The following is a 55,732-nucleotide window of genomic DNA, read 5'->3' on the forward strand; positions in this document are numbered from 1 at the left end:
GCCCGTCACCTTGAAGATGGCGCCGAGCAGGACAGGGTGCCAGATGACGGAGCGGCCATGCTTCGCCGCCAGTTCGTCGATGCGCAGGCTGGCGAAATAGCCGTAGGGCGAGGCGAAGTCGAAATAGAAGTCGATGGGGTCGGACACGCGCGTTTCCTCTCCACTGGTTTTTCGGAAAGGTTAACGCGTGCGGAAGGAGGCGTCCAGGGGGCGCCCGGGGCCGCGGCCAGGGGCAGGCACCCTGCCCCGAACGGCCGGGCGTTCAGGCCGTCCGCAGCTAGACCGTCCGGACCTTGGCGTCGAAGACGTAGCCGGCGCCGCGTTCGGTCTTGATGATGCGGGGTTCCTTCGGGTTCGCCTCGATCTTGCGGCGCAGGCGCAGGATCAGGACGTCGATGGACCGGTCGAACACCTCCGCCCCGTCGACCCGGGTGAGATCGAGCAGCTGGTCGCGGGTCAGCACCCGCTGCGGCCGCTTGACGAAGGCGGCGAGCAGACCGAATTCCGCCTTCGTGAGCTCCACCTCGCGCCCCTCCTGCCCGCGCAGGCGTTGGGCGGTGAGGTCGAGTTCCCAATTGGCGAACTGCACGACGGCCCGCAGCTCGTCCGCATTGCGCGGCGGACGCCCGTCATTGGAGACGCGGCGCAGCACCGCCTTGATGCGGGCCAGCAATTCGCGCGGGTTGAACGGCTTGGTCAGGTAATCGTCCGCCCCCAGCTCCAGCCCGACGATGCGGTCGACGTCCTGGTCCTTGGAGGACAGGATGATGACAGGGATCTGCGATTCGGTGCGGATCTGGCGGACCAGCCCCAAACCGTCGCCGTCGGGCAGGCGGAGGTCGCAGACCACGAGGTCGACCGGCTCGCCATCCAGGGCCTGCTTGGCCGATGCGGTATCGTGCGCCGTGGTGACCCGGTAGCCTTCGCCCGCCAGATAGGACGCCAGAAGCTCCCGAATCGGCTCGTCGTCGTCGACCGCGAGAATGTGCATGCCTGATACCTCCCCCGATCTTCTTATCCCACGCGCGAACGGCGCGCAATGCGTTACAACCCGGTAACCGTCGCCGGTCCTCCCGCTTCCGCATGAGCCGGTTGAAATGGCAGCCGGCACCGGTGACATGAAATTACCCCTTCACGGACATTAACCAGAAACACGCTGCGGTTTAAATGCCGACCATCGAACAGGGGCGAACAGGGGACGGCGACCCGCCCGGGTGCCGGACCGCCGCCAAGCGATACCGCTCGTGATGGGGAATGCACCGCCATGTCGAACATCGATCATTGCCTGGAGCGCCTGGCCCTGCTCGACCGCGCAGACCGGCTGCTGAACGAGGTGCGGGTCTATGGCCAGCAGGGCTCGAACCGCGACATGCTGGCGCAGCACCGGCTGCTGCTGGGCGAGGCGCGACGCCACCTCGATTCGGCGCGCTCGGTCGGCCGGTCGGGCTGAGCCGCGACGCGCGATGCCGATCATGTCCGGTTGCAACGCCCTGGCGCCGCCGGCGCCGCTCCACCGCGGCAAGCCGTCGCGGCGCCTGCCCGCCGACGGCCATCGCCGTCCGGTGCAGGAGCGCTGCGGCCACCATGCCGGCTGCGCCCCCGCCGCCGCACACAGTCCTTTGCCCTGCCCGACAAAGCTTCCCCTGCCGATGCCTGCCCCGCTGTGGCGCACGATGATGGAGCGCTGGCTGGAGGCGACGACCTGACCGGCCAATAAACACACCGGCCTTCGCCACATCGTCTCCCTATTCCCGCCCGATTTCGCGCCTATGCCGGCGGTTCGGGAACAACAGGAACGGAGAGACCCATCATGACCCGCGCCATCCTTCTCGCCACCACCGCACTGCTGATGGCGGCACCGGCCGCCTGGGCGGCGAACGGCTCCGCCGATGGGGGGGCCGATGGGGGGGCCGATGGGGGGAGCGGCGGGCGGCTGGCGCTGACGCGGGTCCTGCTGTCGACCGGCGGCGTCGGCTATTTCGAATATGAGGCGACGGTGACCGGCGATGCCGACCTGTCGCTGGAGGTGCGGCGCGATCAGGTCGACGACGTGCTGAAGAGCATCGTCGTCTATGACGACAAGGGCGGCGTCGGCACCATCGGCCTTCCGGGAGCGGAACCGCTGGACACCGCCTTCCGCGAGTTGCCCTTCTCGGCCGGCGACCTCTATTCCCCTGCGGCGCTGCTGAGCGCGATGCGGGGGGCCGAGGTGTCGGTCGGCGGTTCAAGCCAGTTGACCGGCCGGCTGATGTCGGTGACGGAGGAGACGGCGCGCCTGCCGGGCGGCGACAACGCCACCGTGACGCGCCACCGCGTGACGCTGATGACCGCCGACGGCCTGCGGCAACTGGTGCTGGAGGAGGCCGATGCGCTGCGCTTCACCGATCCGGCGGTGCAGGCGCAGATCGACAAGGCGCTGTCGGCGGTGGCGGACAATGCCCGGCGCGAGCGCAGGCGGCTGACCGTGCAGAGCCACGCCCCGAAGAACGGGCAGGCGGGCGGCGAGCGCCGGGTGCGCGTCGGCTATGTCGCGGAGATGCCGCTGTGGAAGGCGACCTACCGGCTCAGCCTGGGGTCGGACGGCGCTCCGGCGGGAACCGGCCAGCCGCCGGACGGGCGCGGCGCGCTGCAGGGCTGGGCGGTGCTGGAGAATCTCAGCGGCGAGGACTGGCGCGGCGTCGACCTGACCGTGGTGTCGGGCAACCCGGTCACCCTGCGCCAGGCGCTCTACACTCCCTATTTCGTCGAACGGCCCGAGGTGCCGGTCGAGGTGCTGGGGCGGGTGCTGCCGAGCGCGGACGAGGGCACGGTCACGCTGGATGCCGCCCGCCCGGCGATGCGTGCCGAATCGTCGCACCCCGCCCCCGCTCCTGGCATGGCCGCACCGGCCCCGATGGCCGAACGGATGGCCGAGCCGATGGCGAAGGCTGCGCCCGCCCCCTATGGATCGGCCCTGGGCACGCCGGCGGTCGCCGCGGTGAACAGCGCAGAAGCCGGCGCGGCCGAGGGCGCGCAGGTGCTGTTCCATTACCCGCAGCCGGTCACCGTGCCGAACGGCGGCACGCTGATGATGCCGATCGCCGCGCGGGCCCTGCCGGTGGAGCGGGTGGCGCTCTACCAGCCGGCGACCGCGGCGCGCCACCCGCTGGCGGCGCTGCGGCTGCGCAACGACGGCGACACCGCGTTGCCGCCGGGATTGCTGACCTTCTACGACCGCGCCTCCGGAACCGCTGCGACCGCCAGCACGGCCTATGTCGGCGATGCCCGCATGGCGACCCTGCCGGCGGGCGACAGCCGGCTGCTGTCCTTCGCCGTCGATCAGGCGGTGACCGTCGACCGCGAGGAGAAGCCGGATCGGCGGCTGTCGCGCGCCACCATCGCCGACGGGGTGCTGACGCTGTCGGTGATCGACCGCCAGAGCACCATCTACACCGTCGCCGGTGCGCCGGATGGCGGCCGCAACCTCGTGATCGAGCATCCGCGCCGCGCCGGCTGGAGCCTCGCCGAACCGGCGGGCGGTGGGACGGACGGCAAGCCGGACGCAACCGCGACCGCCTACCGCCTGCCGCTTGCCGTGCCGGCCGGCAAGACGGTGACGCTGACCGCCACGCTGGAACGGCCGCGGCAGGAGCGCATCGTCCTGACCGACCTGGGCGCCGACCAGATCGCCGCCCGCGCCGCCGCCGCCGAACTGCCGGCGGAGGTGCGGCAGGCGCTGACCGCGCTGGCCGGACTGCGCGCCGCCGTCGCCGATAAGGAACGCCGGATCGCCGAACTGGAGCGCGACCGGACGGAGCGCATCGCCGACCAGGACCGTCTGCGCGAGAACCTGAAGGCCCTGCCCGCCGGCAGCGACCTGCACAAGCGCACACTGGCCAAGATGGCGGAGGCCGAGAACCGCCTGGACGCCCTCGCCCGCGACCTCACGACAGCCCGCGGCGAGGCGGAGGCGGCACGGCAGACCCTGCGGGACCGGGTGAAGGCACTGGCGATCTGAGGAGCAATGGCAAGGGACGGTGGTGGCGGGCGATGCCCGCCGCGCCGGCTCCCTACAGCGTCGTCGCGCTGCAATAGGCCCAGTCTTCGCCCTGGAGACCGAAGAAGGCCGCCACCGGCTTGCCGCGGGAGCGGTCGACGACGACTCGGAAGCGGCTGCCGGTGCAGGTGCCGGCGGCCTGCCTGGCGAAGGGCAGCTTGACGTGCTTGGACTTCAGGCAGGCGTCGGACATCTTGGGCGGGGTGGCCGGGCCGTCCACCTTCCTGCCGTTCAGCACCATGTAATAGGTGGTGGCCTGGCCGCCCTTGACGTCCGCCTTCACCTCGATCTTGCCGAAGCGCGACTTGTAGAGGCCGGCGTCCTGCTCGCCATCCGGCCCGCCGGCGGGCAGCGTGCGGAAGGAGATGGCGGCGCAGGACGGCGGGTCCTTGGCCAGCGCCGGGGTGGCGAGCATGGCGAAGCCGACGGCCAGCAGACAGGCGGCGATGCGGGACGGCTGCATGGGCTGCATGGGAACCCCCTTTCGAACCGGTTGGAACGTCACTTCGGCATCACGCAGAAGGTGGTCTGCTGCATCAGGGCGCAGTCCTTCTCCACCCCGCCATCCAGCATCGCGATCTCGACCTGGGTGATGACCAGGGTGCGGCCCGGCTTCACCACGCGGGCGCGGGCGATCATCACCTCGCCCTTGGCCGGCGACATCAGGTTGATCTTGAACTCGACCGCCAGCACCTCCGCCCCGGCCGGCATCAGGCTCAGCGCGGCATAGCCGCCGGCATTGTCGGCCAGCGTGCTGACCATGCCGGCATGGAAGAAGCCGTGCTGCTGGGTCAGGTCGGCGCGGAAGGGCAGCCGCATCTCGCAGAATCCGGGCTCGATGGCCGTCAACTCGATGCCGAGCGTCCTGCAGATCGGCTGCTGTTCGAACGAGGCGAGGCAGCGCGCCTTCCAGTCGGCGGCACGGGGTTCGAAGGTGGCGGGCAAGGCTGGGGTCTCCGGCAAGGGGATGCTGCGCCACAGCCTGCGTCAGCCGCTCCGCAGGATCAAGCGGCCGAATGGGCAGCGCACCTCTCTCCCCGTGGCGTCACCCCCCGATCAGGCCCATCTGCGGGCTGGACGGTTCGGCATGGGATCGCATCGGCATGCGGCCGGCAAGATGGGCGCCGCGGCCGGCGCTCACCGCGTCGCGCATCGCCGCCGCCATCCGCACCGGATCGCGCGCCTTCGACACCGCGGTGTTCAGCAGCACGGCGGCACAGCCCAGCTCCATCGCGCGGGCGGCGTCCGACGCGGTGCCGATGCCGGCGTCCAGCACCACCGGAACCGGGCTGCGGGCGCAGATCGTCTCGATGGCGTGCGGGTTGCGGATGCCCAGCCCCGACCCGATGAAGGCGCCCAGCGGCATCACCGCGGCGGCACCCAGGTCGGCCAGCTTGCGGCAGGTCACCGGGTCGTCGTTGCAGTAGGGCAGCACGACGAAGCCGTCATTCACCAGCTCCTCCGTCGCGCGCAGCAATTCCTCCACGTCGGGATAGAGCAATTCGCGGTCGCCGATCACCTCCAGCTTGATCCAGGGTGTGTCCAGCGCCTCGCGCGACAGCTGCGCGGTCAGCACCGCTTCCTTGGCGGTCATGCAGCCGGCGGTGTTGGGCAGCAGCCCGACCGGCCGACCGGCGGTGGCGCGGGCCAGCACGTCGACCAGGCTTTCCGAATAGCCGTCCAGGCTGATGCGCCGAATCGCCAGCGTGACCAGCTCGCTGCCGCTGGCCGCCAGCGCGTCGAGCATGACCTGCTGGTTCGGATAGCCGGCGGTGCCCAGGAACAGGCGCGACCCGAAGCTGCGCCCAGCAATGGCAAGGGGATCGGCGGACGTGGTTTGGGACATGGAAGTAAGGACCTTCGCAAAGGTGCTCCCCCCTTTTTCGGGGGAAGGGGGATGTCGGGGGGCGGTCGCCCTGGCTCAGCCGCCCTGGATCGGGCGGACGATCTCCAGGCTGTCGCCGTGCCGGAGCGCCGTGCCGGCCCACTGCCGGCGGGGAACCACCGTGCCGTTGAGGGCGACGGCGACGCCGCGGGTTCCCTCGGCGATGCCGCGGGCGGCCAGCAGGTCGGCGACCGAGGCGGCGGCGAGCGGCTCGTCGCGGCCGTTGACGCGGAGGACGGCGCTCATGCGGCGGCTCCCGCCAGGACGAAGCGGTCGGCGGCGAACGGGCGCAGCAGCGGGTCGGTCTCCCCGGTCAGCACCAGCCGGGCGATGCCGTCGGCGGTCACCGGGGTCAGCAGGATGCCGTTGCGGTGGTGGCCGGTGGCGTGGATCAGGCCGGGAATGCCGCTTTCCCCCAGGACCGGCGCATCGTCGCGGCTGCCGGGCCGGAAGCCGGCCCAGGCCTCCTCGATCGGCAGCTCGGCGATGCCCGGAAGCGCCCGCCATGCCCCCTCCAGCAGGGCGAACTGGCCGCCCGCGGTGAGGCGGTCGTCGAATCCGCGCTCCTCCGTCGTGGCGCCGATCAGCAGCCGGCCGTCGAGCCGCGGGATCAGGTAGGTGCCGGGCGTCCACACCACATGGCGCAGCAGCGGCAGCCGCGGGTCCATGCGCAGGCAGACCATCTGCCCCTTCACCGGCCGGACCGGCGGCCTTGCAACGGGGGGCAGGCCGGGCACCCCGGCCGACCAGGCGCCGGCCGCGAGCACCACGCGGTCGGCCCGGTGCAGGGTTCCGGCGACGCGCACCCCGGCGGCGGCACCGCCCTCCATCGCCAGCGCGACCTCGCCGCATCGTTCGTGCAGGCGGGCACCGGCGGCCTCCGCAGCGCGGCGCAAGGCGGCGGCGACCTTGCGGTTGTCGACCTGATGGTCGCCGGCGCAGAACAGCGCTCCGGCGACGCCGGGTTGCAGGTACGGCTCGCGCCGCCGCACCTCGGCCCCGCCCAGCCATTCCACCGGCAATCCCAGATCGCGCTGGAAGCCATGCAGGAAGCGGACCTTCGCCGCATCGTCGGCATTGAGCGCGATGACCATGGTGCCTTCGCTGCGCAGATCGACCGGCTGGCCGCTCGCCGCCTCCAGGTCGCGGGCGAAGTCGGGCCACAGCGCCTGCGAGGCGCGGGTCAGCGGCAGCAGCCCCTCCTCGCCCGGTTCGGTCTCGACGCAGGCGGCCAGCATGCCGCCGGCGGCATGGGTGGCGCCGCGACCGGCCTCCCCCCGTTCGAACAACTCGACGCGGCAGCCGGCCGACGCCAGCCTCCAGGCAACGGCGAGGCCGATGCAGCCGGCGCCGATGATGGCGACGGACGGGCGGGCTCCCGATTCGGGAACGGAAAACGGATGTGGTTCGGGCGCATCGATCATGCGGCGGCTCCCTTCGCTGGAATTACCCAGACAGGTTCGATGGGTGTGTTCTCAGCCGTGCGACCACCGCACGGCACCCCAGGCCTATGTTTTTGCCTTATGCCAACATTCAGCTGGCCCTACAAGCGGAATCGCGGCCCCGCTGCGGCAGGACCGGCGACACCGGGACGGACCCAGGGGCGCCTTTTCCCGTTTGTCCAGCCCGGATCGAACCGGATAGCCCCTTCCGCAGCATGGGCTTGCACCGCCGCAACCCTTCATGCTCCCATGCCGGCACGCCGCATCATCGAAAAAAGGGACCGGAAGCGACGATGGAGTACGCCTTCGCCACCGTCGGCGACCACGACGGCATCCTGCTGTCCGGCCGCTGCACCTACGAGGACGGCAACCGCTTCCACGACATGCTGCGCGACTGGGACTTCCTGGCGAGGCCGGTGGTGCCGCTGGACCTGCGGTTCGTCTCCTTCATCGACTCCGCGGCCATCGGCATGCTGTTCATCCTGGCCAACCGCTGCCGCGAGGCCGGCGGCCACATCGTCGCCAGCGGTGCAGCCCCCCACATCGTCCGCGCGCTCCGCCGCGCCACGCTGGAGCGCTATATCGAGCTCAGGTAAGGGGGGCTCAGGCAAGGGAAGCTCCGGAACGCGGATACGAAAAAGCCCGCTCGGTCTTGCGACCTGCGGGCCTTTCGTCGTTCCCGTATCCCCGGGATGGTCCCATCTGCATGGGAGTGGTGCGGTCGAGAAGACTCGAACTTCCACGGGTTGCCCCACAGCGACCTCAACGCTGCGCGTCTACCAATTCCGCCACGACCGCACGAGGCTGGTAGCCCCGACCTGCGCTTGCGCGCCTCATCGGGTGGAGCGGGTAGATATCAGCTTCCCGAGGGGCGATCAAGCGCTACAATCATCATCCGCGAAAAAAAACGAACTGCCCCTCACCCCTTCCGCCCAACCCTTCTATCCGCCCCTTCTGCCGAGACCCTATCGAATGACCTCCGTGACCAGCCTGACCGCCAGTCCGATCCAGTCCGACACCTCCGCCGCCCGCCCAGCCGCACTCCGTCCGGTCGAGTGGCGCATATCCGACCGGCCTGTCCCCTACCCCGAGGCGATCGCCGAGATGGAGGCCCGCGTCGAGGCGATCCGCGCCGGCACCGCGCCGGAAATGGTGTGGCTGCTGGAGCATCCGCCGCTCTACACCGCCGGCACCAGCGCCCGGGACGAGGATCTGCTGGAGGCCGACCGCTTCCCGGTCTACCGCACCGGGCGCGGCGGCCAGTACACCTACCATGGGCCGGGCCAGCGGGTGGCCTATGTGATGCTGGACCTGAAGGCGCGCGGCGCCGACATCCGCCGCTATGTCCACGACCTGGAGGAGTGGATCATCCGCACGCTCGCCTCCTTCACCATCAGGGGGGAGCGGCGCGATGGCCGCGTCGGCATCTGGGTCGACAAGCAGCCATATGGCGGCGTGAAGGGCCAGGAGGACAAGATCGCCGCCATCGGCGTGCGGGTGCGGCGCTGGGTCAGCTTCCACGGCATCGCCCTGAACGTCGAGCCGGACCTCGGCCATTTCGGCGGCATCGTTCCCTGCGGCATCGCCGGGCATGGCGTCACCTCCATCGTCGCGCTGGGCCAGCTGGTGACGATGGAGGACGTCGATTCCGCCCTGATCGCGGCATGGCCGGAGGTGTTCGGCGGCCCGATGCGGGGCGAGGAGGGCGAGGACACGGGCGCCTGAACGGCTCCGGTCAGTATTTCTTGAACCCGCCGCCGGCCGGCGTCGCGGCCTGTCCGGCGGCGGGATTGACGCGCGGATCCTTGTTGTCCATAGACTGCACCGTGCAGCCGGCGGAATCGCCGTTGCGGAACAGGTAGATCTTCTTGGGATCGGCCTTCTTGCCGGGATCGTGCAGGTTCAGGCCGTGGCCGAAGGCGACGCCCATCACCTGCCCGTTGAAATAGGCGCGGAACCGCATCGGCGTGATCTCGCCGAAGCGCAGGGCGGCGCAGTCCTTGCTCAATTCCTTCTCGAACGTGCCGGCCTTGCGCCAGTCCTCCTTGGAGCGGATCGTCATCCATTGCGGCGGCAGCGCGAATTGCACGATGGGCGACGCGAAGGGAAGGTCGGCACCCGGCTGGGGCGGCGCCATATGGCCGGGCTCGGTCCGCTCCAGCGGACCGGCCAACGCCGGGGCGGCCGCCATCGGAACCGGCAGGAGCAGAGCCGGCAGGAGCAGAGCCGGCATCAGGGCGGCCAGCCTCCCAGCCGCCAGCCGATGCCACAGATCAAATCCGGACATCGACCCCCCGCTCCCCGAAAGGCTCGACCGGCTTTCCCTTGGCCGGGGCGGCGGGCGGAGCGGACGGAACCGCTGTCCCGGCGCCCAGCCGCCCGGACAGGGTGAGCGACAGGTCCAGCGGCCCCCCTGCGGCCGGGACGTTGCGCGGCGACAGGACCACCGTACCCTCCAGCCCGCCCGGCGGCCCGGTCATCGCCCCGGCCAGCGCCTCCATGACAGGGCCGAGGCCGTCGGCGGGAATGCCGTCGGCCTCGACCGTCAGCCCCCGGCCCGGCCGGATGGCCGAGCGCAGCGCGCCGATCGCGGCGGCAAAGCCGCCGCTCCCCCCCTCGGCCGGCACATGCGCCAGGACCAGGGCCGCCGCCTCGAAACAGGGCGATGCAGGGCCAGCCGCCACGCGGAGACCGATGCCGTGCACCTCGACCGCCACATCCCCGGCACCTGCGTCCGCCGTCACCGGACCAAAGTCACCGGCAGGACCATCCAGCGCCGTCACCGCGGCCCGGCGCTCCGCATCGCCGAAACGCCCGGCAAGCGCGGCTTCCGCCGCGGCCACGCCGTCCGCATCCATCCCGAAGGCCGCCAGCAGACGCCCCAGGTCACGCGCCAGCGCCTGGATCGCCGGCCCCAATTGCTCGGCAAGGCCGGCAGGGGAGCCGCCGGACGGTCCGGCCAGCGCGTCGCCCACCATCCCCGCCGCCAGGCTGAGACGGACGGCAGGGTCGCCGCCCGGCACCGGGGGTATGTTGCGGGCGGTGGACGGCGCCGGCTTGCGGGCGGCCTTGCCCTTCGCCTCCGCCGCCTTGGCGAAGACGCCGGCAAGCATGGCCTTCATGCCCGCTACGTCGCTCACATCCCGGCTCCAGTTCTCGACCCCGCTGCGCGCATCCAGCATGCCGCCATCATGGTTAGCGGAACGCTAATGCCGCGCCTACAGTGTCGGCCGCTGCTCGAACCCGGCCATTCCGGGATCCTGGTCGGGCTCGGCCACAACGTCGCGGACGATGGCGGCGGGCGGACCGCGGCGGCAGGCGTCCAGCATGCGGTCGACGGCGTCGGCAGGGCCGGCGAACAGCGCCTCGACCGTGCCGTCGGCGCGGTTGCGCACCCAGCCGGTCAGCCCCAGCCCGCCCGCGGTGTCGACGGTCCAGCCGCGGTACCATACGCCCTGCACCCTGCCGAGGATGCGGACCCGCACCGCCTTGCGCCCGTCTCCGCTCATGCCGCACCGCCATCTGCCGGATTGCCGCCTGCCGGATTGCCGCCGACGCCCGCGGCGGCGCGCTTGCCCGCCTCCTCGTCCAGCAGGGCCTTGCGCGACAGTTTGCCGATCATCGTCTTGGGCAGCTCCCGGCGGAATTCGACGACCTTGGGCATCTCGATGGGCGACAGCTTGTCCTTCAGGAAGCTGGTCAGTTCGCCCGCGGTCAGGCTCTGGCCCTCGTCAAGCCGGACATAGGCCTTCACCGTCTGGCCGCGATACTCGTCGGGCATGCCGGCCACCACGCATTCGGCGACCGCCGGATGCAGGTAGATCGCCTCCTCGACGTTGCGGGGATAGACGTTGAAGCCGCTGCACAGGATCATGTCCTTGATGCGGTCGACGATGGTGGTGTAGCCGTCCTCGTCCATCACCCCGACGTCGCCGGTGTGCAGCCGGCCGTCCACCAGCGTCTGCGCCGTCTCGTCCGGTCGGCGCCAGTATCCCTTCATCACCTGCGGGCCGCGGATGCAGACCTCGCCCTTCTCGCCGGGGGGCAGGACGCGCCGCGGCTCCTCCAGGCTGACGATCTCGACGACGGTGCCGGGCAGCGGCAGGCCGATGGAGCCCTTCTTCTCGCTGTGCTGCACCACCGGATTGACGGTGGCGACCGGCGAGCATTCCGACAAACCGTAGCCCTCGACCAGCGTGCAGCCGGTGACGCGCTCGAACGCCTCCTTCACCTCCAGCGGCAGCGGTGCCCCGCCCGACATGCAGAAGCGGATGGAGGACAGGTCGAACTCCTTCAGGCGCTTGTGATGGTTGATCGCGGTGTAAATGGTCGGCACGGCGGGGAACAGGGTGATCCGCTCCGTCTCCAATGTGCGCATCACCTGCTCCAGCTCGAAGCGCGGCAGCAGCACGATCTCCGCCCCCAGATGCAGGCCGAAATTCATCACCGCGGTCATGGCGAAGACGTGGAACAGCGGCAGCACGCCCAGCATGCGCTCCTGTCCGTCATCGGTGCCTTCGCCGGGCTTGCGTTCCTTGGCCGCGTACCAGGTCGCGCACTGGACGGTGTTGGCGTAGAGGTTGGCATGGGTCAGCATGGCACCCTTGGGCACGCCGGTGGTGCCGCCGGTGTACTGCAGCACCGCCACGTCGTCCCGCGGGTCGATGGCGACCGGGGCCGGCCGGCCGTCATTGTCGATCAGCCGGGCGAAGGGAATATGGCGGTCGTCGCGCGGGATCGCCGCGATCTCCGCCCGCTTGGCGATGGGGAAAAGCCAGTTCTTGGGGAAGGGCAGGATGTCGGCCATGCGGCAGACGACCAGCCGCTTCAGCCCGGTCTCATCCAGCATCCGCGCCATCTTGCCGTAGAGCAGCTTCAGGTCCAGCGTGACCATCAGCTCGATGTCGCTGTCCCCGATCTGGTGGACCAGCTCACGTTCGGCGTAGAGCGGGTTGAAGTTCACCACCACGCCGCCGGCCTTCAGAATGCCGAAGAAGGCGATGACGTAATAGGGGGTGTTGGGCAGGAACAGCCCGACCCGCGTCCCCTTCCCCACCCCGATCGCCTGGAAGCCGCGCGCGGCGCGGTCCACCAGCCGGCCCAGCTCGCGATAGCTGGTGCGCTTGCCCAGGAAGTTCAGGCAGGGCCTGTCGCCGTGGCGGGCCGCCGCCCCGTCCAGCAGCTCGGTCAGCGGCCTGACCGGAATCGGCATCGCCCAGTCGACCGTCGGCGGGTACGACGCCAGCCATGGATGATCGGGCAGTGTGCGGACGGCTTCTGCCATGTGCGTGTCCTCCCCAGCGTCCTGTTCTTCCCGATGCCGGTTTCTCCCGGCATCTGCGACGATCCTACGCCCGATCCCCAACCCTGGGGAGCGGCGGATCGTCCCCTGTGACTGGAGATGGGAATGCGCGGGGGATGGACAAGAAGCGGGCGGAGGCTCCGGGTCAGCGCGGCCGGCGCAGGCGGTGCAGCACCTCCACCGCCATCCATTCGGCGAGCGCCCCGTCCTCGCCATCCAGGAACACGGCGACGGAGACCGGGACCGGCCCCGGCGTGTGGTAGGCGGCCGGCGTCACCCCCGGCCCGCCGCCGGTGTGGCCCCAGTAGGGGCCGGCCGCCGGGTCGAGCTCCACCATCGTCCCCAGCCCGTAGGACGGCTCGACCCAGGGCCGCCCACCCATCGGCCCGCCGACCGGCAGCCCGTCGCGCATCCGCCGCAGCAGCAGGCCCGGCAGATACTCCTCCGTCAGGCCATGCATGAAGCGGCAGGCGTCCGCCGCGGTCATCGCCGCCACCCCGTGCGCCACCCAGCCGGGATGATAGGCCGTGGCCACCGGCACATCGCCGAAGGCCGGGCTCGGGCCGAAGAACAGCCCGTCGAGGTCGGCGCGGGTGCGCAGCAGCGCCGCGCTGGCGAGGCCGAGCGGAGAGAAGACCTCGCGCGCCAGCACCTCCGCCAACGGGGCGCCGCCGGCCCGCTCCAGCAGCCGGCCGACCAGCAGATAGCCGATGTTCGAATAGGCGAAGACGCCGACCGGCGGTCCCTTCCCATCACGATCGGTCACCCCGCAGCGCTCCAGGAATTCGTCGCCGCTCCAGGGCTCCCTTCCGGCGGCGACGGCGGCATGGTAGTCGGCCCGGCCGCCATAGTCGGGCAGGCCGGCGCGGTGGGCCAGCAGCTGCGCCACGGTGACGCCGCCCGGCCGCCCGGCCAGCTCCGGCAGCCAGCGCTCGGCCGGCCCGTCGAGATCGACCACGCCGCGCGCAGCCAGCCGCAGCACCGCGGCGGCGAGGATGGTCTTGGTCACGCTGTAGACCAGGGCCCGCCGCCCCGACAGGTCGTCCGCCCCCGACCCGCCGCGCAACTCGCCCCGCTGCGCGCGCGGGCGCAGGACCAGCGTGCGCACCGCCGCGCCATCGCCGGCTCCGCGGCCGCCGGCGATGGCGACCAGTGCGGTCCGGGTGGCCGGGCTGACGCTCTCCTCCTCCAGCAGGCCGGTCAGGGCGACGGCCAGCAGTTCCTGGTCGGTACCGGCACCAGCCGCCGCGTTCTTGTTCTTGCCCATCGCCTGCCCGCTCCCCACTGCCATCCCATCAATCGTCCCAGATAAAAGGGCCGTCCTGTGGCAAAGGGAAATCCGGTTCGTTCCCACTGGGAGAGCCCTCAGGTCTGCGATTAACCATACTTGCCCGCTGTCGTCCGACGGACGCCTGGAGTATCCTGTCTCATCGCCCCTGCGGGGAGGGCCGCGCCATGCCCGTGATGGATGCAGACCAGCGCCGGAAACTGGAAGACCAGTTGATCCGCAAGGCGGAAGAAGCGTTGCGGACCTTGCGGCGGGAGGCGGAAACCGGCGATCCCGCCCGTGTCGACTCATTGGCCGAGGGGCTGGCCGGGCTGCTGAAGACCCGCGAGTTCCCCAGCCTGCGCGCCGCCGAGTTCCGCGAGCTGTCCCGCGCCTATCAGCGCGGCGCCTACCAGCGCAGCGTCGATTCGCTGCTGGTCCAGGCCGAACGCTGCGGCCATCGCGGCGACGACAAGGGGCGCAACGCCCTGCTGACCCTGGCCAAGGACCATTTCGCCAAGGCCCTGCGCCTCGGCGCCGACGACGAGTTCCGCCATGGCGTCGAGCGGCGGGTGCAGGCGACGCTGATGACCAGCAAGGACGGGGTGGACGACCGCACCAAGCAGGCGGCGAAACGCAAGCTGGAGCAGCACGATGTCGGCGCCAAGCCACCGAACGGCATCGAGCACCGCCGCGCCATCCGCTACGTCGACCCGGCGCTGGTGGTGGAGGCGGAGGGGCGCCGCTGCACGACGATCAACTGGTCGACCCGGGGCCTGCTGGTGGATTTGCCGCCTGCCGAGTTCGGCCATGCTGTCGGCGGCAAGCTGCGGCTCGAGCTGTACTGCCCGGAGGTGCCGGAGAGGGGCGGGCAGCGCGTCGGCGGCCGTCAGGTCGCGCATGTCGTCCGCCTCGACCCCGACCGCCACGCGGTGGCCCTGTCCTTCCCCGACATCAGCACCGTGGTGCTGGACCTGATGCATGCCATGAAGGATGCCGGCATCAAGCCCGAACCGGAGCGCTGATCGCGGACGCCGTCAACCGCCGATGAAGCGCCCATTGTGGCCGCGACGCAGCGGATGTTCGTCCGGACCGGCGACGGGCAGCAGGCCGCTGATGCGCGCGCCCGCCTCGGCCGGCAGGCAGAACAGGTTGATCCCCATGCCGAGCCCGTGGATCTCCGTCCCGTCGTCGATCAGCCCATGGCCGAAGATCGGCTCGGACCGGCCGGCGAAGTTGGCGGGATTGTGGAAGGCGGGCAGATACCAGTAGCAGGCATAGCCCAGTTCCCCCAGCAGGCGGATCAGGGCCGCCGACCTGTCCGGCCGGTCATTCTCGACATAGAGGACCGGACGGTCGCGGGCGATCATGGCGCGCGCGCCCTCCAGGACCTCGGCCTCCATTCCCTCGACATCGATCTTGATCAGGCGGATACGGCCTGCCCCTTCACGGCCCAGCCCATCCAGACCATCCAGGCCCAGACCATCCAGGCGATGAACCGGCACCGGTCGATCACCGGGCAGTGCGTCGAGCGACAGCGCGCCGTAATTGCCATCCTCCTCCATCGCCACGCCGGCAAGATGCAGGACCCCATCGGCGGCCCCGGCGGCGCCCAGCATGCCGTCCGCCCAGTCCAGACCGTTCAGCGCCAGGTTGCCGCACAGCAGCCGATGGTTGGCGTCGATGGGCTCCAGCGCCAGAACCCGGCCGGTCGGACCGACCAGCCGGGCCAGCGCCACCGTGTGGGCGCCGATGTTGGCGCCGACATCGATCACCCGGTCGCCGGGCCGGACGCACTGGCGGAACAGCGCGACTTCCTGTTCGAAATATTCACCATAATAGTCCAGCGACCGGCCGACGACAGTGTCGGTGCGCCGGTACATCATCAGGCCATGCCGCGCCCTGACCAACCCGACCGGCCCCGCTCCACCCAACAGATCCTCCGCCATAGCTCCCCCCTGCATTGCCCATGGGCTGCATTGCCGGCGGAAGTGTAGCGGAGCCGGTCATATACGTCACACCACCCCGATCCCGCTGGGCGCGGTGACGGCGTGTTCCTTCAGGATCGCCTCGGAGATCGCCGACACCTCGATCAGCTGCACCTCGTAGCCCCACAGGTTGGCGATGTGGCGCAGCACCGCCTTGGCGTCGCTTTCGTCCAGCAGCACGCCGTTGGTGACGCGGTGCTGCAGGATCAGCTTGCGGTCGCCGGCAAGGTCGACGTCGACGATCTGGATGTCCGGCTCCAGATAGCCAAGGTCGTACTGCCGGGCCAGCTTCTTGCGGATGTCGCGGTAGCCGCGCTCGTTGTGGATGTGATCGACCAGCAGATAGGGATCCTCGGCATCGTCGCGCACGCTGAACAGCCTGAGCTTCCGCATCAGGTGCGGGCTGAGATACTGCAGGATGAAGCTCTCGTCGCGGAAGTTGGCCCAGGCCTCGCGCACCGCCGCCATGCCGTCGCCGCGGCCGGCGAGGTCGGGGAACCACTGGCGGTCCTCGTCGGTCGGTTTCTCGGCGATGCGGGCGATATCCTGCATCATGGCGAAGCCCACCGCATAGGGGTTCAGGCCGGAGAAGCGCTTGTCATCGAATTCCGGCTGGAACACCACCGAGGTGTGCGAGTGCAGGAACTCCAGGAAGGCGCCCTCGCTGATCTGGCCGGTCTCGTGCAGGCGGGTCATGATCTGGTAATGGACGTAGGTGGCGCAGCCCTCGTTCATCACCTTGGTCTGTTTCTGCGGGTAGAAATACTGGGAGATGTGGCGGACGATCCGCAGGATCTCGCGCTGCCAATGCTCTAGGCGCGGCGCCTTCTTCTCCAGGAAATAGAGAATGTTCTCTTCCGGCAATCCCAGAAGCTTCTTGCGCTCCGACACCGACTTGGCGGGCCGCTGGCCGGCGGCCGGTTTCGGCACGGTGCGCCACAGGTCGTTGAAGGTCTGGTCCTGGTATTCCTGCCGCTCGCGCTCGCGCCGCTGCTCGGTCCGCAGGTCGGACCGCTTCTTCGGGTATTTGTGGACGCCCTGGCTCATCAGCGCGTGGGCGGCGTCCAGCACCCGCTCGACCGCGGCATGGCCGTAGCGCTCCTCGCAATGCAGAATGTAGGTCTTGGCGAATTCCAGATAGTCCAGGATGCCCTGGGCATCGGTCCATTGCTGGAACAGCTGGTTGTTCTTGAAGAAGTGGTTGTGGCCGAAGGCGGCGTGGGCGATCACCAGCGTCTGCATCGTCATGGTGTTCTCTTCCATGATGTAGCTGATGCAGGGGCTGGAGTTGATGACGATCTCGTAGGCGAGGCCGCGGTAGCCCTTGCGGTACATCATCTCGTCGCGGGCGAAATGCTTGCCGAAGGACCAGTGCCGGTACATCAGCGGCATGCCGATGGACGAATAGGCGTCGAGCATCTGCTCGGCGGTGATGACCTCGATCTGGTTGGGATAGACGTCGAGGCCCATTTCCTTCAGCGCGATATGCTCGACGGCGTCGTAGACGCGCTTGATCTTGTCGTAATCCCACTCGACGCCGTCATACAGCAGCGCGTCGGGCCTGGTGATCACAGCGGTCATTCTCGATCTCCCCCTGCCGCCCCCGCAGGGGCGGTGATTTCTCCATGACCCCTCAGGCCCCTGCCTTCTCGCGGGCGAACAGCTCGCGGAAGACCGGGAAGATCTCCCGGCGGGAGCGGACGCGGCGCATCGCCAGCGGGCGTTCCGGGCTCTGCACCTGCTTGTAGGTGCGCCACAGCTCGGTTTCGCGGCCCAGCGCCGACAAGCCCATATTGTGTTCCGCCGCCACCTCGATGTAGGCGAAATACTGGCACATCGGCAGGATGACATCGCGCAGCAGGGTCGCCGACTTGACGTTGTCCGACGACATGTTGTCGCCGTCCGACGCCTGGGCGGCGTAGATGTTCCATTCATTGTGCGGGTAGCGCTCCTGCACCACCTTCTGCATCTCCTCCAGCGCGGTCGAGACCACGGTGCCGCCGGTCTCGGTGGAGTAGAAGAAGGTTTCCTCGTCGACCTCCTTGGCCTCGTGGGTGTGGCGGATGAAGACGATGTCGACCGAGCGGTAGCGCCGCCGCAGGAACAGGTAGAGCAGCATGAAGAAGCGCTTGGCCAGATCCTTCATGTGCTCGGTCATCGAGCCGGACACGTCCATCAGGCAGAACATCACCGCCTGGGCGATCGGCTTCGGCACCGTCTCGAAGCGGTTGTAGCGGACGTCGATCGGGTCGATGAAGGGGATGCGGCGGGAGCGCAGGACGATGCGTTCGAGCTGTTCGCGCAGCGCCTGGATCTGCTCGGCATCCTCGCCGGCCTCCTCGGCCTCGCGCAGCATCTCCTGCAACTCGAGGATCTCGTCGCGCTTGGGGCGCTTCAGCGCGATGCGGCGCGACAGGCTGTTCCGCATGGTGCGGACGAGGTTCAGGTTCGCCGGCGACCCCGACACCGAATAGCCGGCCCGCGTCAGCGTGTGCGATTCCGACTGCTTCACCTTCTGCTTCACCAGGTCGGGAAGCTCCAGATCCTCCAGGAAGATATCGAGGAACTCGTCGCGCGACAGGACGAAGCGGAACTCGTCCTCGCCCTCGCCGTCGGCGCTGCCCTCGCTGCCGCGGCCGCTGCCGCCACCGTCCGGGCGCTGGATGGTGTCGCCTTCCACATACTCCTTGTTGCCGGGCACGACATAGTCGCGCACCCCGCCCTGGGACGCGCGGTGGAAGGAGGGTTCGCGCACCCCGCCGGCGGCGATCGTCACCTTCTCGCCGTTCTCGATATCCTGGATGCCCCGTTTGCCGGAGGCGTCGCGGACCGCCTTGACCACCTGCTCCTTGGCACGGCGCAGGAAACGCTGGCGGTTGGCCAGGCTCTTGCCCTGCGGGTTCAGGCGACGGTCGATGATGTTCATCAAGGGGCTGGCCCTCCCACCCGTTTCGTCACGCGGCCTTCGAACTCTGACAGCATTCTATGACAGTGGGGTTGCCGCGGGGCGTTGCAACACCCCGCCCCGCGGCAATTACGCACCCACCCGGTCCACCGGCCTCGGCACACCGGCCTCATGCCGCCCGCCGCGGTCAGCCCGCCTGCTTGACCCGCATGTACCACTCGACCAGCCGGCGGACCTGCCGCTCGGTGTAGCCGCGGGTCATCATGCGCGAGACGAACTCGGTGTGCTTCTTCTCGGTGTCGCCGTCCTTCTTCGAGCCGAAGCTGATGACCGGCAGCAGATCCTCGACCTGGCTGAACATCCGCTTCTCGATCACCTCGCGGATCTTCTCGTAGGAGGTCCAGGACGGGTTGCGGCCGGCATTGGCCGCCCGCGCCCGGAGCGCGAACTTGACCACCTCGTTGCGGAAGTCCTTCGGGTTGGCGATGCCCGCCGGCTTCTCGATCTTGGTCAGCTCCTGGTTCAGCAGCTCGCGGTTCATCAGCTGGCCGGTGTCGGGATCCTTGAAGTCCTGGTCCTCGATCCAGGCATCGGCATAGTCGACATAGCGGTCGAACAGGTTCTGGCCATAGTCGGAGTAGGATTCCAGATAGGCCTTCTGGATTTCGTTGCCGATGAACTCGGCATAGCGCGGGGCGAGGTCGGCCTTGATGAACTCGACGTATTTCTTCTCGGTCTCTTCCGGGAACTGCTCGCGCTTGATCGCCTGCTCCAGCACATACATCAGATGCACCGGGTCGGCCGAGATCTCGGTCGAGTCGTAGTTGAAGGTCGAGGCGAGCACCTTGAAGGCGAAGCGGGTGGAGATGCCGCCCATGCCCTCGTCGACGCCGGCCTGGTCCTTGTACTCCTGCATCGACTTGGCCTTGGGATCGGTCTCCTTGACGCTCTCGCCGTCATAGACCCGCATCTTGCTGTAGAAGCTGCTGTTGGGATGCTCGCGCAAGCGCGACAGCACCGAGAATCGGGCCAGCATCTCCAGCGTCGCCGGCGCGCAGGGCGCCGTCGCCAGATCGGAGCCGTTGACCAGCTTCTCGTAGATCTTCTGCTCCTCCGCCACCCGCAGGCAGTAGGGGACCTTGATCACGCAGATGCGGTCGATGAAGGCTTCGTTGTTCTTGTTGTTCTTGAAGGTCTGCCACTCCGCCTCGTTGGAGTGGGCCAGGATCACGCCCTGGAAGGGGATGGCGCCGATGTTCTCCGAGCCGACATAGTTGCTTTCCTGCGTCGCGGTCAGCAGCGGGTGCAGCATCTTGATCGGCGCCTTGAACATCTCGACGAATTCGAGCATGCCCTGGGTCGCGCGGTTCAGGCCGCCGGAGAAGCTGTAGGCGTCGGGATCGTTCTGGCTGTAGATCTCCAGCTTGCGGATGTCGACCTTGCCGACCAGCGACGAGATGTCCTGGTTGTTCTCGTCGCCCGGCTCGGTCTTGGTGACGCCGATCTGGCGCAGCTTGCTCGGGTGCAGCTTCACCACCTTGAAGCGGTTGATGTCGCCGCCGAACTCGTCGAGCCTTTTCACCGCCCACGGGCTCATCAGGCCGGTCAGCCGGCGCTTGGGGATGCCGAAGCGGTCCTCCAGCTCATCGCCGATCTCGTCCGGGTTGAACAGGCCGAGCGGGCTTTCGAAGATCGGGCTGATGTCCTTGCCGGCCTTCAGGACATAGATCGGGCATTTCTCGACCAGCGACTTCAGCCGCTCGGCAAGCGAGGATTTGCCGCCGCCGACCGGGCCCAGCAGGTAGAGGATCTGCTTGCGCTCCTCCAGCCCCTGCGCCGCGTGCCGGAAGAAGCCGACGATCCGCTCGATCGTCTCCTCCATGCCGTAGAACTCGGAGAAGGCGGGATAGACCTTGATGGTCCGGTTCATGAAGATGCGGCCCAGGCGCGGGTCGCGGGCGGTGTCCACCACCTCCGGTTCGCCGATGGCGGCCAGGATGCGTTCGGAGGCCGAGGCGTAGGACATGGGATCGTCGCGGCACAGTTGGAGATAGTCCATCAGGGACATCTCGGTCTCGCGGCGGGTCTCGTAATTCTGCGTGTAGCGCGTGAACAGTTCGTCGGCCGGGAACATTCGTCGCTCCGTCTTATCTGGTCCGATGCGCCGGGGCTCCGCCGGTGGCTGCGGCGGTTGGGCGCGGCGCATGCCGCGATCCAAGGGGCACTCCAGGGGAAGAGCGGACCGCGTCGGGTCCGCAGCCTCCCCGCTCAGCGGTAGAAGCCAGCGGTCTGGTGTAATGAGCGGTCCTGAGAAGGCCGGGAGCCGTCCGTCCTGCGACGCGGCGTCCCCCGAACGAGTCATTTTTGAATGTAATGCTCCACCTGGAGCTTTCCAGGCACTCAGGCTCCATAGCCTGAAAGCCCGCGGTGAAACCGGCTTCGGCCATAGGACCTAGGGCCCACGGCCAGAGTTGGTGCGGCGAGCGCACCGGCTCAACCCGCGCGTGCGGCGGAAGGTTCGGCAAAGGAAAAGAAGCGGCAAGGCGGGTGAACGGCGTGAAACCGGCGGCAATCGGCGTTGCCCATCCAGTCAGGGAATGTTGCCCGGTGCGGTTCGACTGGGCGCCCTTGATCACGCCATCGCCCTCCTCAGACAAGCGCGCCGCCTCGACCAAGCACGGCGCCAGGATTTACCGTCGATGCTGAACCCCAAACCTTAACAAAATCCCGCAAAGGAGATTGCGGCTGGCCATATGTCGGCCGGGAACCGCAACACCTCTTGGCGATCATGTTGAGGCCCAATCCTCCCCCTCAACAAGGCGGAAATTGGGTGAGAGCTTGGCAACGGTGCGGCACGGCGGAGGGTTACCGTTCGATTGCCGAATTGTTTCAAGCACTTGGCAGGCATGCCACAGAGTGGGAAATTTTTAGGCAGAGCCAGCCGCGGCGGCCGGTTGCCGCCGATACGGGCAACGCCGGCCGGACAGGGGGAATATTCGGAACGGTGCGGCTGCCGCACGCCACCGCTCAGGCGAAGGGAATCGCCGGCCGGCGGATGCCCAGCACGTCGCGCAGGGTCGCCGGGGTCGCCGGCTTGGCCAGCACGGCGTCGGCGCCGCTGGCCCGCGCCGCCGCCTCGCGGTCGCCGTCGACGCGGCTGGACATGAAGACGACCGGCAGGGTGCTCCGCCGGGAATCGGGGCTGGCGCGCAGCGCGCGGACAAAGCCGAAACCGTCCATCGGCTGCATCTCCACATCGCACAGGATCAGGTCGGGCTCGTGGGCGTCGACCGCGGCCAGCGCTGCCGCGCCGTCGGCAGCCTGATGGACCGCCTTGACGCCCAGCCCGGCCAGCATCTTCGCCAGAACCATGCGGGTGAAGGACTCGTCCTCGACCACCAGGACGGACAGGCTGCCGAAGGGCATGCCCGTCTCCTGCGCCGCCCCGTTCCGCCCGGCCTCGTTCCGCCCGGCCTCGTTCCGCGTTGAGCTGTCAGTCACCCGCTCCGCCCTTTCCTCGTCCCGGCTGCCGGTCATTTCGTGACCTGTCGGGTGTACGATGGCAACCGGTACTGCGCAAGATGTCCGAAGCGGAAGAGACGGCGAGGCACCTTCGGGGAGGGGTGCGAAGAGCGGTTGCGCCGGCCGGGCAGCCCCGCTTAGATGGTGGTCATGAGCTTCCTCGATCACATCCGCGCGTGCAACGCGCACGACCTGTCCGGCTTCCGCCGATTCGAGCTGGACGGCCATTGCGTCGGCTGGGTGCGCCATGCCCTGGCGGAGGCACTGCCCGGCGTCGACCCCGGCTTCGTCGTCACCGCCGACCGGCTGACCGTCGCCCCCGAGATCCGCGATTTCGAGGCGCGCTCCGCCCTGCTCGACCATGCCGCCGCCTATCTGGTGGAGTGCGGAACGGTCGCCGCCTTGCGCGGGGAATATTATGCGATCGCGCCGCGCTGGGGTGCCGAGCCGCTGGCCCGGCTTGACCGCGCCGCGGTGGCCGCCTTCGGCATCGAAGCCTACGGCATCCACGTCAACGGCTTCGTCCGCGACGGGGCAGGCGGCCTGCAACTGTGGGTCGGCCGCCGCGCCCGTGACCGCGAGGTGGCGCCCGGTCAGCTCGACAACATGATTGCCGGCGGCCAGCCCATCGGCCTCACCCTGGCCGAAAACCTGGAGAAGGAAGCGGCGGAGGAGGCGGGGCTCGACGCCGCCACCGCCGGGCGTGCCGTGCCGGTCGGCGCCATCGGCTATACGATGGAGACCCCGGCCGGGCTGAAGCGCGACCGCCTGTTCGTCTATGACCTGGAACTGCCGCCCGACGTCGTTCCCGTCAACACCGACGGCGAGGTCGAGTCGTTCGAACTCTGGCCGCTCGACCGGGTGGCTGAGTCGGTGCGCAGCGGCGGCGACTGGAAATTCAACGTCACCCTGGTGGTGACCGACTTCCTGATCCGCCACGGCCGGCTGACGCCGGAAAACGACTCCGACTATCTGGAGATCGCCTGCGGCCTGCGGCGCTAGGAGCCCGAAAAAAGGCCCCGCCCTCTTGCGAGGGCGGGGCCTTTTCGATGGGCGCGTGTTGGCGCTTTACTGCGGCAGCGGCTGCGGGCTGTCGGCCAGCGAGCGCAGGTAGGCGATGACGGCCGCGCGGTCCTCGTCCTTCTTCAGCCCGGCGAAGGTCATCTTGGTGCCGGGGGCATAGCCCTTCGGATCGTGAAGGAACTTGTTCAGCTCGTCATAGCTCCAGCTGCCGCCGGTCTTGACCAGCGCGTCGGAGTAGCTGAAGCCCTGTATATGGCCCTTCGGCCCGCCGACGATGCCGTACAGGTTCGGCCCGACCTTGTTGGCGCCGCCCTTGTCGAAGCTGTGGCAGGCGGCACAGGCCTTGGCGACCTTCTGGCCGGCCTCCGGGCTGGCGGCGGCGAGCAGGGGGGCGATCGGTGCCGGGCCCGCGGGGGCGGCACCCTTGTCGGCGGGGGCGCTGGTCCCCTCGGGCATCGCGACGGCGTAGACGCTCTTTTCCAGCGGCTTCGAATGAACCAGCACCTTGGACGCGAATCCGGTCAACATGGCGATCAGCCCGGCCAGCAGCACGGCGCCGAATAGCTTGTTCCACTCCATGCTCATTGATGAGCCCCTTTATTCCCTATTTCACCACACTCGGCGTTTCTCCCGCCCGCGGCCCCAAAAGCGCCGCGGTCACCATAGCCTGCGGTCCGAAGCTTGTCATAGCCCGGCAGACCGCGAAAAAAGGTCGCATACAAATTTGTCGCAGTCACCAACCTCTTAATTTGCTTGCGCATCGCGCTGCACTGCAAAAGAGGGTAAAGCGGACATTGCCGGCACTTGACGCCGGCCCGGCGTCCGTGTTTCACCCGCGCGGGTTCGCCGCCCCCGCATCAGCCGCCATCCGGACCCGTCGTCCGGCACCGGCCCACCGGAGCCTCCGCGCCATGTCCACCGCCGCCCGCCCCTCCGGCCGACCCGCCAGCCCGATCGTGATGATCCCGGCGCGCATGGCCTCGACCCGCCTGCCCGGCAAGCCGCTCGCCGACATCCTCGGCGCGCCGATGATCGTCCATGTGATGCACCGCGCCATGGAGGCGGAGATCGGCCCGGTGGTGGTCGCCTGCGCCGAGCCGGAGATCGCCCGCGCGGTGGAGGCGGCCGGCGGCACCGCGGTGCTGACCCGGCCCGACCATCCGTCGGGCTCCGACCGCATCTTCGAGGCGCTGCGGCTGATCGACCCGGAGGGCCGGCACGACGCCGTGGTCAACGTGCAGGGCGACCTGCCGACCATCGAGCCGGAGAGCGTGCGCGCCGTCTTCGCCCCGCTGGCCGATCCGGGCGTCGACATCGCCACGCTGGTCGTCGAGATCACGCGGCAGGAGGAGAGGAGCGACCCCAACGTCGTCAAGGCGGTGCTGGAGCTGCCGCAGGGCGCCCGGCAGGGCCGCGCCCTCTATTTCACCCGCGCCACCGCGCCGTCGGGCGACGGGCCGCTCTACCATCACATCGGGCTCTACGCCTACCGCCGTGCCGCGCTGGAACGCTTCGTGGCGCTGCCGCCGTCGGCGCTGGAGCAGCGCGAGCGGCTCGAACAGCTCCGCGCCCTGTCCAACGGCATGCGCATCGACGCGGCGGTCGTTGACGCGGTTCCGTTGGGTGTCGATACTCCCGCCGACCTGGAGCGCGCCCGCGCCCTGCTGTCCGGCCGCAAGGCCGGCTGACGCCGACACCTCTTACAGCTCCGCCTTCAAAGCTCCGCCGGGGGAATTCCGTTCATGGCCACGTCCAACATCATCGCCTTCCAGGGCTTCCCCGGCGCCTATTCGGACCTGGCCTGCCGCAACGCGCGGCCGACCATGACCACGATGCCCTGCGCGACCTTCGAGGACGCCTTCGCCGCGGTGCGCGAGGGGCGGGCGTCGCTGGCGATGATCCCGGTGGAGAACTCCATCGCCGGCCGCGTCGCCGACAACCACTACCTGCTGCCGGAAGGCGGCCTGCACATCATCGGCGAGCATTTCCAGCGGGTGAACCATCAGCTTCTGGCACCCAAGGGCGCCACGCTGGAGGGGCTGGAGACGGTGCGCAGCCACATCCAGGCGCTGTCGCAATGCCAGACCGGCATCCGCGACCTGGGCCTGCAGACGATCAACCATGCCGACACGGCCGGGGCCGCGAAGGAGATCGCCGCCCTGAACGACCCGCGCCATGCCGCCATCGCCTCGTCCCTCGCCGCGGAGATCTACGGGCTGGCCATCCTGAAGGCCGGGTTCGAGGATGCGGCCCACAACACCACCCGCTTCCTGATCCTGGCGCGCGAGCCGAAGCTGCCGGCACTGGGATCCTGCAAGACGATCACCACCTTCGTCTTCCGCGTCCGCAGCGTGCCGGCCGCGCTGTACAAGGCGCTGGGCGGCTTTGCCACCAACGGCATCAACATGACCAAGCTGGAAAGCTACATGGTCGGCGGCCGCTTCACCCAGACCCAGTTCTATGCCGACGTGGAGGGCCACCCGGACGAGCGCCCGCTGCGCCTCGCCCTGGAGGAGCTGGATTTCTTCGCCCGCGAGGTGAAGATCCTGGGCGTCTATCCGGCCAATCCCTTCCGCTACCAGGAAAGCCAGCGCGTCGGCGAGGATTGAATCTCCACCGCGCCGCCGAAGGTCTTTTCGCAGTCGCCGCAAGTCGCGCGTCATTCCGCCGCAGTGACACGACTTGGCCATGGCCGGCGCTTGCCGGTGCTGGGAAAGATTAGCGGAAGTTGTTATACAGGAGGACCGGTACACGCCGGCCTTTCAATTCTTACGAATGCAAACAACACCACGGCGGCTGACGGGTGAAACCCCGCCGACGGCCATGGCGCCACGGATGGAGGTTGCCATGCTCACGGTCGAAGATTGTCTGTGTCTTGCCGATCTCGAGGCGGACGAGGTGGCGCAGATCGCCGCCCACGAACATCTCCCCTTCATGGCCGCGCTGGAAAAGGGCGCCGCCCTGCTGCTTGAACCCTGGGGCGACGCGGCCGTCCGCCAGATGGTGTGGGACAATCTGTGCGCCGCCAACCGCCATCGTCCGGCGGACGTCACGTCCTTGATGCTGCTCTATCACGCCACCTGCACCCACCACCCCAACCCCTTCGACCGCCGCCATTCCCCGAGCCGTAGCGCGGGTCCGCAACAGCGGCATTGAAGGAAGGGCCGAGGGAAGGCACCGATCACCCCTCCGCCAGCCACTCATGAACCAGCCGGCTGGCGATCGAGTCGGCGCGGGGCAGGCGGAACTCCTCGCCGGGGGTATGGTTGCGCAGGAAATCGCGGTCGAACCAGGCCGCGCTTTCCAGCTCGTCGGCACCGGTGTCGATGTCGAAGCTGGTGGCCCGCGCGGTGAAGCCCAGCATCAGCGAGGACGGGAACGGCCAGGGCTGCGACGAGCGGTAGCGGATGTCGGTGACTGACAATCCGACCTCCTCGAACACCTCGCGGGCGACGGTGTCCTCCAGGCTCTCGCCCGGCTCGACGAAGCCGGCCAGCACCGAATGCATGCCGGCCGGGAACCGGCTCTGGCGGCCCAGCACCAGCCGGTCGCCGCCGTCATGGATCAGCATGATCACCGCCGGGTCGGTGCGTGGGAAATGGTGGGTGGCGCAATCCGGGTTGGTGCAGAGGCGGACATGCCCGCCCTCCGCCGTCGCCGCAGGCGAACCGCAGACCCCGCAGAAGCGATGACGCGCGTTCCACCACACCATGCCGCGGGCGTAGGCGCACAGCGCCGCCTCCCCCTCCGGCATCAGCGGTCCGGCGGCGCGCAGATCCTCGAACCGGCCGCTGCCCTGCAGGGCGGGCAGCGCCTCCGGCACCTCGACCATAGACAGGTCGACGGCGAACAGCGGGGCACCGTCCGCGGTCAGGCCGAGGAAGATCGGCACCGCCTCCAGCCCGTCGGCAGGCAGCAGGACGGCGCGCGGCGCATCATGCGGGCCGGCGACGAGGCTGCGGGTCTGCCAGACCGGCAGGACTCGGGCGGCCGGCGCCAGCCAGGCTTCGGTCAGCCAGTCATCGTCCTTGCGGCGGAGCGACGCACGGTCGAGCGGGGTGGCGGCGTAGATGTTGGGTCGGTTCGTCATGGCCGGTCGAGGCTGCCACAAGCCGGGCCGGCGGCAAAGCCCCGCCTGGGCTTGGCCGGGCGCTTTCGGGTTTCCGGAGCCGGCCTGCGCCGTTAGGATGCGGCCACCGAATTCCCACGTCACAGTTCCCCAGCCACATTTTCAAGGAGCGACCATGACCGACCCCTGCCCCGCCCCGATGGTGGCGCTCGCCCAGCGGTTGGCCGACTCCAGCGGCAGCGTCGTCCGCCGTTATTTCCGAACCCCGGTCGCCATCGACGACAAGGCCGACGCCTCGCCGGTCACCATCGCCGACCGCGAGGCCGAGCATGTCATCCGCACCATCATCGAAAGCCAGCGCCCCGACGACGGCATCTATGGCGAGGAGCACGGCACCAAGAACCTGGACGCCGAATGGGTGTGGGTCATCGACCCCATCGACGGCACCAAGTCATTCATCGCCGGGCGGCCGATCTTCGGCACGCTGATCGCGCTGCTCCACCATGGCCGCCCGGTGATGGGCATCATCGACCAGCCGATCGTCGGCGACCGCTGGATCGGGGTGGAGGGCCGGCCGACCACGCACAACGGCCAGCCGGTGCGCGTGCGCCCCTGCCCCGGCGGGCTGCCTGCGGCCATGTTCGGCACCACCTCGCCCGACCTGTTCCCCGGCAGCGATTACGAGGCCTACCGCCGCATTGCCGCAAAGGTGAAGACGGCGGCCTATGGTGGCGACTGCTACACCTACGGCCTGCTGGCGTCCGGCTATTACGACCTCGTCGTCGAATCGGGGCTGAAGCTCTACGACTTCGCGGCACTGGTGCCGGTGGTGACCGGAGCCGGCGGGCTGATGACGGATTGGGAGGGCAAGCCGCTCGACGCCAACTCCGCCGGCCGGGTGATCGCCGCGGGCGATGCCCAGACCCACCGCGACGCGATGGCGATCCTGGCCGGCTAACCCGTTATCTCAAAAGCTCATTCTGGAACCGAAATGACTTCCATCGACCCGCTCGCCCGTTCCGTCTTCGAAACCGCACCAGACCGGCTGCGGCCCTTCCTGGAGGGGCTGGCGGCGCGGGTGTCGGGCGGGTCGAACTGGCTGGTGCGCAAGAAGACCGTCTGCGACCTGCTGCTCGGGCTCGACGCCTTCTTCGCCCTGCCTGCGGCCGAACGGCAATCCCTGATGGCCGATGGCGGGGCGCCCGCGGATGCCGCCGACACCGAAGGGGGACCGGAGGATTTCCGCAGGGTGCTGCCAATCTATGTCGGCGCAATCCTGGAGGGGTTGGGCGAAACGACCATTTCGTCAGCGGAACAAGCGGCTGTCTATATACTCTCCATCCATCCGGAACATCAGGCCGCGGCGGAACGCTGGATGCTGGCCGACCCGCGCAACGGCAAGTCGCTGCGCCGGCTGATGCGCGGCGACCGCCGCTATCGCCAGTTGATGGACCGCATGGCCGATCATTGGCGGGCCGGCAGAAGCACCTGATACCGCACCGGAATTGCGCTTGACCGCAGCGCGGGCGTGGCAATCTAAACCAGGATGTCCGTTTCCCCGACACAGGACCGCCGATGCGCCGCCTTCTCGCCATTGCCGCCACGATCCTGACCCTGTCCAGCCCCCTGGTCCCGGCCGCGGCGCAAGCGGCAAGCGTGACCGTCACCGCGCTGAAGCAGTTCGGGGAGCCGCAGTTCAAGCCGGGCTTCACCCATTTCCCCCACGTCAACCCCGACGCCCCCAAGGGCGGGGCGGTGACGCTGGCCGAATCGCAGCCGGGCACCTATGACAGCCTGAACACGCTGATTCTGCGCGGGGTGCGGCCCCGCACGCTGGGGCTGATCTCCGACACGCTGATGGTCGGCTCCGGCTGGGAGCTGGACGCCGCCTACGCCCATCTGGCGGAAAGCGTGGAGGTGCCAGACGATTACGGCTGGGCGGTGTTCACGCTGCGCCAGGGCGCGCACTGGAACGACGGCGTGCCGATCACCAGCGCCGACATCGTCTTCACCTGGGACGCGATCCAGGCCCACGGCGCCCCTTTCATCAAGTCCTTCCTCGACCACATCGCCAAGGTGGAGGCGCTGGACGAGCGCCGCTTCAAGATCACCCTGACCGGCACGGGGGAGATCAAGCCGATCATCGACTTCGCCGTCACCTTCTCGCCCCAGCCCAAACATTGGTGGACCGCCCAGGGGCGCGACATTTCCAAGACGACGCTGGAGCCGGTGCTGGGCAGCGGTCCCTACCGGATCAGGACGGTCGATCCGGGACGTTCCATCACCTATGAGCGGGTCGCCGACTGGTGGGCCAAGGATTTGCCGACCGCGCGCGGCTTCTACAATTTCGACAGCGTGAAGGACGACTTCTACCGCGACGACGACGTCATGTTCGAAGCGTTCAAGGCCGGCGGCTACGACTTCCGCGGCGAATACCGGGCGCAGCGCTGGACCACCGGCTATGACTTCCCCGCCGCGAAGGACGGCCGGGTCAGGACGCTGGCGGTGCCGAGCGAGTTGCCGCTGGGCGCCCAGGGCTTCCGCCTGAACGCCCGCCGCGACAGGTTCGCCGACCCGCGCGTGCGCGAGGGGCTGGCACTGCTGTTCGATTTCGACTGGATCCAGAAGAACATCCTGTACGGCCAATACAAGCGCACGCTCAGCAATTTCCCCAACTCCGACTTCGGGGCGAAGGGACCGCCCGGCCCGGCCGAGCTGGCGCTGCTGGAGCCCTTCAAGGCGCAGCTGCCGGACCGGCTGCTGACCCAGCCCTTCACCCTGCCCAGCACCGACGGCAGCGGCAACAACCGTGCCCAGGTGCGCGAGGCGACGCGCCTGTTCAAGGAGGCCGGCTGGGAAACCCGCAACGGCAAGCTGACCAACGTGAAGACCGGCGAGGCGATGGCGATCGAGTTCCTCGACGGCACCGGCGCGCTGACCCGCGTGATCCAGCCCTATGTCGAAACCCTGCGCCGGGTCGGCATCGACGCCGGCCTGCGGCTTGTCGACACCGCCCAGTATCAGGCCCGGCTGGACGAGTTCGATTTCGACGCCATCGTCGTCAACCTCTCCTTCTTCACCCCGCCCGGCACCGAACTGCGCGGCTATTTCGGCTCCGCCGCCGCCAGCCTGAAGGGATCGGCGAATTATTCCGGCATCCATGACCCGGTGGCCGACGCGCTGATCGAAAAGGCGCTGGCGGCCAAGGATCTGGACAGCGTCCAGGCCGCCACCCGCGCGCTCGACCGCGTTCTGCTCTGGGGCTTCTACATGGTGCCGCAATGGCACAATCCCGAAAACTGGATCGCCCACAAGGCGTGGCTTGCCCACCCCACGGTCTGGCCGAAATACGACCAGGACTATCGCAGCACCAATTTCCCGGCGACCTGGTGGGTCGATGCGGCGAAGAAGGCGGAGCAGCCTTGATGACGCCCCATTGCCGGGCTAACTCCATCGGACTGAACGGCTTTCGTAAAAACAAACGAGGGAGGGGATCGGGAATGACGGTGCGGATGCGGTGGTTGGGCACCGGCGCGGCGGCGGCGATGGCGGGGCTTCTGCTGCTGGCGACGCCGGCCTGGACGCAGGAGACGAGCAGCCACGCCCTGGCCCTGCACGGCAAGCCGAAATACGGGCCGGACTTCCAGCATCTCGACTATGTCAATCCCGACGCGCCGAAAGGCGGCGAGGTCAAGCTGATGGCCTTCGGCGGCTACGACAACCTCAACCCCTACATCCTGCGCGGACAGGCCGCCGCCGGCTCCGGGCTGGTGTTCGAGACGCTGACCACCAGCAACGGCGACGAGGCGATCACCGAATACGGCCTGCTGGCCGAGACCATCCAGGTCGCCCCCGACCGGACCTGGGTCGCCTTCACCCTGCGGCCCCAGGCCCGCTTCCACGACGGCCAACCGGTCACCGTGGACGACGTGATCTGGAGCTTCGACACGCTGCGGGAAAAGGGCCACCCGCTCTACCGCACCTACTACGCCGATGTGACCAAGGCGGAGAAGACCGGCGAGCGCACGGTGAAATTCTCGTTCCGGGACGGCAACAATCCCGAGCTTCCGGTGATCATGGGCCAGCTGCCGGTCCTGCCCAAACATGCCTTCGCCAACCGCGACTTCGCCACCACCACGCTGGAGCCGCTGATCGGCAGCGGCCCCTACAAGGTGGTCGACCTGCAGCCCGGGCGCGCCATCACCTATGAGCGGGTGAAGGACTGGTGGGGCAAGGATCTGCCGATCAACCGCGGCCGCTACAATTTCGACCGCATCCGCTACGACTATTACCGCGACCTCGACGTCGCCTTCGAGGCGTTCAAGGCCGGCGCCTATGATTTCCGGCTGGAGAACTCGTCGAAGAACTGGACCACCGGCTACAATGTCCCGGCGGTGCAGAACGGCCAGATCGTCCGCGAGGAGCTGAAGCACGAGGACCCGCAGGGGATGCAGGCCTTCGTCTTCAACATCCGCCGCCCGATCTTCCAGGATCGCCGCGTGCGCGAGGCGCTGAACAACCTGTTCGACTATGAATGGACGCGCGCCAACCTGTCCTATGGCCTCTACCAGCGCACCAAGAGCTATTTCGCCAACACCGAGCTGGCGTCCAGCGGCCTGCCTTCGCCGGCGGAGCTGAAGCTGCTGGAGCCCTTCCGCGGCCAGATCCCGGACGAGGTGTTCACCAAGCCCTACGAGCCGCCGAAGACCGACGCCAGCGGCAACATCCGCCAGAACCTGCGCACCGCGCTGGGGCTGTTGAAGGAGGCCGGCTGGGAGCTGAAGAACGGCAAGCTGGTCGATGGACAGGGCCAACCCTTCCGCTTCGAGTTCCTGCTGGTCCAGGCCGACATGGAGCGCATCGTCCAGCCCTTCGTCCGCAACCTGGAGCGTGCCGGGATCGAGGCGCAGATCCGCGTGGTCGACAGCGCGCAGTACCAGAACCGCACCGATAATTTCGATTACGATATGATCATCGAGCGGTTTGCGCAGTCGTTGTCGCCGGGCAACGAGCAGCGCGACTACTGGGAAACCTCGCGCGCCGACTTGGCCGGCAGCCGCAACAGCATCGGCATCAAGAACCCGGTGGTCGACAAGCTGGTGGAAACGCTGATCGCCGCCCCCGACCGCGAGGCGCTGATCGCCGCCACCCGCGCGCTCGACCGGGTGCTGCTGTGGAACTGGTACGTCATCCCGCACTGGCACGACACGGTGTACCGCGTCGCCTATTGGAACCGTTTCTCCCACCCCGCGGTTGCCCCGAAATACGGTCTGGGCTTCTCTGACAGCTGGTGGGTCGATGCGGACAAGAACGCGAAGCTCGCCACCAGCGCTCGGCGCACCGGCCCCTGAAACATCCGATTGAAAAGCAACGCTCCGGCCTAAGCTGCCGTCACTTGAGGATTGGGGAGGGTTGGGACACCCGCGATGCTGGCATACATCATCCGCCGCCTGTTGCTGATCGTCCCGACCCTGTTCGGGATCATGGTGATCAATTTCCTGATCGTGCAGATCGCCCCCGGCGGCCCGATCGAGCAGATGATCGCCCGCGTCCAGGGCACCGCGGTGGAGGCGACATCGCGCATCGGCGGCTCCGCCGGCGGCGACGCCAACACCGCCCAGCGCCAGAACCAGTCCGGCGGCGACACCGGCAGCAAGTACCGCGGCGCCCAGGGCCTGGATCCCGCCTTCATCAAGCAGCTGGAGAAGGAGTTCGGCTTCGACAAGCCGCTGCACGAACGCTTCGTCCACATGATGTCGAACTACATCATGTTCGATTTCGGCAGCAGCTACTTCCGGGATCGCCGCGTGGTCGATCTGGTGCTGGAGAAGATGCCGGTGTCGATCTCGCTCGGCATCTGGACGACGCTGATCGTCTATCTCGTCTCCATCCCGCTCGGCATCGCCAAGGCGGTGCGCGATGGCCAGCCCTTCGACGTCTGGACCTCCGGCGTGGTCATCGTCGGCTATGCGATCCCGAGCTTCCTGTTCGCGGTGCTGCTGATCGTGGTGTTCGCCGGCGGCCGCTATCTCGACTGGTTCCCCTTGCGCGGGCTGGTGTCCGACAATTGGGGCGACCTGCCCTGGTACAAACAGGTGCTCGACTATTTCTGGCACATGGCCCTGCCGGTGTTCTCCATGGTGATCGGCGGCTTCGCCGGCCTGACCATGCTGACCAAGAATTCCTTCATGGAGGAGATCGGCAAGCAGTATGTCACCACCGCGCGGGCCAAGGGGCTGACCGAAAGCCGCGTGCTGTACGGCCATGTCTTCCGCAACGCCATGCTGATCGTCATCGCCGGCTTCCCCGGCGCCTTCATCGGCATCCTGTTCACCGGCGCCATGCTGATCGAGGTGATCTTCTCGCTCGACGGGCTGGGACTGCTCGGGTTCGAGGCGGCGATCAACCGCGACTATCCGGTGATGTTCGGCACGCTCTATTTCTTCACGCTGCTGGGGCTGATCATGAATCTGGTCGGCGACATCACCTATGTGATGGTCGATCCCCGCATCGACTTCGACTCGCGGAGGGTGTGATGACTCCGCTGACCCGGCGCCGGCTGGCCAATTTCAAGGCGAACCGCCGCGGCTTCTGGTCCTTCTGGATCTTCCTGGCGCTGTTCGTCCTCTCGCTGGGGGCGGAGTTCATCGCCAACGACAAGCCGCTGCTGGTCCGCTACGAGGAGCAGTATTACTGGCCGGTCTTCACCGCCTATCCGGAGACCACCTTCGGCGGCGAGTTCGAGACCGAGACCGACTACCGCGACCCCTATGTCCGCGACCTGATCCAGGCCAAGGGCTGGATGGTGTGGCCGCCGATCCCCTACAGCTACCGCACGATCAACTACAACCTGCCGGTTCCCGCCCCCGCCCCGCCGTCCGCCGACAATTGGCTCGGCACCGACGACCAGGGACGCGACGTGGTGGCGCGGCTAATCTACGGCTTCCGCATCTCGGTGCTGTTCGGTCTGGTGCTGACCGCCTTCTCCTCGGTCGTCGGCGTGGCGGCCGGTGCGGTGCAGGGCTATTTCGGCGGGCTGACCGACCTGCTGTTCCAGCGCTTCATCGAGATCTGGCAGGGGCTGCCGACCCTGTTCCTGCTGATCATCCTGGCCAGCGTGGTGACGCCGACCTTCTGGTGGCTGCTGGGCTTGCTGCTGCTGTTCTCCTGGACCGCGCTGGTGCATGTGGTGCGGGCGGAGTTCCTGCGGGCGCGCAACCTCGATTACGTGCGCGCGGCCAAGGCGCTGGGCGCCGGCGACCTCACCATCATGGTGCGCCACGTCCTGCCCAACGCCATGGTGGCGACGCTGACCTTCATGCCCTTCATCCTCAACGGCTCGATCACCACCCTGACCGCGCTGGATTTCCTGGGCTTCGGCCTGCCGCCCGGCTCGCCGTCGCTGGGCGAGCTGCTGGCCCAGGGCAAGGCCAACCTCCAGGCGCCGTGGCTCGGGCTGACCGCCTTCTTCGTGCTGGCGCTCATGCTGAGCCTGTTGATCTTCATCGGCGAGGCGGTGCGCGACGCGTTCGACCCGCGCAAGACCATCGCCCAGATGTCCACCGCCCCGCCGGGCGAGGCGGCTGCCGCGACGGCGCGCAAGGAGGCGGCGGAGTGATGGTCTGGATTGCCCCCTCCCCATCCCTCCCCCGCCCTTGGCGGGAGAGGGGGCCGGAGCTTTGGCGGCCCCCAGCGGCAGTCCCCTCTCCCGCGACGCGGGGGAGGGTTAGGGAGGGGGCATCCGCCATGCATCCTTCGCCAACGAAGAAGGCCCAACAGCCCGAGAGCCCGACATGACCCTGATGCCCCCCAACCCCGACCTCCTCTCCGTGCGGGGCCTGCGTGTCGATTTCCGCTCGGGCGGCGGCGCGACCCAGGCCGTCAAGGGCGTATCCTTCGACATCCAGAAGGGCGAGACGGTGGCGCTCGTCGGCGAATCGGGATCGGGCAAGTCGGTCACCGCCCTGTCGATCCTGCAGCTGCTGCCCTACCCGATGGCGCACCACCCCGCCGGCTCGATCCGCTTCCGCGACACCGAGCTGCTGGGCGCCGAGGAGAAGACGCTGCGGCAGGTGCGCGGCAACCGCATCGCCATGATCTTCCAGGAGCCGATGACCTCGCTGAACCCGCTCCACAGCATCGAGCGGCAGATCAACGAGACGCTGGTCCTGCACAAGCGCCTGTCGGGCGGTTCCGCCCGCGCACGCACGCTGGAGTTGCTGCGGCTCGTCGGCCTGCCCGATCCGGAAAGACGGCTGACCGCCTATCCGCACGAGCTGTCGGGCGGCCAGCGCCAGCGCGTGATGATCGCCATGGCGCTGGCCAACGAGCCCGACCTGCTGATCGCCGACGAGCCGACCACCGCGCTCGACGTCACCATCCAGGCCCAGATCCTGGCGCTGCTGAAGGATTTGCAGAGCCGCTTCGGCATGGCGCTGCTGCTGATCACCCATGACCTGGGCGTGGTGCGCAAGATGGCGGACCGCGTCTGCGTGATGAACCAGGGCGAGATCGTCGAGCAGGCCAAGGTCGACGACCTGTTCATCCGGCCCCGGCACGCCTACACGCAGAAGCTGCTGTCGGCCGAGCCGCGCGGCAACCCGCTGTCGCCGCCCGAGGACGCGGCGGAGGTGATGGCGGCGGACCGGCTCAAGGTCCATTTCCCGATCAAGAAGGGGCTGCTGCGCCGCACCGTCGGCCATGTCAAGGCGGTGGACGGCGTCGACGTCGCGGTCCGCCGCGGCCACACCGTCGGCGTGGTCGGCGAATCTGGGTCCGGCAAGACCACGCTCGGCCTTGCGCTGCTGCGCCTGCATGCCAGCCAGGGCGCCATCCGCTTCGACGGCACCGACATCCAGGGCTGGGCTCCGAAGCGCCTGCGCCCGCTGCGGCGCGAGATGCAGATCGTCTTCCAGGATCCCTACGGCAGCCTGTCGCCCCGCCTGTCGGTCGGCCAGATCATCGGCGAGGGGCTGGGCATCCACGGCATCGGCGACCGTGCCGACCGCGACTCGATGGTGTCCCGCGCCCTGGAGGAGGTCGGGCTGCCGCCCGACTCGCGCAACCGCTACCCGCACGAATTCTCCGGCGGCCAGCGCCAGCGCATCGCCATCGCCCGCGCCCTGGTGCTGAAGCCGAAATTCGTCGTGCTGGACGAGCCGACCTCGGCGCTCGACATGTCGGTGCAGGCGCAGATCGTCGACCTGCTGCGCGACATCCAGGCCCGCCACAACCTTGCCTACCTGTTCATCAGCCACGACCTGCGGGTGGTGCGGGCGCTGTCCAGCCACGTCATGGTGATGAAGGATGGCAAGGTGGTCGAGCAGGGACCGACCCAGCGCATCTTCGAAGCGCCGCAGCAGGACTACACCCGCGCCCTGCTCGCCGCCGCCCTGAACCTGGAGGCGGTGGAGTCGCCGGCGGTGCGGACCTGAGGTCCGGAGGCTTTATTCGCGACCGCTCCACGGGTAGGGTACCGCTCCCCTCGCACTGACCGATCCCGCCGCCATGACCGACACCGCCCCGCCGGACGCCGCCCGCCTCGCTGAAGCCGTCCGGTCGGGCGACCGGCGGGCGCTGGCCCGGGCGATCACGCTGATCGAATCGACCCGCGCCGACCATCGCGCCACCGCCGAGGCGCTGCTGGCGGCGCTGCTGCCCCACACCGGCAATTCGGTGCGACTCGGGATTTCCGGCGTGCCGGGGGTGGGGAAATCGACCTTCATCGAAGCCTTCGGGCTGCATGTCATCGGGCTTGGGCACAAGGTCGCGGTGCTGGCGGTCGATCCGTCGTCGCAGCGCACCGGCGGCTCGATCCTGGGCGACAAGACCCGCATGGTCGACCTGTCGCGCGAGCCGGACGCCTTCATCCGCCCCTCGCCCGCCGGGGCGACGCTGGGCGGGGTGGCCCGCCGCACCCGCGAGGCGATGCTGATCTGCGAGGCCGCCGGCTTCGACGTCATCATCGTCGAGACGGTGGGCGTCGGCCAGTCGGAGACCGCGGTCGCCGACATGGTCGACCTGTTCATGCTGCTGCTGCTGCCGGCCGGCGGCGACGAGCTGCAGGGCATCAAGAAGGGCATCGTCGAGCTGGCCGACCTCGTCGTCGTCAACAAGGCCGACGGCGACCTCGCCGCCACCGCCCGCCACACCGTGGCCGACTACCGCCACGCCCTGACCCTGCTGCGCCATGGCGACTGGCGGGTGCCGGTGCTCAGCTGCTCCGCCGTGCGCAAGGACGGCATCGGCGCCATCTGGACCACCATCGGCGAGCACAAGGCCCTGACCGAGGGCAACGGCGCCCGCGCCGCCCGGCGGGCTGAGCAGGCCCGTGCCTGGCTGTGGAGCGAGATCCGCGAGACGCTGATCGACCGCTTCCGCGCCCATCCGGCGGTGCGCGCCGACCTGGCGCGTCTGGAGGCGGAGGTGACCGCCGGCACCGTCATCCCGGCCGCCGCCGCCCATCTCCTGCTGGGACACTTCCTCGACCGGCCGGAAAGCGCATAATCCGAACAGCTTATGCTGCACCGCAACAAATCCGTTGCACCGCACCACCCGTAGGGGTATTCTGCTTCGGGCGGGAAAGGGGCGGAGTGTGCCGATTCGGCCACGTCGAATTGGACATGTCGCTTGGGCCGGGGTGCCCGCGGTCTCCTGGGGTTACGCCGGAGCGGCCTTTCCGTTTCCGCCAACGTGCCTTCGACTATGGGAGACGACGCCATGACCGCTCAGCCGACCCCCGCCAACGTCCTGACCCTGTTCACGCAGGCCGGATCGCTGGCCAAGACCAATGCCCAGACCACGGCGGCCAAGTCCGCCCGCGTCGCCACCCTGATGCAGGATGGCTACCGCCGCTGGTTCGACGGCGTGACCGCCACGGTCAACGACGCCAGCCGTCTGGCCGCCGGGCTGGGCAAGGCCCGCAGCCCCGCCGATCTGGCGGCACTGCAGCGCGACTGGCTGTCCACCACCCAGACCCGCGTGACCGAGAGCGTGCAGGACTTCCTGGACGTCTCCACCAGGATCGCCGCCGAGATCACCACCTTGCCGGCCGCCGCAGCTCCGGTGGCTGCGGCTCCGGCCGCCCCGGTGGCCGCCCCGGTGGCCGTGCCCCCCAAGGTGGATGCGCCGAAACCGGAAGCCGTCGAGCCGGCCCCGGTGAAGGCCGAGGCGCCGGCCGCCGTTCCCGTCGTGGAGGCACCCGAACCCATTCCGGCCCCCGCCCCGGCTCCGGCCCCCGTCGAGGTTGCCGAGACCGCGGCTGTCGCCGCCGAACCGGCCGAGGCCCCGGTGACGGAACCGGCCGAGCCGGTGAAGACCGAAAAGGCCGCTCCGACTCCGGCCGCCCCGGCCGCCGCTCCCGCCGCGGTCAAGGCCGATGCCAAGCCCGCCCCGCGCCGTGGCGCCAAGCCCGCCCCGGCCAAGCCGGCGCCGAAGGCCCCCACCTCCTTGAACTGACAACAGCCGCCAAACGGTCGCTGCCGAGGCATGGTGCGGCAAGACATGGCGCGGTGCGTCTCTTCGCCCGATCGAAGAGGCCGCCGCGCTTCGACTCGCGAAATGTCCTGGGCCGTCCGTGACGACTCGAGCTTTTTGAGGGTTTCATCTGGATCCCGGCTTGACGACCCTGCTTTTGTTCGACTATATAGCGGCCTCCTTCGGGCGGCGGGCCGTCCGATACCGGGTTTCATTTGCTAAAGTAAAGGATCAGTCCGATGGCACGTCGGTGCGCCGTGACCAACAAGGGCACGCAGTTTGGCAACAACGTCAGCCACGCCAACAACAAGAATCGCCGTCGCTTCCAGCCGAACCTCCAGGACACGTCGCTGCTCAGCGACAGCCTGGGGCAGATGGTGCGTCTGCGCATCTCGGTGAACGCGATCCGTTCGATCGAGCACAAGGGCGGCCTCGATGCCTTCCTGCTCGATGCGAAGGACGACGTGCTGAGCCTGGATGCCCGCCGCCTGAAGCGTCGTATCGCCAAGGCGCAGGAGAAGCAGCAGGCTGCGGCCTGACCGCTTCCCCCTGTATCCGGGGCGCGTTTGGTGTGCTGAAGCGGGGCGCTTGCCGCTCCGCTGACGAGATTTAGGACGCGTACAGGACGATTCCGACTCCCGGTATGAGAGCGGCGCGCGACATCCGAAAGGGTGCCGCGCGTTTCGTCGTTTTCGGGGTGTGTTGCAGCTTGGCGGCGTTAGCCCCCCACCTATCCTCCCCCGCTGGGCGGGGGAGGACTGCCGCGCCTTTCTGAACAAGCGCTTAGTCCCCTCCCCCGCCCAGCGGGGGAGGGTTAGGGTGGGGGTCTAACTTTCACTCCCCCAGCACCTCCTCCGGATCCTCGGCATCCACCACCCGGCGGGCGATCTCATAGCCGAATCCGGCCCGGCCCAACGCCGCCATGTCCTTCTCGCGGTGCGCCGCCCGCTGTTCCGGCAGCCGGTACGGCCCCAGCCGCCGCCGCTTGGCCAGTGCCAGCGCCGCCGACAGATCCAGGTCCGTACCGACATCCTCGCGCAGGCTGTCCAGCGCCTTGTCGGCCTCGTCGCGGCCGATGCCCTTGCCGGCCAGCTTCTGCGCGATCAGCCGGGTCGAGGCACCGCGGCGGTGCAGGCTCTCCGTGCGCATGCGGGCATAGGTTTCGTCGTTCAGCAGGCCGCTGCGGACATAGCGGGCCAGCAGCTCGTCGACCCAGCGCATGCCCTCCTCCCGGTCGGTGCCGTGGGCCTTGGCGGACAGGTCGACCTTGCGCATCAGCACCCGGCGCAGATTCGACGTGGAACTGGCGAATCGCTCCAGGTAATAAAGCGCCGCATTCTCCAGATACTGCGGGGTCACGCGTTTCGGCGGCTTTCGCCCCGGCTGGCCCGAAGGCACATCGGCAGAGCGTTTATCGTCGGTGTTCATGGCAGTCCCTTCGGCGGCGGCGGTTGCCGGATGGGCTGGCCGCACGTACAGTCCGTGACCCTCCCGGCGCCCTTTCCTGGCGAAACAGACCCGCCCTCCCCGGCCGCGACCGCGGCCATGGAGAAGCCGGCTCCCAACAGGCAGATCGTGACGCGATGACCCTTCCCCTCCCTCCCATGCCGCGCAATGTCGGTTCCGTCAACTGGATCGGCTTGTGGACGCTCTACGCACGCGAGGTGCGGCGCTTCGTCAAGGTCCACCAGCAGACCGTCTGGGCGCCGGTGGTGACGACGTTGCTCTATTACGCTGTGTTCGCCCTGTCGCTGGGCTCGGCGGTGCGGATGGTGGGAAGCACGCCCTACCTGGAATTCCTCGCCCCCGGCCTGATCATGATGGCGATGGTGCAGAACGCCTTCGCCAACACCTCCTCCTCGGTGGTGATCGCCAAGGTCCAGGGCAACATCGTCGACATCCTGATGCCGCCGCTGTCGCCGATGGAACTGGTCAGCGGCTTCGTCTTCGGCGGCGTCACCCGCGGCGTCGTGGTGGGGCTGGTGACGGGCCTCGCCATCTGGGCGGTGATCCCGATGCACATGCCGCATCCGGGCTTCGTGCTGTTCCACGCCGTCATGGCGTCGATGCTGCTGTCGTTGCTGGGTCTGGTCGGCGGCGTCTGGTCGGAGAAATTCGACAACATCGCGGCGGTGACCAACTTCGTGGTGACGCCGCTGTCCTTCCTGTCAGGCACTTTCTATTCGGTCGATACCCTGCCGCCGGTCTTCTGGTGGGTCGCCCATTTCGACCCCTTCTTCTACATGATCGACGGTTTCCGCTACGGCTTCATCGGCACGTCGGACGGATCGCGCTGGCTGGGCGTGGCGGTGATGCTGGCCACGAACGCCGGGCTGTGGTGGCTGGCCTGGCGCATGTTCAAGACCGGATACAAGCTGAAGGCGTGAAGCTTCCGCGAAAGCAGCGTCTTTTCCGCCCTCTCCGTTGACAGAACCCGTCGTTCTCCGGATATTTGCCGTTCCCGGCGGCCAGCCATGGCCGCCGGATTTTCCTTTTTTGGGAGACCAACGCCGTGATCCCCGTCGTCATGCCCACATACGCCCGCGCCGACATCGTGTTCGAGCGTGGTGAAGGTCCGTATCTCTACGCGACCGACGGGCGACGATTCCTCGATTTCGCCGCCGGCGTCGCGGTGAACGCCCTGGGTCACGCGCATCCCTATCTGGTGGAAAAGCTGACCGAGCAGGCGAAGAAGCTGTGGCACACCTCCAACCTGTTCCGGGTCGCCGGGCAGGAGAGCCTGGCCAGCCGCCTGACCGCCGCCACCTTCGCCGACACCGTGTTCTTCACGAATTCGGGCGCCGAGGCATGGGAATGCGGGGCCAAGGCCGTCCGCAAGTTCCATTATGAATCCGGCAACCCGCAGAAGAACCGCATCATCACCTTCGAGCAGGCCTTCCACGGCCGCACGCTGGGCGCCATCTCGGCCGCCAAGCAGGAGAAGCTGGTGCATGGCTTCGACCCGCTGCTGGACGGCTTCGACCAGGTGCCCTTCGGCGACCTCGACGCCGTGCGTGCCGCGATCACGCCCGCGACCGGCGGCATCTGCGTCGAGCCGATCCAGGGCGAGGGCGGCATCCGTGCCGGCTCGGTGGAGTTCCTGCGCGGCCTGCGCGCGCTGTGCGACGAGCATGGCCTGCTGCTGTTCCTGGACGAGATCCAGTGCGGCATGGGCCGCACCGGCAAGCTGTTCGCCCATGAATGGGCCGGCATCGCGCCGGACGTCATGTGCGTCGCCAAGGGCATCGGCGGCGGCTTCCCGCTCGGCGCCTGCCTCGCCACCGAGCGTGCGGCGTCGGGCATGACCGCCGGCACCCACGGCTCGACCTATGGCGGCAACCCGCTGGCGACCGCCGTCGGCAACGCCGTTCTGGACATCGTGCTGGCGCCGGGCTTCCTCGACGACGTGCAGCGCGTTTCCTGCATCCTGCGCGGGCGCCTGGAGGAGCTGATCGCCAGACATCCGTCGATGTTCCTGGAACTGCGCGGCCAGGGACTGATGCTCGGGCTGAAGCTGGGCCAGCCGGTGGGCGAGGTGGTGGCGAAGCTGCGCGCCAACGGCCTGCTGTCGGTCCCGGCCGGCGACAATGTGGTGCGGCTGCTGCCGCCCCTGACCATCGGCGAAGCCGAGGTGGACGAGGCCGTCGGGATTCTCGACCGGACGGCGCAGGAGTGCGTGGGATGAGCGGCGACAACAAGGACGTTCGGCATTTCCTCGACATCGACCGGATGGACGGCGCCACCCTGCGCCGCCTGCTCGACCATGCCGTGCGCATCAAGGCCGACCTGAAGGCCGACCGGCTGGCCCATTCGAGCCTGCTGGCCGGCCGCTCGCTGGCGCTGATCTTCGAAAAGCCCTCCACCCGCACCCGGGTGTCGTTCGAAGTCGGCATGCAGCAGTTCGGCGGCAAGGTCGTGGTGCTGAAGCCCGACGACATGCAGTTGGGCCGCGGCGAGACCATCGGCGACACCGCCCGCGTGCTGTCGCGCTTCGTCGATGCGGTGATGGTCCGCACCACCGGCGAGGAGCGGGTGCACGAACTGGCGGCCCATGCCAGCATCCCGATCATCAACGGCCTGACCGACCAGACCCACCCCTGCCAGATCATGGCCGACCTGATGACCTTCGAGGAGCATCGCGGCCCCATCGGCGGGCGGACTGTGGCCTGGATCGGCGACTGCAACAACGTCGCGGTCAGCTGGGCCCATGCCGCCGTCCGCTTCGGCTTCGAGCTGCGCCTGGCCTGCCCGACCGTCTACGGCCCGTCGCCGGAGCTGCTGGCCTGGGCGGAGCGCGAGGGCACCGGCCGTCTGGTCGTCACCGACTCGCCGGAAGAGGCGGTGCGCGGCGTCGAATGCGTCATCACCGACGCCTGGGCTTCGATGCACAACACCGACGTGGACGAGCGCGCGGCGATCCTCGCCCCCTATCAGGTGAACGAGGCGCTGATGGCGCACGCCCACCCCGACGCGCTGTTCATGCATTGCCTGCCGGCCCACCGCAACGAGGAGGTGACCGACGGCGTGATCGACGGCCGCCATTCCGTCGTTTGGGACGAGGCGGAAAACCGCCTGCACGCCCAGAAGGCGATTCTCGGCTGGTGCATGGGCGTTCTGGACTGACGGGGCGCCAAGCTAGAGCCCCCCACCTAGCCTCTCCCGCATCAGCACCGATTCCCTCCCCCGCCCAGCGGGGGAGGGTTAGGGAGGGGGCAAAGCGCCTCCCCGCACACAGGCCCCCCCATGCATGGGTGCCTTGCCGGCCTTGATTCGGCACCTCCCCGCCCCGATCTTGCGGCCTACGCCCCCATCGCCGGCTTTTGTCTTAAGGAATCCGCCCTATGGACGATCCGTCCGTCCGCCCGCTCACCGATGATTTCGTCCTGCCGTTCCAGATCGAGGCGTCGCGCCTGCGTGGCCGCGCGATCAAGCTGGGGCCGGCGATCGACGAGATCCTGACCCGCCACGACTATCCGCCGACCGTCGCCCGCTTCCTGGCGGAGACGGCGACGCTGGCCGTGCTGCTCGCCAGCATGCTGAAATACGAGGGCATCTTCACCCTCCAGACCAAGGGCGACGGACCGATCCGCCTGATGGTGGCCGACGTCACCTCGGTCGGCGACGTGCGCGCCTACGCCCAGTTCGATGCCGAGGCGCTGGCCAAGGCCGAGCGGGACGTGGAGATCGCCCCGGCCGCGGCGCTGCTCGGCAAGGGCTACATCGCCTTCACGGTCGACCAGGGCGCCGACACCGACCGCTACCAGGGCATCGTCGAGCTGTACGGCAAGACGCTGACCGACTGCGTCCAGCATTACTTCCGCCAGTCCGAGCAGATCGACACCGGCCTGACCGTCTCGGTCGACCGCGCCGTCGCCGCGGACGGTTCCTTCGGCCCCTGGCGGACCGGCGGCATCATGGTCCAGCGCCTGCCGCAGGAACAGAATGTCGTCGCGTCGGACAACGAGGACGATTGGCGCCGCGCCATGGCGCTGATGGCCAGCGTGTCCGGCGACGAACTGCTGTCGACCGAGCTGCCGGCCGCCGACCTGCTCTACCGCCTGTTCCACGAGGACGGCGTGCGCGTCTATGGCGGCCAGGCCCTGCGCTTCGGCTGCCGCTGCTCGCGCGAGCGGGTGGAGACCATGCTGCGCAGCCTGCCCCGCGAAGAGGTGCAGGAGTTGAAGATCGACGACGGCCGGGTCGAGGTGACCTGCCAGTTCTGCTCGACCGACTATCACTTCACCGACGCGGATCTCGACCGGGTGTACGGTCCCGCCGCCTGAGCGGGAATAGGGTCCGACACCGGCGCGTTCATCGGGGCGCGGCGTCCGCGCCGCGCCCCTTTCCTTTTCCCCAGCCCCGAACCGGAGCCCCCATGCTGTCGCGCCGCCTCCTCCTCGCCGCCGGAACGGCCACCCTCCTGCTCGCCGCCTGCCAGAGCACGCCACCGCGCCCGGCGCCGCGCCCGATCGACTTTTCCAATTTCGGGCCGATCGTGCTGAATGCCGGGACCGTCGACGTCGTCGATTCCTACCGGCCGATGGGGGCAAAGCATGTCGAGGGCCGCTCCGCCGTTCCGCCGGCCGAAGCGGTGCGGCGCTGGGCGGCGGAGCGGCTGCAGGCGGCAGGCGGGCCGGGGCGCGTGCGCGTCACCGTCCGCGACGCCAGCATCGTCGAGGTGCCGCTACCGACCAAGAAGGGCATCACCGGCTATTTCACCAACGATCAGGCCCAGCGCTACGATGGCCGGATCGAGGTCGAGGTCGCCGGCGAGGTGCCCGACACCGGCAGCGGCGGCTTCCGCGGCGTGACGCGCTCCACCGTCACCCAGTCGACCACGGTGGCGGAGAACATCTCGCTCGCCGACCGCGAGGCGACCTTCCTCGACCTCACCCGGCGGATGATGGACGACCTGAACGCCCGGCTCGACGCCGGCATCCGCAAGGATCTGGCGCCGATGGTGCGGCGCTAAGGCTGCCTTCGGGCGGGGGCGGCAGAAACTGCCCTCGCCCGCCGCCCCGGCGGCAAAGCCTGCCCGGCCGGATCCGTTCTAGATCTCCAGCTGCATGCCCAGTTCGACCACGCGGTTGGGCGGGATGCAGAAATACTCCGACGCGCTGGTCGACAGCTTCGACAGGAAGATGAACAGCGGTTCCTGCCAGCGCGGCAGGCCGAGCTTGCCATGGCTGCGGATCAGCGTCTCGCGGCTGACGAAATAGGTCGTCTCCATCGGCTCGAACGGCAACCCCGGGATCCGCCGCGTCTCCAGCGCCTGCGGGATGTCCGGCTCGTCCTTGAAGCCGAAATGGACGATCAGCCGGAAGAAGCCGGCGGACAGCGCCTTCAGCTCGAACCGCCGGTCGTCGGGCACATGGGGTACGTCCTCGATGTCGACGGTCAGCAGGACGACGCGCTGGTGCAGCACCTTGTAGTGCTTCAGGCTGTGCAGCAGCCCGGGCGGCAGGCCGCGCGGGTTGCCGGTCAGGAACACGGCGGTGCCCGGCACCCGCTGCACCGACCCGCCCTTCATCCGCTCCATCAGCAGGTCGAAGGGCAGCGCATCCTCGGCCAGCCGCTTGCGCACCACCTCGCGCCCGCGCCGCCAGGTCGCCATCAGCAGGAAGACTGCCGCGCCGACCACCAGCGGAAACCAGCCGCCCTCCTCGACCTTGACCAGATTGGCCAGGAACAGCGCCATGTCGACCGTCAGGAACACCGCCAGCGCCAGCACCGCCTGCCACAGCTTCCAGCGGCCGAGCGAGCGCGCGACCTTGTAGGCCAGCAGCGTGGTCGCCACCATGGTGCCCGTCACCGCGATGCCGTAGGCGGCGGCGAGGTTGCTGGAGGTCTGGAAGCTCAGCACCAGCAGGAGGACGCCGGCCAGCAGCAGCCAGTTCAGCTGCGGCATGTAGATCTGGCCCTTGGCATGCTCGGAGGTGTGCCGCACCTCCATCCGCGGCAGGTAGCGCAGATGCATCGCCTGCAGCGTCACCGAATAGGCGCCGGAGATCACCGCCTGCCCGGCGATGATGGTGGCCGCGGTGGCCAGCAGCAGCAGCGGCACCTGCGCCCATTCCGGCGCCAGATGGAAGAAGGGGTTCTCGATCGCGTCGGGCTCGTGCAGCAGCAGGGCGCCCTGGCCGAAATAGCACAGCAGCAGCGACGGCAGCACCAGCGCGTACCAGGCGATGCGGATCGGCTTGCGCCCGAAATGGCCCATGTCGGCATAGAGCGCCTCGGCGCCCGTCACCGCCAGCACCACGGCCCCCAGCAGCAGGAAGCCGTGCCAGCCATGCTGGAACAGCATCTCCACCGCATGGCCGGGCCAGACCGCGGCCAGCACGCCGGGATAGCGCACGATCTGCCAGCCGCCCAGCACGCCCAGCGTCAGGAACCAGACCAGCATCACCGGCCCGAACAGCCGGCCCACCTTCTCGGTGCCGAAGCGCTGCAGCACGAACAGCCCGATCAGGATGGTCAGCGTGATCGGGATGACGTAGGCGTCCAGGGCGGGTGCCACGACATGCAGCCCCTCCACCGCGCTCAGCACCGAGATGGCCGGGGTGATCAGGCTGTCGCCGTAGAACAGCGCCGCCCCCATCACGCCGATCGCCATGACGATGCCGGTGCGCCGGTGTCCCGGCCGCATGCCGCGCAGCGCCAGCGCGGTCAGCGCCAGGATGCCGCCCTCGCCCTGGTTGTCGGCGCGCATCACGAAGACGACATACTTCACCGTCACCGTGACGATCAGCGCCCAGAAGATCAATGACAGCACGCCCAGGATGACCTCCGGCACCAGCGGGAAGCCGCCGCCCTCGGTCAGGCATTCGCGCAGCGTGTAGAGCGGGCTGGTGCCGATGTCGCCATAGACGACACCCAGCGCCCCCAGCGCGAGCGCGCGCAGCTTCGTCGCATGCTCGCGCTCGTCCATGCCTGCTTCCATACCCGGTCCGCTCCGATCGTTGCCCCATGCACTGCCATGCCTAAGGTGGGTTGCGGTTGCCGCGCAAGCACCGAATGGCAGAACGCGCCACCGGCCCCGCCGATCCGCCGCCATTTCCGCTCTTCCGGCCAGGAGGTGGAGCGGAGGGAGGGGCGGCGCGGCGCTCGGCGCCGTTGCATCGTCCGCGGCTCCGTGCTTCCATCCATACGCGTACCGCGGACAGTCCCGAGCCGGCAGCCATGTCCAACGATTTCCTGTTCGCCCCGGACGCTTCCCCACCCCCGCAGGGCTCCCCCGGCGGCAAGAAGGCCTCCGACTCCGGCGCCCCGGACCCGGACGCCCCGCCCTGGCTGATCCTGGTCGCCGACGACGAGCCGGAAATGCATGCCGTCACCCGGCTGGCGCTGGCGCGGCTGCGCTTCCGCGGCCGTCCCGTCCGGCTCCTCGATTGCACCAGCGCCGCGGAGGCGGAACGGATCCTGCGCGGCACTCCGGACATCGCCGTCCTTCTGCTGGACGTGGTGATGGAGACCGAGGAGGCCGGCCTGCATCTGGTCCGCAGAATCCGCGACGATCTCGGCAACCGCAGCATCCGCATCATCCTGCGCACCGGCCAGCCCGCCCGGGTGCCGGAAGAGGATCTCGTCCTCGCCTATGAGGTCGACGGCTTCACGGCGAAGACGGACCTGACGGCGGGCAGGCTGGTCACCTGCGTGGTCACGGCATTGCGCGCCCATGCCGATTTCCGGGCGCTGGAGCAGCGCGTCGCCGAGCGCACCCGGCAGTTGGAGGAGGCGACCGCCCGCCTGAACCGGCTGGCGGTGCTGGACCCGCTGACCGGGGTATGGAACCGCCGCCGCTTCCTGGAGCTGACGGAGGCTGAACTGGCGCGGGCACGGCGCCATGGCCGGCCGCTCGGGCTGTTCCTGCTCGACCCCGACGGCTTCAGGAGGATCACCGACACCCACGGCCTTGCGGCCGGCGACGCGGTGCTGCGCGCCCTGGTGAAGCGGGTGCGGTCGGCCCTGCGCATCTCCGACCATCTCGCCCGCTTCGGCGGCGAGGAGTTCGTCGTCCTGCTGCCGGAAACCGATGCCGCCGGCACCGCCGTCGTGGCGGAGCGGGTGCGTGCAGCCTTGGCCGGCAATCCGGGGCCGGGGCCGGGGGACAACAGCCCCGTCACCGCCAGCATCGGCGCCACCGCCTGGTTGCCGCGGGAACCGTCGGTCGAGCAGGCCTTTCACCGCGCCGAACGTGCGCTCCAGGCGGCCCGGCAGGCCGGCGGCAACCGGGTGGAGATCGAATAGGCACGGGAGGCTCCCCGGAAGCCCCGGAAGCCCTCCCCCCGGGCGCCGGGACGTTCCATATGGAATAACGTTGCAGCGCGGCGATTGAACGGCCGGGGCGCACCGGCTACTCCTATCGTCGTATGCCTCCTTATCGACAGCATTCCCGATCCGGGGACCAGCACATGTGGCAGAGCTACACCAACGCGCTCATCACCGCCTTCGGGCTGTCGGGCCTGGGGTTCGGCATCGGCAAGCTCGTCATTGTGCTTGGTGAGCGCGCGATCGAACGCCGCCTCGGGTCGGAGGGGGTGCGCGACGTCATCGCCCGCCGCGCCAAGATGGAGTCCCTGTTCGAGGCCCGCCGCGCCAGTCGGGTGCAGGAACTGAAGGAGCTGGACGGTGCGGTGGAGGATGTGCTGCGCCGCCGCAAGGCGATGGAGCGGCAGGTCGAGGCGTCGCGCCAGTCCGGCGAACGGCTGGTCCGCCTGATCGGCGAGGAGGTCCAGGGCTGCCCCTGCTATGTCGCCATGATCGTGAACAAATATGTCGGCACCGCCAACCTCCAGCAAGGCCAGCACACCCTGATCGACGCCAGTTGGGCCCAGCCGCAGACCGTCGAGGTCTGGGCCCGGTCGATGGCGGAGGCGCGGACGGAGATCGAGCGGCGCTATCCCCCAGCCTTCGGCTATGCGGTGACCCGGATGCAGGAGTTCCTGGCCGCCGACACGCCAATCGCGAAGGCCGGGTGAGAGGGAACACGCGAATGGACGCCATGCCCTATGTCTTCGCCGGACTGGTCGGCTTCGCCTCGCTCGCCGTGTCGCTCCTGCTGGCGCTGCGCCGCCTGAAGACGTCGGAGGAGCGGATCGCCACCGCCGTTTCCCGCAAGCAGGCGCAGGTCGAGCGGATCAAGAAGATCGCCCGCGTCACCCTGCGCCAGGCCCACGACCTGCGCGAGGCCCGCCGCCGCAAGGCGATGGCCGAGCTGGGCTGCGAGGATCTGGAACAGCGCCTGAAGGCCGCCGACGCGGCCGACCGCCGCGTCTATGTCCTGGACGACCGGCGCACGCAACAGGACGAGGGCTGGCTGCTGCGGGTGGTCAACATCGAATATGCCTCCCGCGTCAACGCCAACCTCACCACCGCGGCGCTCGACAGCTGGAAGCGCGGCCGCCGCATCCTGGTCTGGGCGCTGGACGAGAAGAAGGCACGGGAGAAGGTCCACACCCGGCTGCCGGAAAACAAGGGCTTCACGATCATGGGCGTAGAGTCCTACCTGGGGTAAGTGTCGTCCGGCGATGCCCCCTTCCCCCTCACGCAGGAGAGGGGATCGAGTGCTTACCTGATAAAGCAGCGACAGTCCCTCCCCCGCCCAGCGGGGGAGGTGGGGTGGGGGCATTGCCAGCCGACGCCCCGCCACGGCAATGACATCAATCCTATTTTCAGGCTATCATCCCCAGGCGCATCCATCCACCCGCGCCGGGAAGCCTCGCCATGATCCGCTACGCCGAATTGCAGGTCGCCACCAGCTTCAGCTTCCTGGAAGGCGCCTCGCAGCCCGACGAACTGGCATTGACCGCGGCGGCACTGGGGCTGGCGGCGGTCGGGGTGACGGACCGCAATTCGCTGGCCGGGGTGGTGCAGATGCACGCGGCGGCGAGGAAGGCGGGGATCCGGGCGCTGATCGGCTGCCGGCTCGACCTGACCGACGCCGACAGCCTGCTGGCCTACCCGACAGACCGCGCCGCCTATGCCCGGCTGTCGCGGCTGCTGACGCTGGGCAAGAGGCGGGCGCCGAAGGGGGACTGCTTCATCGCCCGCGCCGACGTGCTGGCCCATGCCGACGGCATGCTGTTCCTGCTGCTGCCCCCCGACCGCCGCGACGATGGCTTCCTCGCCGAACTGCGGGCCTGGCGCGGCGGGCTGGCGCGCGGACAGCTCCATCTGGCGGCAAGCCACCGCTATCGTGGCGACGACGGGCGCCGGCTGGCCTGGCTTGCCGGCCTGGCCGAGGCGGAACGGGTGCCGCTGGTCGCGACCAACGACGTGCTCTATCACGGTGCCGGTCGGCGGGCGCTGGCCGACGTGATGACCTGCATCCGCCACCACACCACCATCGACGAGGCCGGCTGGCGGCTGTCCGCCAACGCCGAACGCCATTTGAAGCCCGGCGCCGAGATGATGCGGCTGTTCCGCGACCACCCCGACGCCGTCGCCCGCACGCTGGAGATCGCCGAGGCCTGCCGCTTCTCGCTGGACGAACTGCGCTACGAGTATCCCGACGAGGTGGCCGAAGGCATCGACCCGCAGCAGCGGCTGGTGGAGCTGACCTGGGAGGGGGCGGCGACCCGCTACCCGTCCGACCGCTTTCCCGGCGGCATCCCCGATGCGGTCCGGCTCACGCTTGAGCACGAACTGGCCCTGATCGCCGACCGGCGCTACGCCCCCTATTTCCTGACCGTCCACGACATCGTCCGCTTCGCCAGGGCCGAGGGCATCCTGTGCCAGGGGCGGGGCAGCGCCGCCAACTCCGCCGTCTGCTACTGCCTGGGCATCACCTCGGTCGATCCGACCGAATTCGAGCTGCTGTTCGAACGCTTCATCTCCGCCGCCCGCGACGAGCCCCCCGACATCGACGTCGATTTCGAGCATGAGCGGCGCGAGGAGGTGATCCAGTACATCTACCGCAAATACGGCCGCGACCGCGCCGGCCTGACCGCCACCGTCATCCGCTACCGTGCCCGCGGCGCCCTGCGTGAGGTCGGCAAGGCGATGGGGCTGTCGGCCGATCTGGTGGCGCGGCTGACCGGCTCGATCTGGGGCTGGAGCGGCCAGGGGGTGGACGCGGAGCGCGCCCGGTCCCTGGGCTTCGACCCGGACGATCCCAGGCTCGGCCGCACGCTTGAGCTGGCGCAGGAACTGATCGGCTTTCCCCGCCACCTGTCGCAGCATGTCGGCGGCTTCGTCATCACGCGCGGCCCGCTGTCCGACCTCTGCCCGGTCGCCAACGCGGCGATGGAGGACCGCACCACCATCGAGTGGGACAAGGACGACATCGACGCGCTCGGCATCCTCAAGGTCGACGTGCTGGCGCTGGGCATGCTGACCTGCATCCACCGGGCCTTCGACCTGATCGAACAGGTGCATGGCACGCGCTGGACGCTGGCCACCCTGCCCCAGGACGATCCGGCGGTCTACGAGATGCTGGGACGGGCCGACAGCCTGGGCGTCTTCCAGGTCGAGAGCCGGGCGCAGATGAGCATGCTGCCCAGGCTGAAGCCGAAGACATTCTACGATCTGGTGATCGAGGTCGCCATTGTCCGTCCCGGCCCGATCCAGGGCGGCATGGTCCATCCCTACCTGCGCCGCCGCAGCGGGGCGGAGGACATCACCTATCCGATGCCGTCGCTGGAGCCGGTGCTGGAGCGGACACTGGGCGTGCCGCTGTTCCAGGAGCAGGCGATGAAGATCGCCATGGTCGGTGCCGGATTCAGCGCCGAGGAGGCCGACCGGCTGCGCCGCGCCATGGCCGCCTTCCGCAAGGCCGGACAGGTCCATCTGTTCCAGGAGAAGTTCGTCGCCGGCATGGTCGCCAACGGCTGCGACCCTGCCTTCGCCGAACGCTGCTTCAAGCAGATCGAGGGGTTCGGCGAATACGGCTTTCCCGAAAGCCACGCCGCCAGCTTCGCCCTGCTGGTCTATGTCTCGGCCTGGATCAAGCGCCACCATCCCGCCATCTTCGCCGCCGCCCTGCTGAACAGCCAGCCGATGGGGTTCTACGCCCCGGCCCAGATCGTCCGCGACGCGCGCGAGCATGGCGTGACCGTCCTGCCGCCCGACGTGAACCTGTCGGGGTGGGATTGCACGGTGGAAGAGTTTCCCTCTCCCGCCCCGGGAGAGAGCCGGCTGCGCCTCCGCCTCGGCCTCCGCCTGATCAAGGGTTTCACCGCGGAGCAGGCCGACGCCATCGTCCTGTCCCGCGCCGGCGGCTACCGCGACCCCTACGACCTCTGGCGCCGCGCCCGCCTGCCGGTCGCCGTCCTGGAAAAGCTCGCCAAGGCCGACGCCTTCCGTTCGGTCGGGCTCGACCGCCGGGCGGCCCTGTGGGCAGTCCGGGCGCTGGGCGACCAGCCGTTGCCCCTTTTCGCCCGTCTCGACGGCCCGATGGCCGACGAACCGGACGCACCGCTGCCGGCCATGGCGCTGGGCGAGCATGTGGTGATGGATTACGGCAGCCTGTCGCTGTCGCTGAAGGCCCACCCGCTGGCGCTGCTGCGCGACGGGCTGCCCGGTGTCACCCCGGCGGAGCGGTTGGCGCAGGCGCGCGACGGCCGGCGGCTGACCACCGCCGGTCTGGTGCTGGTGCGCCAGCGGCCGGGCAGCGCCGAGGGCGTCGTCTTCGTCACGCTGGAGGACGAGACCGGGATCGCCAACCTCGTCGTCATGCCCGACATCTTCGAGATCTTCCGCCGCGCGGTCATGACCGCAAGGCTGATGGCGGCCACCGGCCGGATCCAGAGCCATGACGGCGTGGTGCATCTGCGCGTCGAATCGCTGATCGACCTCACCCACCGGCTGGCCGAGCTGACCGGCGAGGACCGTTCCGCGGCAACGCCCTTTCCCAGGGGGCGCAATTTTCATTGAGGATGTCGATCCCTCCTGACATCACGCTGTCAGGAGGGGGTGTGCTATCAAGGGGGCGTGCCGGCACGAACCACGAACATTCCCCCTCCCACCTGTCAGGAGCCTGTTCCATGAACACGCCGAACGTCGTCACCTGGTTCGAGATCCCCGCCGCCGACCTCGCCCGCGCCGTCAGCTTCTACGAAACCGTCTTCGCCGTCACCCTGGTGCAGGAGCCCTGTCCCAGCGGCATGAAGATGGCCGTCTTCCCCGCCGAGGGCGACGCCGTGAAGGGCTGCCTGATCCAGCACGAGTCCTGCAAGCCCAGCGCCGACGGCACCACCGTCTACCTGAACGGCGGCGACGACCTGTCGGCCCCGCTGGCCCGCGCCGAGCAGGCCGGCGCCACGATCGTCGTGCCGAAGACGCTGATCGCGCCGGAGATCGGCTATTTCGCCCAGTTCATCGACAGCGAGGGCAACCGGGTCGGCCTCTATTCGATGCACTGACCCCTTATCCCGGGACGCCACCGCCATGCGCCGCGCCGACCGCCTGTTCCAGATCGTCCAGCATCTCCGCAAGGGGCGGCTGGTGACGGCTGCCGAGCTGGCGCGGTGCCTGGAGGTGTCGGAACGCACCGTCTACCGCGACATGCGCGACCTCGCCTCCTCCGGCGTGCCGGTGGAGGGCGAGGCCGGCGTCGGCTATCTGCTGCGCGACGGCTACGACCTGCCGCCGCTGATGTTCACCCGGGACGAGGTCGAGGCGCTGGTGGTCGGTGCCCGGCTCGCCCGTGCCTGGGTCGGCGGCGGGCTGGCCGACGCCGCCGCCCGCGCGCTCGACAAGGTCGAGGCGGTGGTGCCCGAGGCGCGGCGGCGCGAGCTGGCCGACAGCCGGGTCTTCGTCCCCGACTTCTCCTTCCCCGCACCCTTGCGCGAGCGGATGGACGTGCTGCGCTGTGCCATCAACGCCCGCCGCGTCGTGCTGTTCGACTACCGCCGCCAGGACGGCACCAATTCCGCCCGCGCGGTCCAGCCGCTGGGCCTGTTCTTCTGGGGCCGGGTGTGGACGCTGGGCGCCTGGTGCGAGCTGCGCGAGGAGTTCCGCAGCTTCCGCATCGACCGCATGGACAGCCTCGCGGCGCTGGACCGCCGCTTCGACGAGCTCCCCGGCCGCGGCCTGGAGGATTATCTGGCGCTCTGGCGCGATGAGGCCTGCCACAGCCGGGACGCGGAGTCGGCGCATGCCGACGGCTGGACCGGGAAGCCCTAGAATCCCTCGCCGCGGAAGGGCCGGGACAGCAGCCCCTCGATGGTCTCGTCCAGCCCGGCGCCACGGTTCAGGATGGCGTCGACCGCGCCGCAGATCGGCATGTCGACCCCCAGCTTCGCCGCCAGCCCGACCACCGCCGCGGCGGTGTAGACGCCCTCCGCCACCGACCGGCGGACGGCCAGGATGTCGGCCAGCGCCTTGCCCTCGCCCAGCGCCGCCCCCAGCGACATGTTGCGCGACTGCAGGCTGGAGCAGGTCAGCGTCAGGTCGCCAAGCCCCGACAGCCCCATCAGCGTCTCCGCCCGGCCGCCCAGCGCCAGCGCCAGCCGGGTGATCTCGGCCAGCCCGCGGGTGATCAGCGCGGCGCGCGCGTTGTCGCCCAGCCGCCGCCCCTCGACCACGCCGCAGGCGATGGCCAGCACATTCTTGACCGCCCCGCCGACCTGCGAGCCGACGACGTCGTCCGAGCGGTAGGGCCGGAAGGTGCGGCTGCCCAGCGCCGCCACCAGCACCGCGCCGAGCTCCTCGTCCGCACAGGCAAGCGTCACCGCCGTCGGCAGCCCGCGCGCCACCTCCGCCGCGAAGGTCGGGCCGGACAGGATCGCCACCGGCGTCCCCCCCGGCAGCGAGGCGGCGACCGCCTCGCTCATCAGCGCGTGGCTGTCCAGTTCGATCCCCTTGGCGCACACCACCACCGGTGCGCCCGGCTTCAGCCGCGGCGCCATCTGCGCGGCGACGCCGCGGGCATGCTGGGCCGGCGACACCAGCAGCACCGCGTCGCAGCCGCCGAGATCGGCCAGGTCGCCGGTGACGCGCAGCGCGTCGGGCAGCGGCACGCCGGGCAGATAGTCGCGGTTCTCCCGCCGGATGCCCATCGCCTCCACCACCGCCGGCTCGCGCGCCCACAACAGCGTGTCGCGCCCGGCGCGCAGGGCTGCAAGCGCCAGCGCCGTGCCCCAGGCGCCGCCGCCGACGACACCGATGCGATGGAGGGGAGAGGAAACCACGCTCATGGCCGACCACGCAGGATGTTGTTGAAACCGGCGCCCGTCACGCCTTCACCCCCGACCCGACCCCGGCGCGCCCGATCGCCGGGGCCGCCGTGGGGTCCAGCGGCCAGCGCGGACGCGGGGCGAAGCTGAGCGGATCGCTTTCGCCGAGGCGGAAGCGCTCGATGCCGGCCCAGGCGAT

At 69.1% G+C, this 55,732-nt stretch carries 54 protein-coding genes, 1 tRNA gene and 1 riboswitch (2 of these 56 only partly in view); of the genes, 31 read left to right on the top strand and 24 right to left on the bottom strand.

Translation table 11 applies throughout. From position 1 onward, the window contains the following. Both ABMY26_RS26400 and ABMY26_RS26405 read right to left on the bottom strand, forming a co-directional pair. On the bottom strand, positions 1-147 hold the 5' end (the start) of the coding sequence (locus ABMY26_RS26400; RefSeq protein WP_372397533.1) for a 2-hydroxychromene-2-carboxylate isomerase. It extends 468 nt beyond the left edge of the window; 147 of the gene's 615 nt are visible here — the first part of the coding sequence; it begins with the start codon at positions 145-147; its stop codon lies beyond the left edge, outside the window. Between the two features lie 130 nt (positions 148-277). After that, positions 278-991: a response regulator gene (locus ABMY26_RS26405; protein WP_372397534.1), complete on the bottom strand. Its 714-nt coding sequence runs from the start codon at positions 989-991 to the stop codon at positions 278-280. A gap of 273 nt (positions 992-1,264) precedes the next feature. Between ABMY26_RS26405 and ABMY26_RS26410 the strand changes: the two genes are divergently transcribed. From ABMY26_RS26410 to ABMY26_RS26420, 3 genes are all read left to right on the top strand, one after another. Further along, positions 1,265-1,450, top strand: coding sequence for a hypothetical protein (locus tag ABMY26_RS26410; protein WP_045581050.1), 186 nt, complete (start codon positions 1,265-1,267; stop codon positions 1,448-1,450). 22 nt (positions 1,451-1,472) lie between these two features. After that, the gene (locus ABMY26_RS26415; protein WP_372397535.1) at positions 1,473-1,706 is read left to right on the top strand and encodes a hypothetical protein; all 234 of its coding nucleotides are present in this window, start codon (positions 1,473-1,475) and stop codon (positions 1,704-1,706) included. Between the two features lie 104 nt (positions 1,707-1,810). Then, positions 1,811-3,997 (top strand): hypothetical protein, encoded by a 2,187-nt coding sequence (locus ABMY26_RS26420; RefSeq protein WP_372397536.1) that lies wholly within the window; start codon positions 1,811-1,813, stop codon positions 3,995-3,997. A 52-nt stretch (positions 3,998-4,049) separates the two neighbouring features. On the opposite strand, the gene ABMY26_RS26425 is transcribed toward ABMY26_RS26420, so the two are convergent. The 5 genes from ABMY26_RS26425 to thiO all read right to left on the bottom strand — a co-directional run bounded on the left by ABMY26_RS26425 (position 4,050) and on the right by thiO (position 7,345). After that, positions 4,050-4,508: a hypothetical protein gene (locus tag ABMY26_RS26425; RefSeq protein WP_372397537.1), complete on the bottom strand. Its 459-nt coding sequence runs from the start codon at positions 4,506-4,508 to the stop codon at positions 4,050-4,052. Positions 4,509-4,537: 29 nt separating this feature from the next. Beyond that, entirely contained in the window at positions 4,538-4,981 is a 444-nt protein-coding gene (locus ABMY26_RS26430; RefSeq protein ID WP_372397538.1) for a PaaI family thioesterase, read from the bottom strand. Between the two features lie 100 nt (positions 4,982-5,081). Further along, positions 5,082-5,882, bottom strand: coding sequence for a thiazole synthase (locus ABMY26_RS26435; RefSeq protein ID WP_372397539.1), 801 nt, complete (start codon positions 5,880-5,882; stop codon positions 5,082-5,084). A 75-nt stretch (positions 5,883-5,957) separates the two neighbouring features. Continuing rightward, on the bottom strand, positions 5,958-6,167 hold the full coding sequence (gene thiS / locus ABMY26_RS26440; RefSeq protein ID WP_372397540.1) for a sulfur carrier protein ThiS: 210 nt from the start codon (positions 6,165-6,167) through the stop codon (positions 5,958-5,960). After that, positions 6,164-7,345, bottom strand: coding sequence for a glycine oxidase ThiO (thiO, locus tag ABMY26_RS26445; RefSeq protein ID WP_372397541.1), 1,182 nt, complete (start codon positions 7,343-7,345; stop codon positions 6,164-6,166). Before thiO ends, thiS begins: the two co-directional genes overlap by 4 nt. After that, a riboswitch (TPP riboswitch) is annotated at positions 7,337-7,436 on the bottom strand. Its footprint overlaps the gene before it by 9 nt. 220 nt (positions 7,437-7,656) lie before the next feature. Here thiO and ABMY26_RS26450 point away from each other — a divergent pair. Further along, entirely contained in the window at positions 7,657-7,959 is a 303-nt protein-coding gene (locus ABMY26_RS26450) for an STAS domain-containing protein (RefSeq protein ID WP_372397542.1), read from the top strand. 117 nt (positions 7,960-8,076) lie between these two features. Here ABMY26_RS26450 and ABMY26_RS26455 read toward each other — a convergent pair. Further along, positions 8,077-8,161: transfer RNA gene (locus ABMY26_RS26455), tRNA-Leu, on the bottom strand. 174 nt (positions 8,162-8,335) lie between these two features. Between ABMY26_RS26455 and lipB the strand changes: the two genes are divergently transcribed. Continuing rightward, on the top strand, positions 8,336-9,088 hold the full coding sequence (lipB, locus tag ABMY26_RS26460) for a lipoyl(octanoyl) transferase LipB (RefSeq protein WP_372397543.1): 753 nt from the start codon (positions 8,336-8,338) through the stop codon (positions 9,086-9,088). A 10-nt stretch (positions 9,089-9,098) separates the two neighbouring features. On the opposite strand, the gene ABMY26_RS26465 is transcribed toward lipB, so the two are convergent. The 5 genes from ABMY26_RS26465 to ABMY26_RS26485 all read right to left on the bottom strand — a co-directional run bounded on the left by ABMY26_RS26465 (position 9,099) and on the right by ABMY26_RS26485 (position 13,932). After that, complete coding sequence (locus tag ABMY26_RS26465) at positions 9,099-9,650, bottom strand: hypothetical protein (protein ID WP_372397544.1); 552 nt, start codon at positions 9,648-9,650, stop codon at positions 9,099-9,101. Beyond that, positions 9,637-10,503, bottom strand: a complete 867-nt coding sequence (locus ABMY26_RS26470; RefSeq protein ID WP_372397545.1) for a hypothetical protein — start codon at positions 10,501-10,503, stop codon at positions 9,637-9,639. Before ABMY26_RS26470 ends, ABMY26_RS26465 begins: the two co-directional genes overlap by 14 nt. A gap of 78 nt (positions 10,504-10,581) precedes the next feature. Beyond that, entirely contained in the window at positions 10,582-10,872 is a 291-nt protein-coding gene (locus ABMY26_RS26475) for an acylphosphatase (protein ID WP_372397546.1), read from the bottom strand. Continuing rightward, on the bottom strand, positions 10,869-12,647 hold the full coding sequence (locus tag ABMY26_RS26480; RefSeq protein WP_372397547.1) for a long-chain fatty acid--CoA ligase: 1,779 nt from the start codon (positions 12,645-12,647) through the stop codon (positions 10,869-10,871). Before ABMY26_RS26480 ends, ABMY26_RS26475 begins: the two co-directional genes overlap by 4 nt. Positions 12,648-12,810: 163 nt before the next feature. Then, positions 12,811-13,932, bottom strand: coding sequence for a serine hydrolase domain-containing protein (locus ABMY26_RS26485; RefSeq protein WP_372397548.1), 1,122 nt, complete (start codon positions 13,930-13,932; stop codon positions 12,811-12,813). Between the two features lie 188 nt (positions 13,933-14,120). Between ABMY26_RS26485 and ABMY26_RS26490 the strand changes: the two genes are divergently transcribed. Further along, positions 14,121-14,957: a hypothetical protein gene (locus ABMY26_RS26490; protein ID WP_372397549.1), complete on the top strand. Its 837-nt coding sequence runs from the start codon at positions 14,121-14,123 to the stop codon at positions 14,955-14,957. Positions 14,958-14,969: 12 nt separating this feature from the next. Here the strand turns inward: ABMY26_RS26490 and ABMY26_RS26495 are convergent, their stop codons facing one another. The 5 genes from ABMY26_RS26495 to ABMY26_RS26515 form a co-directional block, all read right to left on the bottom strand. Then, complete coding sequence (locus tag ABMY26_RS26495) at positions 14,970-15,881, bottom strand: FkbM family methyltransferase (protein WP_372397550.1); 912 nt, start codon at positions 15,879-15,881, stop codon at positions 14,970-14,972. Between the two features lie 66 nt (positions 15,882-15,947). Further along, positions 15,948-17,501, bottom strand: coding sequence for a SpoVR family protein (locus ABMY26_RS26500; RefSeq protein WP_372397551.1), 1,554 nt, complete (start codon positions 17,499-17,501; stop codon positions 15,948-15,950). 52 nt (positions 17,502-17,553) lie between these two features. Further along, positions 17,554-18,846 carry a YeaH/YhbH family protein gene (locus ABMY26_RS26505; RefSeq protein ID WP_045581066.1) on the bottom strand — a complete coding sequence of 431 codons (1,293 nt, stop codon included), beginning with the start codon at positions 18,844-18,846 and terminating at the stop codon, positions 17,554-17,556. A gap of 166 nt (positions 18,847-19,012) precedes the next feature. Then, positions 19,013-20,959: a PrkA family serine protein kinase gene (locus tag ABMY26_RS26510; protein ID WP_372397552.1), complete on the bottom strand. Its 1,947-nt coding sequence runs from the start codon at positions 20,957-20,959 to the stop codon at positions 19,013-19,015. Between the two features lie 893 nt (positions 20,960-21,852). Then, the gene (locus ABMY26_RS26515) at positions 21,853-22,362 is read right to left on the bottom strand and encodes a response regulator (protein WP_372397553.1); all 510 of its coding nucleotides are present in this window, start codon (positions 22,360-22,362) and stop codon (positions 21,853-21,855) included. Between the two features lie 135 nt (positions 22,363-22,497). Between ABMY26_RS26515 and ABMY26_RS26520 the strand changes: the two genes are divergently transcribed. Beyond that, positions 22,498-23,349, top strand: coding sequence for a DUF4743 domain-containing protein (locus ABMY26_RS26520; RefSeq protein WP_372397554.1), 852 nt, complete (start codon positions 22,498-22,500; stop codon positions 23,347-23,349). 66 nt (positions 23,350-23,415) lie between these two features. Here the strand turns inward: ABMY26_RS26520 and ABMY26_RS26525 are convergent, their stop codons facing one another. Further along, on the bottom strand, positions 23,416-23,955 hold the full coding sequence (locus tag ABMY26_RS26525) for a cytochrome c family protein (protein ID WP_045581068.1): 540 nt from the start codon (positions 23,953-23,955) through the stop codon (positions 23,416-23,418). Between the two features lie 326 nt (positions 23,956-24,281). On the opposite strand from ABMY26_RS26525, the gene ABMY26_RS26530 reads away from it, so the two are divergent. The 3 genes from ABMY26_RS26530 (at position 24,282) to ABMY26_RS26540 (ending at position 26,526) form a co-directional block, all read left to right on the top strand. Beyond that, positions 24,282-25,058 carry a 3-deoxy-manno-octulosonate cytidylyltransferase gene (locus tag ABMY26_RS26530; protein WP_372397555.1) on the top strand — a complete coding sequence of 259 codons (777 nt, stop codon included), beginning with the start codon at positions 24,282-24,284 and terminating at the stop codon, positions 25,056-25,058. Positions 25,059-25,112: 54 nt separating this feature from the next. Next, entirely contained in the window at positions 25,113-25,979 is an 867-nt protein-coding gene (locus ABMY26_RS26535; protein WP_372397556.1) for a prephenate dehydratase, read from the top strand. 238 nt (positions 25,980-26,217) lie between these two features. Continuing rightward, on the top strand, positions 26,218-26,526 hold the full coding sequence (locus tag ABMY26_RS26540) for a hypothetical protein (RefSeq protein ID WP_372397557.1): 309 nt from the start codon (positions 26,218-26,220) through the stop codon (positions 26,524-26,526). Between the two features lie 25 nt (positions 26,527-26,551). On the opposite strand, the gene nudC is transcribed toward ABMY26_RS26540, so the two are convergent. Further along, complete coding sequence (gene nudC / locus ABMY26_RS26545; RefSeq protein ID WP_372397558.1) at positions 26,552-27,460, bottom strand: NAD(+) diphosphatase; 909 nt, start codon at positions 27,458-27,460, stop codon at positions 26,552-26,554. A gap of 154 nt (positions 27,461-27,614) precedes the next feature. Here nudC and hisN point away from each other — a divergent pair, with 154 nt between their 5' ends. The 10 genes from hisN to rpmB all read left to right on the top strand — a co-directional run bounded on the left by hisN (position 27,615) and on the right by rpmB (position 39,453). Then, entirely contained in the window at positions 27,615-28,397 is a 783-nt protein-coding gene (gene hisN / locus ABMY26_RS26550) for a histidinol-phosphatase (protein ID WP_372397559.1), read from the top strand. 33 nt (positions 28,398-28,430) lie between these two features. Beyond that, positions 28,431-28,931 carry a hypothetical protein gene (locus tag ABMY26_RS26555; protein ID WP_372397560.1) on the top strand — a complete coding sequence of 167 codons (501 nt, stop codon included), beginning with the start codon at positions 28,431-28,433 and terminating at the stop codon, positions 28,929-28,931. 83 nt (positions 28,932-29,014) lie between these two features. Continuing rightward, positions 29,015-30,865, top strand: coding sequence for an extracellular solute-binding protein (locus ABMY26_RS26560; protein ID WP_372397561.1), 1,851 nt, complete (start codon positions 29,015-29,017; stop codon positions 30,863-30,865). A 74-nt stretch (positions 30,866-30,939) separates the two neighbouring features. Further along, positions 30,940-32,790 carry an extracellular solute-binding protein gene (locus tag ABMY26_RS26565; RefSeq protein WP_372397562.1) on the top strand — a complete coding sequence of 617 codons (1,851 nt, stop codon included), beginning with the start codon at positions 30,940-30,942 and terminating at the stop codon, positions 32,788-32,790. 75 nt (positions 32,791-32,865) lie between these two features. Beyond that, positions 32,866-33,975, top strand: a complete 1,110-nt coding sequence (locus tag ABMY26_RS26570) for a microcin C ABC transporter permease YejB (protein WP_372397563.1) — start codon at positions 32,866-32,868, stop codon at positions 33,973-33,975. Beyond that, positions 33,975-35,057 carry an ABC transporter permease gene (locus ABMY26_RS26575; RefSeq protein ID WP_372397564.1) on the top strand — a complete coding sequence of 361 codons (1,083 nt, stop codon included), beginning with the start codon at positions 33,975-33,977 and terminating at the stop codon, positions 35,055-35,057. The genes ABMY26_RS26570 and ABMY26_RS26575 overlap by 1 nt, the downstream gene beginning before the upstream one ends. A gap of 175 nt (positions 35,058-35,232) precedes the next feature. Further along, positions 35,233-36,873 carry an ABC transporter ATP-binding protein gene (locus tag ABMY26_RS26580; protein WP_372397565.1) on the top strand — a complete coding sequence of 547 codons (1,641 nt, stop codon included), beginning with the start codon at positions 35,233-35,235 and terminating at the stop codon, positions 36,871-36,873. 73 nt (positions 36,874-36,946) lie between these two features. Beyond that, positions 36,947-37,945 carry a methylmalonyl Co-A mutase-associated GTPase MeaB gene (gene meaB / locus ABMY26_RS26585; RefSeq protein ID WP_372397566.1) on the top strand — a complete coding sequence of 333 codons (999 nt, stop codon included), beginning with the start codon at positions 36,947-36,949 and terminating at the stop codon, positions 37,943-37,945. A gap of 213 nt (positions 37,946-38,158) precedes the next feature. Continuing rightward, complete coding sequence (locus ABMY26_RS26590; protein WP_372397567.1) at positions 38,159-38,896, top strand: phasin family protein; 738 nt, start codon at positions 38,159-38,161, stop codon at positions 38,894-38,896. A 257-nt stretch (positions 38,897-39,153) separates the two neighbouring features. Beyond that, the gene (gene rpmB, locus ABMY26_RS26595; RefSeq protein WP_372397568.1) at positions 39,154-39,453 is read left to right on the top strand and encodes a 50S ribosomal protein L28; all 300 of its coding nucleotides are present in this window, start codon (positions 39,154-39,156) and stop codon (positions 39,451-39,453) included. 295 nt (positions 39,454-39,748) lie between these two features. Here rpmB and ABMY26_RS26600 read toward each other — a convergent pair whose 3' ends face one another. Further along, positions 39,749-40,342, bottom strand: a complete 594-nt coding sequence (locus ABMY26_RS26600; RefSeq protein WP_372397569.1) for a regulatory protein RecX — start codon at positions 40,340-40,342, stop codon at positions 39,749-39,751. A 155-nt stretch (positions 40,343-40,497) separates the two neighbouring features. Here ABMY26_RS26600 and ABMY26_RS26605 point away from each other — a divergent pair, with 155 nt between their 5' ends. From ABMY26_RS26605 to ABMY26_RS26625, 5 genes are all read left to right on the top strand, one after another. Then, positions 40,498-41,301 carry an ABC transporter permease gene (locus ABMY26_RS26605; protein WP_372397570.1) on the top strand — a complete coding sequence of 268 codons (804 nt, stop codon included), beginning with the start codon at positions 40,498-40,500 and terminating at the stop codon, positions 41,299-41,301. Positions 41,302-41,426: 125 nt separating this feature from the next. Further along, the gene (locus tag ABMY26_RS26610; RefSeq protein ID WP_372397571.1) at positions 41,427-42,599 is read left to right on the top strand and encodes an aspartate aminotransferase family protein; all 1,173 of its coding nucleotides are present in this window, start codon (positions 41,427-41,429) and stop codon (positions 42,597-42,599) included. Then, positions 42,596-43,537 (top strand): ornithine carbamoyltransferase, encoded by a 942-nt coding sequence (gene argF / locus ABMY26_RS26615; RefSeq protein WP_372397572.1) that lies wholly within the window; start codon positions 42,596-42,598, stop codon positions 43,535-43,537. Before ABMY26_RS26610 ends, argF begins: the two co-directional genes overlap by 4 nt. 218 nt (positions 43,538-43,755) lie before the next feature. Then, entirely contained in the window at positions 43,756-44,697 is a 942-nt protein-coding gene (locus tag ABMY26_RS26620; protein ID WP_372397573.1) for an Hsp33 family molecular chaperone, read from the top strand. Between the two features lie 92 nt (positions 44,698-44,789). Further along, positions 44,790-45,386, top strand: a complete 597-nt coding sequence (locus ABMY26_RS26625) for a hypothetical protein (RefSeq protein ID WP_372397574.1) — start codon at positions 44,790-44,792, stop codon at positions 45,384-45,386. A 78-nt stretch (positions 45,387-45,464) separates the two neighbouring features. On the opposite strand, the gene ABMY26_RS26630 is transcribed toward ABMY26_RS26625, so the two are convergent. Then, positions 45,465-47,345 (bottom strand): potassium transporter Kup, encoded by a 1,881-nt coding sequence (locus tag ABMY26_RS26630; protein ID WP_372397575.1) that lies wholly within the window; start codon positions 47,343-47,345, stop codon positions 45,465-45,467. A 251-nt stretch (positions 47,346-47,596) separates the two neighbouring features. On the opposite strand from ABMY26_RS26630, the gene ABMY26_RS26635 reads away from it, so the two are divergent. From ABMY26_RS26635 to ABMY26_RS26660, 6 genes are all read left to right on the top strand, one after another. Continuing rightward, positions 47,597-48,664 carry a diguanylate cyclase gene (locus ABMY26_RS26635; RefSeq protein ID WP_372397576.1) on the top strand — a complete coding sequence of 356 codons (1,068 nt, stop codon included), beginning with the start codon at positions 47,597-47,599 and terminating at the stop codon, positions 48,662-48,664. Between the two features lie 164 nt (positions 48,665-48,828). Continuing rightward, entirely contained in the window at positions 48,829-49,395 is a 567-nt protein-coding gene (locus ABMY26_RS26640) for a hypothetical protein (protein WP_372397577.1), read from the top strand. Positions 49,396-49,409: 14 nt separating this feature from the next. Next, a complete protein-coding gene (locus tag ABMY26_RS26645; RefSeq protein WP_372397578.1) occupies positions 49,410-49,931 on the top strand; it encodes a hypothetical protein in 522 nt (173 codons plus the stop codon). A gap of 209 nt (positions 49,932-50,140) precedes the next feature. Continuing rightward, entirely contained in the window at positions 50,141-53,290 is a 3,150-nt protein-coding gene (locus ABMY26_RS26650) for an error-prone DNA polymerase (protein ID WP_372397579.1), read from the top strand. A 110-nt stretch (positions 53,291-53,400) separates the two neighbouring features. Beyond that, positions 53,401-53,778 carry a VOC family protein gene (locus ABMY26_RS26655; RefSeq protein WP_372397580.1) on the top strand — a complete coding sequence of 126 codons (378 nt, stop codon included), beginning with the start codon at positions 53,401-53,403 and terminating at the stop codon, positions 53,776-53,778. A gap of 25 nt (positions 53,779-53,803) precedes the next feature. Continuing rightward, on the top strand, positions 53,804-54,541 hold the full coding sequence (locus tag ABMY26_RS26660) for a helix-turn-helix transcriptional regulator (RefSeq protein ID WP_372397581.1): 738 nt from the start codon (positions 53,804-53,806) through the stop codon (positions 54,539-54,541). On the opposite strand, the gene ABMY26_RS26665 is transcribed toward ABMY26_RS26660, so the two are convergent. Beyond that, positions 54,538-55,554, bottom strand: coding sequence for an NAD(P)H-dependent glycerol-3-phosphate dehydrogenase (locus ABMY26_RS26665; protein ID WP_372397582.1), 1,017 nt, complete (start codon positions 55,552-55,554; stop codon positions 54,538-54,540). The two genes, ABMY26_RS26660 and ABMY26_RS26665, sit on opposite strands and share 4 nt — an antisense overlap. A 37-nt stretch (positions 55,555-55,591) precedes the next feature. After that, a protein-coding gene (tsaD, locus tag ABMY26_RS26670; protein ID WP_372397583.1) for a tRNA (adenosine(37)-N6)-threonylcarbamoyltransferase complex transferase subunit TsaD crosses the window boundary here: on the bottom strand, positions 55,592-55,732 show its final stretch. The gene runs 933 nt beyond the window's last position; the window shows 141 of its 1,074 coding nt (coding positions 934-1,074); its start codon lies beyond the right edge, outside the window — the gene reads right to left on this strand; it ends in the stop codon at positions 55,592-55,594.

It is taken from the genome of Azospirillum sp. HJ39 (assembly GCF_041507355.1).
Taxonomy (GTDB): Bacteria; Pseudomonadota; Alphaproteobacteria; order Azospirillales; family Azospirillaceae; genus Azospirillum; species Azospirillum thiophilum.

Coding starts and splice junctions, on each gene's coding strand:
- ABMY26_RS26630 (WP_372397575.1), bottom strand. CDS start 47,345: ATGGACGAGCGCGAGCATGCGACGAAGCTGCGCGCGCTCGCGCTGGGG.
- ABMY26_RS26415 (WP_372397535.1), top strand. CDS start 1,473: ATGTCCGGTTGCAACGCCCTGGCGCCGCCGGCGCCGCTCCACCGCGGC.
- rpmB (WP_372397568.1), top strand. CDS start 39,154: ATGGCACGTCGGTGCGCCGTGACCAACAAGGGCACGCAGTTTGGCAAC.
- ABMY26_RS26620 (WP_372397573.1), top strand. CDS start 43,756: ATGGACGATCCGTCCGTCCGCCCGCTCACCGATGATTTCGTCCTGCCG.
- thiS (WP_372397540.1), bottom strand. CDS start 6,167: ATGAGCGCCGTCCTCCGCGTCAACGGCCGCGACGAGCCGCTCGCCGCC.
- ABMY26_RS26505 (WP_045581066.1), bottom strand. CDS start 18,846: ATGAACATCATCGACCGTCGCCTGAACCCGCAGGGCAAGAGCCTGGCC.
- ABMY26_RS26490 (WP_372397549.1), top strand. CDS start 14,121: ATGCCCGTGATGGATGCAGACCAGCGCCGGAAACTGGAAGACCAGTTG.
- ABMY26_RS26510 (WP_372397552.1), bottom strand. CDS start 20,959: ATGTTCCCGGCCGACGAACTGTTCACGCGCTACACGCAGAATTACGAG.
- ABMY26_RS26465 (WP_372397544.1), bottom strand. CDS start 9,650: ATGTCCGGATTTGATCTGTGGCATCGGCTGGCGGCTGGGAGGCTGGCC.
- ABMY26_RS26625 (WP_372397574.1), top strand. CDS start 44,790: ATGCTGTCGCGCCGCCTCCTCCTCGCCGCCGGAACGGCCACCCTCCTG.
- hisN (WP_372397559.1), top strand. CDS start 27,615: ATGACCGACCCCTGCCCCGCCCCGATGGTGGCGCTCGCCCAGCGGTTG.
- ABMY26_RS26500 (WP_372397551.1), bottom strand. CDS start 17,501: ATGACCGCTGTGATCACCAGGCCCGACGCGCTGCTGTATGACGGCGTC.
- meaB (WP_372397566.1), top strand. CDS start 36,947: ATGACCGACACCGCCCCGCCGGACGCCGCCCGCCTCGCTGAAGCCGTC.
- ABMY26_RS26575 (WP_372397564.1), top strand. CDS start 33,975: ATGACTCCGCTGACCCGGCGCCGGCTGGCCAATTTCAAGGCGAACCGC.
- ABMY26_RS26665 (WP_372397582.1), bottom strand. CDS start 55,554: ATGAGCGTGGTTTCCTCTCCCCTCCATCGCATCGGTGTCGTCGGCGGC.
- ABMY26_RS26600 (WP_372397569.1), bottom strand. CDS start 40,342: ATGAACACCGACGATAAACGCTCTGCCGATGTGCCTTCGGGCCAGCCG.
- ABMY26_RS26660 (WP_372397581.1), top strand. CDS start 53,804: ATGCGCCGCGCCGACCGCCTGTTCCAGATCGTCCAGCATCTCCGCAAG.
- ABMY26_RS26515 (WP_372397553.1), bottom strand. CDS start 22,362: ATGACCGGCAGCCGGGACGAGGAAAGGGCGGAGCGGGTGACTGACAGC.
- ABMY26_RS26560 (WP_372397561.1), top strand. CDS start 29,015: ATGCGCCGCCTTCTCGCCATTGCCGCCACGATCCTGACCCTGTCCAGC.
- ABMY26_RS26420 (WP_372397536.1), top strand. CDS start 1,811: ATGACCCGCGCCATCCTTCTCGCCACCACCGCACTGCTGATGGCGGCA.
- ABMY26_RS26655 (WP_372397580.1), top strand. CDS start 53,401: ATGAACACGCCGAACGTCGTCACCTGGTTCGAGATCCCCGCCGCCGAC.
- ABMY26_RS26565 (WP_372397562.1), top strand. CDS start 30,940: ATGACGGTGCGGATGCGGTGGTTGGGCACCGGCGCGGCGGCGGCGATG.
- lipB (WP_372397543.1), top strand. CDS start 8,336: ATGACCTCCGTGACCAGCCTGACCGCCAGTCCGATCCAGTCCGACACC.
- ABMY26_RS26645 (WP_372397578.1), top strand. CDS start 49,410: ATGGACGCCATGCCCTATGTCTTCGCCGGACTGGTCGGCTTCGCCTCG.
- ABMY26_RS26570 (WP_372397563.1), top strand. CDS start 32,866: ATGCTGGCATACATCATCCGCCGCCTGTTGCTGATCGTCCCGACCCTG.
- ABMY26_RS26450 (WP_372397542.1), top strand. CDS start 7,657: ATGGAGTACGCCTTCGCCACCGTCGGCGACCACGACGGCATCCTGCTG.
- ABMY26_RS26480 (WP_372397547.1), bottom strand. CDS start 12,647: ATGGCAGAAGCCGTCCGCACACTGCCCGATCATCCATGGCTGGCGTCG.
- ABMY26_RS26405 (WP_372397534.1), bottom strand. CDS start 991: ATGCACATTCTCGCGGTCGACGACGACGAGCCGATTCGGGAGCTTCTG.
- ABMY26_RS26495 (WP_372397550.1), bottom strand. CDS start 15,881: ATGGCGGAGGATCTGTTGGGTGGAGCGGGGCCGGTCGGGTTGGTCAGG.
- argF (WP_372397572.1), top strand. CDS start 42,596: ATGAGCGGCGACAACAAGGACGTTCGGCATTTCCTCGACATCGACCGG.
- ABMY26_RS26435 (WP_372397539.1), bottom strand. CDS start 5,882: ATGTCCCAAACCACGTCCGCCGATCCCCTTGCCATTGCTGGGCGCAGC.
- ABMY26_RS26650 (WP_372397579.1), top strand. CDS start 50,141: ATGATCCGCTACGCCGAATTGCAGGTCGCCACCAGCTTCAGCTTCCTG.
- ABMY26_RS26635 (WP_372397576.1), top strand. CDS start 47,597: ATGTCCAACGATTTCCTGTTCGCCCCGGACGCTTCCCCACCCCCGCAG.
- ABMY26_RS26410 (WP_045581050.1), top strand. CDS start 1,265: ATGTCGAACATCGATCATTGCCTGGAGCGCCTGGCCCTGCTCGACCGC.
- ABMY26_RS26530 (WP_372397555.1), top strand. CDS start 24,282: ATGTCCACCGCCGCCCGCCCCTCCGGCCGACCCGCCAGCCCGATCGTG.
- ABMY26_RS26590 (WP_372397567.1), top strand. CDS start 38,159: ATGACCGCTCAGCCGACCCCCGCCAACGTCCTGACCCTGTTCACGCAG.
- ABMY26_RS26605 (WP_372397570.1), top strand. CDS start 40,498: ATGACCCTTCCCCTCCCTCCCATGCCGCGCAATGTCGGTTCCGTCAAC.
- ABMY26_RS26425 (WP_372397537.1), bottom strand. CDS start 4,508: ATGCAGCCCATGCAGCCGTCCCGCATCGCCGCCTGTCTGCTGGCCGTC.
- ABMY26_RS26520 (WP_372397554.1), top strand. CDS start 22,498: ATGAGCTTCCTCGATCACATCCGCGCGTGCAACGCGCACGACCTGTCC.
- ABMY26_RS26475 (WP_372397546.1), bottom strand. CDS start 10,872: ATGAGCGGAGACGGGCGCAAGGCGGTGCGGGTCCGCATCCTCGGCAGG.
- ABMY26_RS26555 (WP_372397560.1), top strand. CDS start 28,431: ATGACTTCCATCGACCCGCTCGCCCGTTCCGTCTTCGAAACCGCACCA.
- nudC (WP_372397558.1), bottom strand. CDS start 27,460: ATGACGAACCGACCCAACATCTACGCCGCCACCCCGCTCGACCGTGCG.
- ABMY26_RS26580 (WP_372397565.1), top strand. CDS start 35,233: ATGACCCTGATGCCCCCCAACCCCGACCTCCTCTCCGTGCGGGGCCTG.
- ABMY26_RS26485 (WP_372397548.1), bottom strand. CDS start 13,932: ATGGGCAAGAACAAGAACGCGGCGGCTGGTGCCGGTACCGACCAGGAA.
- ABMY26_RS26640 (WP_372397577.1), top strand. CDS start 48,829: ATGTGGCAGAGCTACACCAACGCGCTCATCACCGCCTTCGGGCTGTCG.
- ABMY26_RS26540 (WP_372397557.1), top strand. CDS start 26,218: ATGCTCACGGTCGAAGATTGTCTGTGTCTTGCCGATCTCGAGGCGGAC.
- ABMY26_RS26525 (WP_045581068.1), bottom strand. CDS start 23,955: ATGAGCATGGAGTGGAACAAGCTATTCGGCGCCGTGCTGCTGGCCGGG.
- thiO (WP_372397541.1), bottom strand. CDS start 7,345: ATGATCGATGCGCCCGAACCACATCCGTTTTCCGTTCCCGAATCGGGA.
- ABMY26_RS26535 (WP_372397556.1), top strand. CDS start 25,113: ATGGCCACGTCCAACATCATCGCCTTCCAGGGCTTCCCCGGCGCCTAT.